Genomic DNA, 42,406 nt, shown 5'->3' with positions numbered 1-42,406 from the left:
CGGTCCCGTTCCGAACCCGGAAGCTAAGCCCCATCGCGCCGAGAGTACTGCGGGGCCAGCCCGTGGGAGGCCAGGGCGCCGCTGACCGGTGGACGGCACCGAGCCGTCATCGAGAATCGAGAAGGGGGAGGCCTCGCGGCCTCCCCCTTTTTTGCGCTATATACAAGCTGTGCCTTGTGAGCGGACTCTTCCTTTGACTCTCTTACTGTTTGGCTGTTTTTTGAACCGTCGCTTTGTATTTGCGCGATAATTACTCGCATTGACGTTAGGGAGGGCTTGATGTTTACCGTTTTCGTTTTGGGCAATATTGCTTCGGGTAAATCGACTGCCTGCCGCTTTCTGGAATCTCGCGGAGCCCTGCTTATCGATTTAGATGTTCTTGCCAAATCGCTGTACGTACCGGGGTCGGATATCGTCAATGCTCTTGCTGAAGAGTTTGGCTGGGATATTTTGGACGAGGATGGCGGTGTTCGACGTAACGTTCTCGCTTCTCGAGCTTTTGTTTCTCCCGATACGGTTGCAAGGCTCAATAGTATTGTTCACCCCGCTCTCATTGAGCAGCTTTCGCTGAGGATTCTCGATCCTGCTTGCTGTACGGTTTCGTCCCCCCGCTATCCCTTTGCGGCGGTCGAAGTATCTGCTCCGACTGGCTTTGAGGATGCCTTTGGCCTTGCGGATGAAATTATGGTTGTTAGCGCTCCTTTAGCGGTCCGTCGCGAACGCGCTATTCACCGTGGTATGGAGCCATCCGATTTTGATGCTCGCTGTGCTTGCCAACCCGATGAGTCTTCGCTTTGCAGTCTCGCCACGACCGTGATTGATAACGCAGCGGGCGACAGCTCGCTCTTTGAACAACTGGACGCGTGGCTTGCTCGCCATGGCCTTATGGATGCTATGGATAAGGAGACGACAGATGCCTAAGACGCGTTTCTTTACGTGGTATCGCCTTGTGCCGCTGGTTGTCGTTTTCGTCTTTGGCCTTATCTCGCTCGTTTACTCGTGTGCTCCCGCCGCTTTCTTTAAACCGTTCTATCCGATTGACTATGAGGCGTATGTAAAGCAGTCCAGTATTTCGCATAATCTCGATCCGTATCTGGTGTGTGCCGTCATCAAGTCGGAATCAAATTGGGATCCCGAGGCGGAATCAAACCAGGGCGCCCAAGGTCTCATGCAACTTATGCCCGAAACCGCTCAGGATATGATCGCTAAGGGCCTTGTCGACGGGGATGAGTATTCTGCCGATAACCTGAATGACCCCGCTTCGAATATCGAATTTGGGTGCGCGTACCTCTCGTACCTGTTGACGTATTTCAATGGTTCGACGGATAGCGCTATTGCTGCTTACAATGCCGGAATGGGCAATGTCGATGGGTGGGCGCAGCAAAACACATCGCTCCATAACGCGATTGCCTTTCCCGAGACGCAAGCCTATTTGATTCGTGTCAATAATGCCTGGATTCGCTATAAGACCCTCTATCCCGACCGGTTCGTATAGGACTATGCCTGCCGCCTGCGTATACTGCAGATGTATGAGTTAGGAGTATCCATGGCGGATTTTGAAGTTGAGCGTGTTGGCGGAGAGCTCAAACGTTTTGGCGTTGAGGGCTCCGAGGTACCGTTTGAGGTCGTGTCTCCCTATGAGCCTGCAGGTTCACAGCCTAAGGCCATTGAGTCGCTTGTGCAGGGTGTGAGGGAAGGAGACCGCTATCAGGTTTTGCTTGGCGTGACCGGCTCGGGCAAGACCTTTACCATGGCCAAGACCATCGAAGCTCTCGGTAAGCCAACGCTGGTCATGGCCCCCAACAAAACCCTCGCCGCCCAGCTTGCGAGCGAGCTCAAAGAATTCTTTCCCAACAACGCCGTGGTCTACTTCGTCTCGTACTACGACTACTATCAGCCCGAGGCATATGTGCCGCAAAGCGATACGTATATCGAGAAGGATGCTTCGATTAACGAAGAAGTCGAGATGCTTCGACATCAGGCGACCGCCTCGTTGCTTTCTCGACGCGATGTGATCGTCGTTGCTTCGGTGTCCTGCATCTATGGCATCGGCTCTCCTGAGGACTATGCGGGGCTGGCGCCGAATGTCGACAAGAAAGTACCGCTCGAGCGCGATGACTTTATCCATGCGCTCATCGACATTCAGTACGACCGGAACGACTATGACTTGGCGCGTGGCACCTTCCGCGTGCGCGGTGATGTTGTCGATGTGTATCCGCCCTATGCCGAGCATCCGTTGCGATTTGAGTTCTTTGGCGATGAGGTCGAGCTTATCGCCGAAATCGATGAGGTTACCGGTGAGATGCTTCGTGAGTATGAGGCTATTCCCGTGTGGCCGGCATCGCACTATGTGACCGAGAAGCCCAAGGTCAAGGCGGCCTTGAAGTCAATCAGTGAAGAGTGCGAGAAGCGCGTGGCGGAGCTCAAGGCGACCGACAAGTTGCTCGAGGCGCAACGTCTACAGCAACGGACCGATTATGACCTCGAGATGCTCGAGACCATGGGCTTTTGCAACGGCATCGAGAACTACTCGCGTCATCTGGACGGGCGTAAGCCGGGTGAACCGCCGTTTACCTTGATTGACTACTTCCCCAAGGACATGCTCTGCATCATAGACGAGAGCCACGTGACGGTGCCACAGATTCGCGGCATGCACGAAGGCGACCGATCGCGCAAAGTTACGCTTGTTGAGCATGGTTTTCGCCTGCCCTCGGCGCTCGACAATCGTCCGCTTCGCTTCGATGAGTTTGAGGCGAGGATTCCGCAGTTCATCTATGTTTCGGCAACGCCGGGCGACTACGAGCTGCGGGTGAGCCAAAACGACGTGGAGCAGATTATTCGTCCGACCGGCCTGCTCGATCCCAAGATCGACGTGCGTCCCGTTCGCGGTCAGATTGACGATCTTGAGGACGAGATTCGCGAGCGCGTTGCCCGCAAGGAGCGCGTGCTGGTGACCACGTTGACCAAGCGCATGGCCGAGGACCTGACCGACCATCTACTTGATGCGGGCATTAAGGTCAATTACATGCACTCTGATACGGCGACAATGGACCGTGTCGAGATCCTGCGAACGCTGCGCGAGGGCAAGATCGATGTTCTCGTTGGCATCAACCTGCTTCGCGAGGGCTTGGATCTTCCCGAGGTCTCACTGGTGGCAATTCTCGATGCCGATAAGGAAGGCTTCTTGCGCAACCGCCGTTCGCTGATTCAGACGATTGGCCGTGCGGCCCGTAACGCCGATGGCGAAGTCATCATGTATGCAGACGTTGTGACCGATTCGATGAAAGCGGCCATCGAGGAGACGCGGCGCCGTCGCGAGATTCAGATGGCATATAACGAAGAACATGGCATTGTGCCCAAGACAGTGCGCAAGGCCATCAACGACATCTCAAGTTTTATTGCCGAGGCCGAAAAAACTGTGGGCTCCAAGGGACGCTCGAAGGGCGACTCTCTTGGCCATGGCGCATTCTATACGCCCGATGAGTCGGGCGAGGGCGGTGTGCCGGAAACGGTGGCGCCCGAGCAGACACTTGCGGAACAGTTGGAAGAACTACCGCATGACGAGCTTGTGCGGATCGTCGAAACCATGGAAGAGGATATGCGTAACGCTTCTGCCGTCATGGACTTTGAGGAGGCGGCGCGCCTGCGTGATGCTGTCGTTCAGATTCGGGCGATGCTCGAGGGTGCGTCTGAGGACGAGACGATCGAGCGCTTGCGTTCGCAGGCCCGCAAGGGTTCCACGTTCGCATCGGGTAGAAAACGCCAGGGTGCACGGTTTAAGAAATAGCGAACAGGCCCCGAGTTCCCTGTGGAGCTCGGGGCCTGTGTCTTTTGCGCGCTGGAATTCGTTCGCTAGAGGTCTGCGATCAGGGCTTCGGCACAACGGATACCGTCGGTGGCCGCGCTCATGATGCCTCCGGCATATCCAGCTCCCTCACCACAAGGGTAGAGGCCCGGGGTCGACACGGCATGGCACGTTCGGTCTCGGGTGACAGTGACCGGTGAGCTCGAACGAGTCTCCACGCCGGTAAGAACGGCATCGGGGCGGTCGTAGCCCCGTAGCTTTTTTCCGAGTAGGGGAAGTCCCAGGCGGAGCGACTCGACGATATGCTGCGGCAGGGCTTCGTCAATTGCCGTCCAGGTCACACCGAGCGGATAGGTGGGCTTTACCTTTCCGGGCGCCTTGCTGGCGCGTCCTGCGAGGAAATCTCCGACGAGTTGTGCCGGTGCGTTCCAGTTGGAACCGCCCAGGCGATAGGCGGCCGCCTCGCAGGCGCGCTGGAGCTCGATGCCGGCGAGCGGGTCATCGTCGGGAAGGTCCTCAGGCGTGACGTTAACGAGCAGGGCGGCATTTGCGTTACGGCCGTCGCGGGCATTGAGGCTGGCGCCGTTGACGCACAGGTGGCCCTGCTCGGAAGAGGCGGCGACAACCTGCCCGCCGGGGCACATGCAAAACGAGAACACGCTGCGGCCGTTGGGAAGATGGGCGACGAGTTTGTAGGGGGCTGCTCCGAGGGCAGGATGTCCCGCCGAGGCTCCATATTGGGCTCGGTCGATGTCGCGCTGCGGATGCTCGATGCGAACGCCCATGGCAAAGGTCTTTTGTGCGAGGGCCACGTTGTGGTCCTTAAGGAGTTCAAAAATATCGCGAGCAGAATGCCCGCAGGCGAGGATGAGGTGCTTTGTCTCAATTGGCTCGTAAGCGGCGTCTTGGGACGATTGGACATCAATACCGGTGATGGCGCCAGACGCGTCGATGCGAATGTCGACGAGTTTTGTTCGATAACGGACGATACCTCCGAGCTGCTCGATGCGCTGGGATATAGCGGTAACAACCGTGGGAAGGATGTCGGAGCCAATGTGCGGCTTGGCATCCCACAGAATATTGCGGGGCGCACCCGCCTCGACGAAGGTATCGAGGATGAGGCGATGGGCGGGATTTTTGGTTCCCGTATTGAGCTTGCCGTCCGAGAAGGTCCCCGCGCCGCCCAGGCCAAACTGGATATTGCTCTCGGGGTCGAGGATACGCTCCTTTAGAAAGAGGTCGATCGCATGCGAGCGGCGAAATGCCGGGTCGCCGCGCTCGATGAGCAAGGGCTTCAGACCCGCTTCGGCAAGGGTGAGTGCGGCGAAAAGGCCGGCACATCCGGCACCGACGACGACGGGGCGCTCTTTGGGTGCGCTAGAAACGGGGGAGGGGAATGAAGGCTCATCGTCTTCTATCGCGCGTACGCGCGAGCGGTCACGCTCGGCAACGCTGTCGACCGCTTCTCGCTCGAGGTGGGGACTAGTCAGCTCAACACGAAAGCTCAGGATAAAATGGACGTCTCGTTTTTTGCGAGCGTCGATTGACTTGCGGTGGAGCTCGATGGACTTGATCTCGGAGTCCTTGCAACGCAGGACGCGCTTGGCGAATCGCTTGCCAACAATGAGGCAGGCATTTTCATCGCCGGCTTCATCGAGTGACGCGTTGACTTGGGTGAGTTCGATCATCGAGGTCTCCTTAGAGGCAAGAAAGAGGCCGTCCGGTATCCCAGACGGCCCGAATGCGTTTTTGATTATAGACTGTGCGGCTACAGGCTGCTTGCAGCGCGAATGCCCGAGATCCAGGCCCACGCAAGGTTAAAGCCTCCGCAATCGGCGTCGATGTCGAGCGCTTCGCCGCAGACGTAAAGCGGGGCGTCGACAACGCTGCACGCGTGTAGACTGGGTGTTGAGATGCTCTCGACAGATACGCCACCACGCGTGACCTGCGCCGAGCGCTCCTCGGCTGTTCCCTCGACGAGCAACTTAAAGTGCTTGAGGAACGAGACCAGGTGGACGACATCGTTGGAGCCTGGATGGCACTGCTCGAACGCTGTGCAGACGACGCGGGAGAGTTGCGGGGCGAGCATGCCGTCGAGCCAACGGGGATCGCGGGGCGAAAAGCCGCCGAGCAGCTCAACGCGCCGGTTAAGCATATCGAGCAACTCGTCTTTAGAGAGGTCGGGGAAAACGTCGAGCAAGATCGTATCGCCGCGCTGGATACGACGGGAGAGGTTGAAGACAGCGACGCCCGAGATACCGAAGGTTCGAAACAGTACTTCACCGTCTTCGTGCCAGAGCTCACTATGGTTACGGGTGAGCGTCAAGCGGGCGCGGACGCGCAGACCATCCAACGTCTTGAGTGCCGCCCGATCGCCGACGACCGTTGCCGATACGGGGCAGAGGATGGGGCGCAGCGAAGTGAGGGGGAGGCTAAACGTATCGGCGATACCGGTGGGGTTGCCACCCGTGGCGATAATTACGGCATGTGCCTCCAGGGCCTCGTTCTTGCGAGGGACATCGGCGAGTGCTTTCCGAAGCGAGCGGAGCTCCGATTTTCGGTCGTCGTGCTTTTTTGCCTTGAGCGCCCGCGCTGGACGGTTTATTTGGAGTGCCCAGCCTTCGGAAGCTTTGTGCGCCGAGGCAACGTTGGCCCCGCAGACTAAGGTGATACCTAGGCGGTCGCAAACGTTGAGAAGCGCGTCGCGTACCGATTCGGCGCGAAGGGAGCGCGGGTACAGCCGGCCTTCCTCGGAGGTTGTCATGATGCCCAGCGAGGAGAAGAAACCCATAAGCTCTTGTTCGGGCTGGGGGCCCATGACGGATTCGACGAATGCGGGGTGGTTATACCGCTGTGGATCAATCGATTCGTTGGAGAGGTTGCAGCGACCGTTGCCGGTCGCAAGGAGCTTAAGGCCGCAGGCGACATCGCGCTCAACGATGCAGACGCTTTTGCCAGCGCGTGCGGCCGTAATGGCGGCGGCGAGGCCTGAAGCCCCGCCGCCGATTACCAGGACGTCATAGAAGGCGCTCGTGTTCACTTAGGCCTCGTCGGTCTCGTGCGGGGCAATGGCCTCGACGGCAGAGACTGCCTGGGGCAACATGCCATCGGGCAGCGCGGTCTCGACCTCGCCCTTATCGCAGGCCTCGGCGAGTGCCGGATTAATGGGAAGCTGGCCCAAGATGTCGAGGTTATAGCGCTCTGCGACCTCGGGGAGCTTGCTCTTGCCAAAGACCTCGATCTTCTTGCCGCAGTCGGGGCACTCAATATAGCTCATGTTCTCGACAATGCCCAGAATGGGGACGTTCATCTTCTCGGCCATGTTAACCGCCTTGGCGACGATCATCGAGACCAGATCCTGCGGGCTCGTGACGATGACGATGCCGTCGACGGGCAGCGACTGGAAGACGGTGAGCGCGACGTCGCCTGTTCCCGGAGGCATGTCGACCAGCAGATAGTCGATGGGGCCCCACGAGGTCTCGCTCCAGAACTGCCTAATGGCGCCTGCGATGACAGGACCGCGCCAAAGGACGGGGTCGGTCTCGTTTTGGAGCAGCAGGTTGGAGCTCATGACCTTGACGCCGTGCTCGGAGATTTCGGGCAGCATAAGGTTGCCAAGGGCATGGACGTGGCGTCCGCTCATACCGAACATCTTGGGGATAGAGGGACCGGTGATGTCGGCATCGAGGACGCCGACCTTGTGGCCGTGACGGGCAAGCTCGGTGGCGATGGCACCGGTGACAAACGACTTGCCGACACCGCCCTTGCCGGAAAGCACGGCGATGACGCGTTTGACCTCGGACAGCGTGTTCTCCTCAAATTGCGACGGCGACGTTTGTCCGCCGGCGGCCTGTGCGTGCTCGCAACCCATGTATGACTCCTTTGTATATGTTGGGGCCGGAGCCCCGTGATGTGACACGAGCGTCATTGTACCCTCGTTTGCGAGCGGGAGTCATTTGTGATGCATTTGGGCCGAGTGTGCTTGCAATACGATGGGCCCAAGCGAATGAGCGGGCTTACTGAACTTTGCTGGCGAACTCGAGGTATTGCATGCGCTGCAGCTTGTCGATCGTCGAGGCGTATGGGCTGTCTTCAGATTCCAAATCGTAGCGCAGCCCGTCGGCACCAAGATAGCCGGCGACATTGATGGTGGGCACATCTGACCTTGTTGCAAGCAGAGCCTTTTGATAGTCGGTGAGCGGGGCGCCGATCTTATTAAGGGTAATGGCTGCAATCTCGTTTGCCCCGACGGTGTCGTAGACGTTGAGCTCGGTATTGCCGGCGATTTCATAGTTAGCCCAGACGAAATAGGTCGACTGATAGATACGGAAAGCGTGGCTTGCCGTATCTTCCTGAGGGTACAGCTCGTCGTTGAGAGTCGTTGCGGCGCTCGGCTGATGGTCGCCAAAAAAGACAAGGACAACCGGTCTTCCGATATTGCGGAGCTCGTTGATAAAGTACTCGAGGTCCCGGTCGGATGCGTTGATGCAGGTAAGATAGGTGTTGAGCGCGCTATTGGCGCCCTCGCTGGCTCCCTCGACCCAATAGTTTGTCAGCTCTTCGGCGGGAACGGTGCCATAGTCGTAGCCGCCGTGATTTTGCATCGTGACGTCAAAGATGAACTGCGGGGCTTCGTCGGTTCTAAGCAGGTCGAGTATCTTGTCGTAGGTGGCGTAGTCGCATACGCCGGCATGGTAACAGGGCGCACCTTCGAAATCGCCGATTGAAAGAAAGTCTCCAAAGCCCAGCTGCTGATAGATTTTATCTCGATGGTAGTTGACGGGGTTTTGCGGGTGCATAGCGGTAGCGGTATACCCAAGCTCCTTAAGGTCCTTTGCCAGGCTGTTGACGCCATTCATCTGATATAGCTGATAGGGGATTTTGCCTAATCCGACAAAGGCCGTTGTCGCTCCGGTCAAAAATTCGAATTCGGAGTTCGCCGTTCCGCCACCGGCGACCGAAGCGAGCATGGTGCCGCGAACAAGTGTGTCGGGAAGCGAGTTGTAGAATGCGGGGCCGGTGTACCCGGCCGCCTGGAGCTGCTCAAAGCACGAAAGGTCGCTAAAACTCTCGTTCATGACGGCAACAATCGTCGGCTTGATTTCATTGAACTGGGCAACGGCCGCCGCGCGCTGCTCGCTCGAGCCATACGTGCTGTCGTAGGTGGCGGCGAGCTCTTGCTCGATGCTCTGCGCCTCATCGGGCGTATAGTCTTCGGGCTTCTCAATGGGCAACTCGTTGACCATTTCGGTGAACGAAGTGATAAAACCCTGAGACGCATACGTGGTGATGGGCTGCCAACGGTCAAATCCAAAATTCAGCGCCTGCTCCAAGTCGATGCTGGAAAAGCCCGAGAGCCCCACAACGGTCACTAGCAGAAAAGCGCAGAGGTTAGCGGCGATTGCGGGGAAGACATGGGTGGGCGTACGGAGCTTTCTCGGTCGAATAAGCGAAAGAAGCCCCAGGGAAATCTCTAGCAGGGCTAGAGAGGTTACGATTCCGGCGGTAAAGGTAAACTCGTATCCCTCGCTCACTTCCATTGCGGTGCCAAGGGCCAAGATATCGCTTGGCAGGATGGCCTCGCCTTTAAACGTTATGACGAAGTGCTCGGCAATGCCAAGGATGCAACAGACGACGGGCACGAGGACCATGACGCCTCCATGACGCTGTCCCAGCAAATAAAGGGAGAGCAGAACCGTCGCGAGCAGCCCGACGGAAAACCCGAATGAGTTGGCGGGAATGCGATAGAACGTTTCGTTGCAGGAAATTTCGAGTGAAACGAACGAGAGCGCTGAAACAGCGGCGATGACAAGGATGTCACGGCAAATACAGGCAACCGTTCCCGTCGCAAGATCGGTTTGGTCGATAAGTCCCGAAACCAAAGGCTCGACAAGAAGTATGACGGCGGCAGCACCGAGCGCCGAATAAGAAAGGACCCATAGGGAACTGCCCTCATTTACGAGCAATTGATTCGTAATCCATGCAGCTACCATGCCGAGCGGGATGAGGAGCGTCGCGCACCAAAAGACGCGGGCAATGGGCGGCTTTTCATTGTGTTTGATTGAAAAATACACGCGCACGACGACGGTGGCCACGATAAGGACGGCGATGAATATGGGCAGATTGGCCATGTCGCTCGAAGTGATTTCAAGGGGGATATCTTCGGTCATGGACGTTCCTCTGTTACAGCAAATTAAGTTCAGTGATTAGATTACTGTAACCTTTCCACGGCATTTCGAGAAACAAAGCGCCCGATACGCAAAGCTAAAGGTCTGCGAATCTTGTATTACGAACATCTGTGCGCGTCGAGTGCGCTAAACTCATCGGCAGTATGATTCGATGCAATAGGAGGCAAGGAGCTTCCATGTCTGATTCTTCTATCGTTATTCGCGGCGCTCGTGAGCACAACCTCCGTGATATCGATGTTTCCATTCCGCGTGACCAACTCGTGGTCATTACCGGTCTTTCTGGCTCGGGCAAGAGCTCGCTGGCATTTGACACTATCTATGCCGAGGGCCAGCGTCGATACGTCGAGAGCCTTTCGAGCTATGCGCGCCAGTTCTTGGGCCAGATGGACAAACCCGACTTGGATTCAATCGACGGCCTTTCGCCGGCGGTGTCGATCGATCAAAAGACGACGTCTAAAAACCCTCGCTCGACGGTTGGCACCGTAACCGAGATTTATGACTATCTGCGCCTGCTGTTCGCCCGTGTGGGCACCCCGCACTGTCCCGAATGCGGCCGCGTCATTGAGCGCCAGACGACCGACCAGGTTGCCGACAAGGTCTTGGCGGCGGGGGAGGGTCGCCGCGCGTTTGTGCTGGCACCGGTGGTGCGCGGGCGAAAAGGCGAGTACACCAAACTGTTTGAGGACCTTCGCGCCGAGGGCTTTAGCCGCGTGCGTGTCGACGGTGAAGTGCGCTCACTCGACGATCCAATCGATCTGGACAAGAAGTTCAAGCACGATATCGAGGTCGTGGTCGATCGCATCGTGATCCGTGAGAACTCTCTGGGCCGTATCGCCGAGTCCGTTGAGCAGGCGACCGCGCTGGCTCACGGCAATGTAAATGTGTACATGCTGCCCGATCGTGATGCTCCCGAGGGGACCGAGGGCGAGCTGCTGGAGTATTCGTTGGCCTTGGCGTGCCCGGAGCATGGACACTCCATCGACGATCTTCAGCCGCGTGATTTTTCGTTTAACGCTCCCTATGGCGCATGTCCTGAGTGCGACGGCCTGGGCTTTAAGAAAACCGTTGATGCCGAGGCGCTGATCGAGGACCCCTCGAAGTCCATTGCCGACGGAGTCTTTGGTAGCCTGTTTGGCAATTCGAACTACTACCCGCAGATTTTTGCTGCGGTCTGTAAACACTTTAAGGTAAGCGCTGATACGCCGTGGGAGGACTTGCCCCCTCGCGTGCGTCGTACATTCTTGGATGGCCTGGGCGATACGAAGATCTCGGTTGACTACCAAAAGCTCGACGGACGTCGTAGCCAGTGGGATACCAAGTTTTCGGGCGTTCGCAACATCCTGTACGAACGCTATACCGAGACGACGAACGAGAACACCAAGGCGCGCTTGGAGAAGTACATTCGCGAGGAACCGTGCTCGAGCTGCCACGGCGCTCGTTTGCGCCCTGAGATGCTCGCCGTCACCGTGGGCGGCAAGTCCATTTACGAGGTTTGCTGCCTGTCGTGCCGTGAGTCGCTCGAGTTTTTTGAGGGCCTGGAGCTCACCGAGCGCCAACAGTTTATCGGCGGGCGCATCGTCAAGGAAATCCTGGAGCGCTTGCGTTTTCTGGTCGATGTTGGACTCGACTATCTGACGCTCGATCGTGCCTCGGCGACGCTTTCTGGTGGCGAGGCGCAGCGTATTCGCCTGGCAACGCAGATCGGCGCGGGTCTCATGGGCGTGCTCTATATTCTAGACGAGCCATCGATCGGCCTTCATCAGCGCGATAACGAGCGCCTGATCAAGACCCTTGAGCGCCTGCGCGATATCGGCAATACCGTCATCGTCGTCGAACACGACGAGGACACGATCCGTGCCGCCGACTACGTGATCGACATGGGGCCCGGCGCCGGCGTCAACGGCGGACACGTAGTCGCGGCGGGAACGCCTGCCGATATCATGGCGTGTCCTGAGTCGATGACGGGCGCTTATCTGACCGGCAAACGAATGATCCGGGTGCCTGATGAACGGCGCAAGCCCGGTCGCGGCTGCCTTAAAATTACGGGCGCTCGAGCTAACAACCTCAAAAACGTTACTGCCAAGATCGAGTTTGGTACGCTTACGGTTGTTACCGGCGTGTCGGGATCGGGCAAGAGCTCCCTGGTTACCGACACCATTGCGCCTGCCCTTACGAATGCTATTCACCGTTCGACGCGCCCTGTGGGTCCGTATAAGAAAATCGAGGGCATCGAGTGTATCGATAAGGTTATCGATATCGACCAGTCGCCGATTGGCCGCACACCGCGTTCCAACCCTGCTACCTATATTGGCCTGTGGGATGATCTTCGCGCGCTGTTTGCGAGTACGCCGGAGTCGAAGGCGCGCGGCTACTCGCCGGGTCGTTTCTCCTTTAATGTGAGTGGCGGGCGCTGTGAGGCGTGCAAGGGCGACGGACAGATCAAGATCGAGATGCACTTCCTTCCCGATATCTACGTTCCCTGCGAAGTTTGCGGCGGTAAACGCTACAACCGCGAGACACTCGAGGTCACCTACCGTGGCAAGACCATCTCGGACGTGCTCGACATGAGCGTCACCGAGGCGCTGGCCTTCTTTGGGAATATCCCGCAGATTAAGCGCAAGCTTCAGACTTTGTATGACGTTGGCTTGGGCTATGTGAGTTTGGGGCAGCCTGCCACGACGCTTTCGGGCGGCGAGGCGCAGCGTGTGAAACTCGCCAAGGAGCTTCATCGACGCCAGACGGGCAAGACGTTCTATATTTTGGACGAGCCGACGACCGGCCTTCATTTTGAGGACGTCCGCCAGCTGCTCGATGTGCTGCAGCGCTTGGTCGATGCGGGCAACACGGTGCTGGTGATTGAACACAACCTTGATGTCATCAAGGTTGCCGACCGCCTGATCGATATGGGTCCCGAGGGCGGCAATGGCGGCGGAACCGTCGTGGTCTCGGGTACGCCGGAGCAGGTCGCGGCATGTTCGCAGAGTTACACGGGCAAGTTCTTGGCACCGCTGCTCAAGCGCGACCGCGAGCGTCAGGCACAACTCGACGCCCAGTAAAGAGACGCCGTCGTACGAGAAGCGCCACCGATTCCTTTCGATTCGGTGGCGCTTCTGTGTGTCGAGATGACGTATGCGGCTAAATTGGACATATACTTAGGCGTTACGTTCGAATGCGAGGGAAGGGACATGCCATGGCAAAGGCTGCAAAGACGCCGAAAACCAATGCGATGCGCGAGCTGGAAAACGCCGGCATCTCCTATATTCTCCATACGTATGAAGACGATGGCGATGAGTCGGTGGGTTTAGGCGTTGCAATTTTGGAACAACTTGGCGAGGAGCCTGGCCAGGGGTTTAAGACCTTGGTTTGCGTGACGCCGTCCAACGAACACGTTGTGTGCTGTCTTCCCGTTGCCGACGAGCTTGACCTAAAGGCCGCCGCGCGCGCCGCTGGTGAAAAGTCGCTGACCATGATGCATGTCAAGGACTTGCTTGCCGCGACGGGGTATGTCCGGGGCGGCTGCAGTCCAGTCGGCATGAAAAAACGCTTTCGGACGCTGATCGATGAGACATGCGTCCTTTGGGATACCATTTTTATCTCAGGCGGTAAGCGTGGCTATCAACTTGAGCTTGCCCCCGACGACTTAGTTGCATTTTGCGGGGCGACGGTTGCCCCGATCACGAGAGAGGACTGAGCGATGCCGCAGGAAGAATCGAAGCGCGGAGCTCACTTTGCAAAGGGTTCGGCTTCTCAGACGCCCGCGCCTGAGGCTTCTTCGGTCGATGACCAGATTCGAAACGCTTGGTCCGTTGCTGCAGATCCAGGGGAGACGGCTGTGTATTTGCGTGCCGCCGGTGCCGGTACGGTGCCTCCCCGCACGATTCTCTCTTCGGCTCGCCCCGATGAGACGGCGGTGTTTTTGGCCGCGGCTCAATCCCGTGCCGGACGGATGCCTGACGCCGGGGCGTCTCGTGCGCCGCGTCCCGATGAGACGGCGGTGTTTTTGATGGCGGCTCAGGGAAAGGGCGCACTGCAGGGTGTCCCAGCCGATCGTCCCGCGAGGCCTGCAACCGACGGTGATGGCGAGCAGTTGCTTTTGGATGACGAGTGGTCACCGCTCGGCTCGACCGATCCGGTCGAGGGCGTTGCTGTTGAGGACGATGATTGGGGTCCTTTGTCGTTTTCTGGTCGAACCGCTGCCGCCAGGGAAGTTGACACGGTGTTTGGTAATAATGCCGTAGCTAACGATGACGCTTCGTTTGACAACGATGTCACGCCTGTTGACGGAGCTTTTTCTGCCGATGATGCCGTTTTGGTCGACGACCCCTTCGCGATAATCGATGAGCCTGATATCGAGGTTGATTCTCGACAACACACTGAAGTCAGCCCCCAATCACAGGACGACGTAGATGATATGGGCTCGTCGGACTACTCTACGGTTGGCCGCTCTGCCGGCCTCATGACTGCACTGACCATTGTGTCGCGCGTCACCGGGTTTATCCGTACTTGGGCTATGGCTGCCGCCATCGGCATGTCGCTGCTTTCGTCTTCCTATCAGGTCGCCAACAACCTGCCCAATATGCTCTATGAGCTCGTGATGGGCGGTATGTTGGTTACCGCCTTTTTGCCGGTGTACATGGGCGTGCGTCGTGAGCAGGGTCGCGACGCCTCAAACGAATACGTAGGTAATCTGCTCGGCATCCTGCTTTTGCTGCTGGGCGGCATTTCGGTGTTGGGCACCGTGTTTGCTCCGGGCTTTATCTGGACGCAGTCGTTCCTTTCGGGCGATGGCGGAAGCATGGATACCGCTGCATTCATGTTCCGTTTCTTTGCCATTCAGATTTTGTTCTACGGCTTGGGCTCGGTGTTCTCGGGCGTTCTTAACGCGCATCGTGACTACTTTTGGTCGACGTTCGCCCCGGTACTCAACAATGTGATTGTCATTGCGAGTTTTATGGGCTTCGCTCCCGTATCTGCCTGCTTTGGTGAGCAAGCGGGCGTCGTTTTGATTTCGCTCGGCACGACGCTTGGCGTTTTTGTCCAGATGGCGTGCCAGATTCCCGCACTCGGTAAGCATGGTGTCCGGCCTCATATTCATATCGACTTTAAGGATCCTGCACTGCGACAGACGCTCGCGCTCGGCGTCCCGACGTTGCTCGCTACGGTATGCATGTTCGTGTCGACTTCCATTACCAACGCAGCCGCGCTGGTGGTGCAGCCCGAGACCGGTCCTTCTGTAATTGCCTATGCGCGCCTTTGGTACACACTGCCTTATGCCTTGATAGCCGCCTCGCTCTCGACGGCGCTTTATACCGAGCTTTCGCACGATGCCCAGGAAAAGGATTATGACAGCGTGCGCGTTGGTATCTCGCGCGGCGTGGCCCAGATGCTCTTCTTCCTGATTCCTTTCGCGCTATATCTCATTGTGTTTGCCCGTCCGCTCAACATGATTTATTGCGCCGGCAAGTTCGACGAGTCGGGTGTGGCGCTTGTGTCCGAGTTTCTGGTTTATCTGGCGCTCTCCCTGCCGCTCTACGGCGTGGTCGTGTTGATGCAGAAGAGCTTCTCGGCGTTGCTCGACATGAAGCCCTATAGCCGCTATTGCCTATACTCTGCTATCGGTCAGGCTGGTTCGGTTCTGCTGTTTGGTGTGGTGCTGGGCTATGGCATGCCTGCGATTGCGATGTCGTATGTTGTCGACTATGTGATTCTGGTCGGCTGTTCGCTGTGGTGGCTGCGTCGTCGTCTGCAGGGTCTTCAGGTTAAATCTATTCTGCACGGCTGCTTCTATGGCCTTTTGCTCGGCGGCCTGGGTGCCGCAGCGGGTGCCGGCGTTTTGTGGGCGCTCGAGAGTTTTGTCGGAGCGCTTGGCGGATCGATTCTTATTACCTTGGGCTATGTTTGCATCGCGGGCATGGTTTCACTTGCCGTGACTTTTGGCCTTGCCGTCCTTCTAAAGATGCCTGAGGTCTCCGCGCTTCTTCGCCGCAGGTAGGCAGTCGTGGCAGGTCATGACAACATTCCAACGCTTGCCGAACAGGTTTCGCGTGTGCCCATGCAGCCTGGCTGCTACCTTTGGAAAGATGCCAAGGGCGATGTCATTTACGTTGGCAAGGCTAAAAATCTGCGCTCGCGCATGCGTCAATATGTGACGTTGCAGGACGAGCGCCAAAAGATTCCACTGATGATGCAGCTGGTTGCGAGCTTTGACTATATCGTTGTCGAGAACGAGCACGAGGCGCTGGTGCTCGAGCGCAACCTGATCGGTCAATACCATCCGTACTTTAATGTCGACCTTAAGGACGATAAGAGCTATCCCTTTATCGCTATCACCAAGAGCGATCTGTTCCCAGCTATTAAATATACTCGTGAGCGTCATAAGCCGGGAACGCGTTATTTTGGTCCCTATACCGACAGCCGCGCGGCGCGCGAGACCATTGATACGCTGCGCAAGGTAATCCCGATCTGCTCGGCTTCTTGTGCGGAATGGCGTCGATGCCGCCGTATCGTCGAGTCCCACAAGGGCGAAGAAGATATCGTCAATATGATTTGCGCTCAAAACGGGCGTCCCTGCTTTGACTTCCATGTTGGCCGCGGCCCGGGGGCATGCGTCGGTGCGATCTCTCCAGCCGACTATGCTAAAAACGTTAAACGCGTCGAGCGATTTTTGTCGGGCCATCGTAAAGATGTCGTTGATGAGCTTACATCCGAGATGACGGACGCCGCCGAAGCGCTCGATTTTGAGCGGGCGGCGCGCGTCAAGCGTCGCTTGGAAGTTATTAGGGGCCTGGACGACCGACAGCAGGTCGTTTTTCCGTCGAGTGTCGATCTCGATGTGATTGGTTTCTATCGAGAAGAGACCATTTCGGCCGCCTGCGTGTTTGTTGTGCGCGAGGGGCGAACGGTTCGAACCTGTGAGTTCATTCTCGATAAGGGCCTGGATGTCGATGAAGAGGAGCTTCAGTCGGGCTTTCTCAAGCGCTATTACGACGAGACGGCTGATATTCCAGCCGAGGTGAACCTTTCCGTCGAGCTTGAGGATGCGGAGGCGCTAGGGGAGTGGCTTTCGGACAAGCGCGAGCGTTCCTGTCATCTCCATAGGCCTCAGCGCGGCGAAAAACACCGGTTGCTCGATATGGCATCTAAAAATGCGCGTCATGCCCTCATGCGTTATATGATGCGCACGGGATACGCCGACGATCGCACCAATCGAGCGCTCCTGGAGCTTGAGAGCGCCTTGGCGCTACCTGCGCCGCCAATGCGAATCGAGTGCTTCGATATCTCTACGCTTCATGGCACCTTTACGGTCGCCTCGATGGTGGTGTTTACCAACGGCCACGCCGACAAGAGCCAGTACCGCCGCTTTAAAATCCAGGCCGAATTGGACGAGGCGAACGACTTCGTTTCGATGTCCGAGGTTTTGGGGCGTCGCTATGCTCCCGAGCGGATGACCGACGAACGTTTTGGCTCGCGCCCCGATTTGCTCGTTGTCGACGGCGGCAAGCCGCAATTGACGGCTGCAATTAAGCAACTTGAGGCCCTTGGGCTCGATATACCAGTTTGTGGTTTGGCAAAGGCCGATGAGGAGGTTTTCGTGCCTTGGGATGAGACTCCTGTCGTACTTCCGACCGGGTCTGCGTCGCTCTATCTCATCAAGCAGGTGCGCGACGAATCGCACCGTTTTGCCATCACGTTCCATCGCGAATTGCGCGATAAAGCCATGACGGTTTCGGTACTCGATGACGTTCCAGGCGTGGGACCCACTAGAAAACGTGCAATTATGCGCCATTTTGGCTCGATGAAGCGGTTGCGCGCGGCGAGTGAGCAAGAGATCGCGGAAGTTCGCGGCATACCTGCCGATGTTGCCAAGGCGGTCCACGAGGCGCTCGTTGCATGGAATGCCGAGCGCGCCGAGGTCGCGGCTGGCCATTCCGATAGCTAAACACGAGCATAAACAACTGATATACATGATTGCGCGATTTTCAACCATTTATTTCGCCATGATTGCCTGCTGGTTTCGGGTTTTATTAACGCTAAAACGTTTGACTAACCCAAGCGAAAACCCTGCTATCCTGCGGGTTGACGAAGACTGATATCTCACCTCGCCGATACATACTGTCTGCTGTATCGTTTGTCAACGAATTCGGTGAACGGTAGTAAATACCGTTCAAGCGTATGTATGTATCGGTCGCCGAGCGCGGCACCTCAGTTGGGTTTGTCGGTAGGTAAGGTATATATCGTCCGCAAGTTGCGCGGGGGCAAGTTTAGGTGCTCCCGGGTAAGATTCTCTATTGATAGGAGAAGACATGGCCATCATCAATAAGGGTATGTCCAGGCGTTCGTTCCTTGGCCTCACCGGCAGCGTCGCAGCTGTCGCCGGCTTTGGTCTCACTGGCTGCGGTGGCAGCTCTAGCGACGAGGGTTCCGCTCCCGCCGATTCCGCCAACCGTGGCGGCGGCGTGATCACCGCCGGTTCCGCTTACGCTCCGTCCAGCTTCGACCCCGCCAGCACCGGCTCCGCCGTGGGCCTGGGCGCTAACTGGCACGTCGTCGAGGGCCTCTACGGCATCGATTACCACGACTACAGCACTTTCAACGAGCTCGCCACCGATGATCCCAAGTCCGTGGACGACACCACCTTCGAGGTCACCATCCGCAAGGGCGCCAAATTCTCCGATGGCACCGAGGTTACCGCTGACGACGTCGTCGCCTCCTACACCGCTTGCGCCGCTTCTGCCACCTACGCTCCGTTCTTCCAGCCTTTCGAGTCCATCGAGGCCAAGGATGCCAGCACCGTGACGGTCAAGACCAAGGTCCCCAACTTCTCCCTGCTCAAGGATCGTCTGGCCATCATTCGCGTTACTCCTGCCGCCCAGAGCGAGGAGGATCGCGCCAAGCAGCCGATCGGCTCCGGCCCCTGGATGTACGATTCTATCTCCGATACCGAGATCACCCTGGTTCCCAACCCCGAGTACAACGGTGAGTATGCTGCCGAGGATAAGAAGATCCAGTACAGCATCCTGACCGACCCCACCGCTCGCGTCACCGCTCAGCAGGAAGGCTCCACGCTCGTCATGGAGCTCGTTACCGCTGATGCCGTCGACCAGCTCGAGGGCGCCGGCTGCAAGATCGACAACGTCCAGGGCTTCGGCACCCGCTTCATCATGTTCAACGTCGCCAAGGAGCCTTGGAACGACGTCAAGGTCCGTCAGGCTGTCATGTATGCGCTCGACACCGAGAAGATGATCAGCAACACCTTCGCCGGCCTTGCTACCGCTGCCAGCTGCTACCTGCCCAAGAGCTTCACCAACTATCATGAGGCCTCCACGGTGTACAAGACCGACGCCAAGAAGGCCAAGAAGCTTATCGAGGAGTCCGGTATCACCCCGGGCGCCATTACCCTGCGCACCACCGATAACGAGCAGATCAAGGGTATGGCTGCCCAGGTCAAGAACGACCTCGACGCTCTCGGCTTCGATGTGACCATCCAGACCGATACCTCGCCGGCCACCTATGCTGCCATCGACGGCGGCGAGGCCTACGATATCCTCCTTGCCCCTGGCGATCCTTCCTGCTTCGGCGCAGACCCCGACCTGCTGCTCAACTGGTGGTACGGCGACAACGTCTGGATGCAGACCCGTTGCCCGTGGAAGGAGTCCGCTGAGTGGCAGAAGCTCCACGGCCTTATGGACGAGGCTCTTGCCGCCGAGGGCGACGAGCAGCAGAAGAAGTGGAACGAGTGCTTCGACATCATCGCCGACAACGCCGTTCTGTACCCCGTTGTCCACGTTAAGACCGTCTCCGCTTCCTGGAACGACCCGTCCACTGCGCCCAACGGCGAGGCCCTCGATGGCTTCAAGGGCATCGGCACGACGAGCATGTCCTTTAAGGGTGTCGCGACCGTCAAGGCGTAAGACTCGCTTGAGTCTATATGCAGGATGTCGGCCGTTGGGACCGTATCCTCATAGTTGAAACAAAGACCCGGGCGGCAACGATGTCGCTCGGGTCTTGTAATGAGTGTCCGTACTCATATACCAGTTGGTCCTACCGACAAAAGAAAGGGGAGAGAACGTGAACAACTTTCTACGTTTGATTGGAAGGCGTCTCGTGGCGCTGCCGATCATGGCATTGGGCGTCACCGTCCTGGTGTTCTTCCTTATGTCGTTCTCCAAGACCGACCCCGCCTACACGGCGTTGGGTGACGGTGCCTCGCCCGAGGCGGTTGCCGAGTACCATGAGAAGTATGGTCTGGACGACCCCTGGCCCGTGCGCTACGTGCGCTATATGGGCAATTTGATCCATGGCGACATGGGCACCTATGGTGCTGCTCGCAACTCCGTTGCCAAGCGCATCTCCACGGCCCTACCCGTCACGATGCAGCTGACCTTCATCGGTCTTGCCATCGGTGCGGTCGTATCGTTTTTGCTCGGCGTCATCGCGGCACTGTATCGCGATAAATGGCCGGACCAAGTGATCCGCGTCTTTTCCATCGCCGGCTTGGCAACCCCGTCGTTCTGGCTTGCCGTTCTGTTGATCCTGCTGTTCTCTTCCTACCTTAAGGTACTCCCGGCATCGGGCGCCCTGCCGCACTTCACCACGAATCCGGCTGGCTATCTGGGACGCATGATCATGCCCGCCATCGCCTTGGCATTTCCGCTGACGGGTCAGATGACTCGTATCGTGCGTACCGCCATGGTCGAGGAGCTCGACAAGGACTATGTCCGTATGGCTCGCGGCGCCGGCGTTCCCGAGAAGGTCGTCGTCGGCATCAACGTTCTTCGCAACGCGCTGATCACCCCGGTCACCACCCTCGGTCTTAAGATTGGCTATCTCATGGGCGGCGCCGTCGTCATCGAGGTCATCTTCAACCTCCCCGGCATGGGTACTGCGATCCTGCAGGGCGTTCAGGGCAACGAGGCGAACCTGGTTCAGGGCGTCGTCATCGTCGTTGCTCTTGCCTTCATCATCATCAACATCGTGGTTGACATGCTCTACCTGCTCATCAACCCGCGCATCAGGACGGTGTAGATTATGGTAAAGATTCGAGAGAAGCAAACCGAGCAGCTCGAGAAGGCTGCCTCCAAGGGGCTCAAGCTCGGTGGCTGGAAGAAGATGACGCTGTCTTCTAAGATTGCCGCCATCGTGCTGGTGCTGGTCGCCCTGACTGCGATTCTTGCCCCCCTGCTTGCCCCCTATAGCCCGGTCGAGATCTTTACGGCTCGCCAGGCTCCCGGCAACGGGTTTATCTTCGGAACCGACGACAAGGGCCGTGACATCCTTTCGCGTATGCTCTACGGTGGCCGTTACTCGCTGATCATCGGCTTTGGTGCTACCGCTATGGCTCTGGTCTGTGGCTCCGTTGTCGGTGCTCTTGCTGCGGTTTCGCGCAAGGCCGTCTCCGAGACGATTATGCGCATCCTGGACATCATCATGTCTGTCCCGGGTATCGCCCTCGCAGCCGTCTTCGTTTCCATCCTGGGCAACTCCGTGCCGTCGATTATCTTTGCGATCGGCTTTATGTACACCCCGCAGATCGCCCGTATCGTGCGTGCCAACATCGTATCCGAGTACGGAGAGGACTATGTCCGCGCGGTCATCGTCTCCGGAGCCAAGGCTCCGTGGATTCTGATCAAGCACGTTCTTCGTAACTGCATTGCCCCGATCATGGTCTTCACCGTCACCCTGGTCGCCGACGCCATCATCTTCGAGGCTTCGCTGACCTTTATCGGCGCTGGCATCCAGGAGCCCACTGCTACGTGGGGCAACATCCTCGCCGACGCCCGCGGTGGCGTGCTCGCCGGTCGTTGGTGGCAGGCGCTGTTCCCGGGTCTGGCCATCATGATCACCTGCCTGGCGCTCAACATCCTCTCCGAGGGCATTACCGACGCTATGGCCGCTGCTCCTTCCGCCGCCCTGGATCCGACCGATTCCTCCAAGCGCCGCGAGGCCGACCTGCTGGTCTCCGACCCCGTTCGCGCCTACAAGGAGCAGGCCCAGTCCCTGTCCGCCCGTCTTGGCGCCCTGCGCGATGTCGAGCTCAAGCGTAACGACCGCCATGTGCCCGATGAGTCCGTTGAGCCGATTCTTTCGGTCCGCGATTTCTGCATCCAGTTTGAGCACCACGGTGATATCAACGTCGTCGACCATGTCAACTTTGACGTCCGTCCCGGCCAGACCATGGGCCTGGTAGGCGAGTCCGGCTGCGGTAAGTCCATCACCACGCTGGCCATCATGGGCCTGACCGATGAGGACGAGCATCTTTCCGGCGAGGTCCTCTGGGAGGGTCGTGACCTGCTCAAGATGAGCAAGAAGGAGTGGTTCGGCCTGCGCGGTACCGATATCGCCATGGTCTATCAGGACGCCCTGTCCTCGCTCAACCCCTCTATGCTCATCTCCGCCCAGATGAAGCAGCTCACCAAGCGCGGCGGCACCCGCAGCGCCGAGGAGCTCCTGGAGCTCGTCGGCCTCGATCCCAAGCGCACGCTCGAGAGCTATCCGCACGAGCTTTCCGGTGGACAGCGTCAGCGCGTTCTGATCGCTATGGCCCTTACCCGCGACCCCAAGCTGGTCATCTGCGACGAGCCCACGACCGCTCTGGACGTTACCGTCCAAAAGCAGGTCATTAAGCTGCTCAACGATCTTCAGGCCAAGCTCGGCTTTGCCATGATCTTCGTTTCGCATGACCTGGCGTTGGTCGCCGAGGTCGCCCATAACATCACGGTTATGTACGCCGGTCAGGTTATCGAGCAGGCGCCCACCAAGGAGCTGCTCACCAACCCGATTCACGAGTACACCCGCGGTCTTCTGGGTTCCGTTCTGTCCATCGAGAGCGGTTCGGGCCGCCTGCACCAGGTGCCCGGCGCCGTCCCCAGCCCGCGCGATTTCCCCAAGGGCGATCGCTTCGCGCCCCGCTCAAGCCATCCGCACATCGGCCTGGACACCCGTCCGGTCTTCAAGCGCGTGCCCGGCACCGAGCACTTCTATTCCGAGCTCCCCGATGAGGTGCTCAAGGCAAATGGTTTGACCCCTCATGCGGAGGTGATGTAGATGAGCGAGACTGCGGTCAACGGCGTCGAGCCGATTATCTTCCTTGACGATGTCCACGTCACCTTTAGGACCCGTACCGGTTCGATCCTGCACCCCAATCTGGTTCATGCCGTCCAAGGCGTGACCATTAAGCTCATGCCCGGTCAGACGATCGGCATCGTCGGCGAGTCCGGTTGTGGCAAGTCCACCACTGCTAATGTCATGTGCGGCCTGCAGGCCCCCACGAGTGGCAAGGTCTACTTTAAGGGCAAGGACGTCACCAAGCGTACTGCCGAGGATCGTCGTCACATGGGCCGCGTCATCTCGGTCGTGTTCCAGAACCCCGCGACGGCACTCAACCCTCGCATGGTCGTTCGTGAGCAGCTGCTCGATCCCATGCGCGTCCACAACCTGGGTACCGAGGCCGAGCAGGAGAAGCGCGTTAAGGAACTCCTGGAGCTTACCGGTCTGCCCAGCTCTGCCGCCGAGGTTCTTCCCGGCCAGCTTTCGGGCGGTCAGCGCCAGCGCGTGGCAATTGCCCGTGCCCTGTCGTTGAACCCTGACGCCATCATCGCCGACGAGCCCACCTCGGCTCTGGACGTTTCGGTCCGCGCGCAGATCCTCAACCTGTTGACCGATCTTAAGAAGGAACTCGGCCTGGCCATGGTGTTCATTAGCCATGACATCCAGACGGTTCGCTACATCTCTGACGACATCATCGTCATGAACGGCGGCAAGATCGTCGAGCAGGGCGAGGCCAAGCAGGTCTTCCAGAACCCGCAGGACCCCTACACCAAGATGCTGCTCGGTGCTGCGCCGTCGCTGCTGCACCCCAAGCTTGGCGAGTAGGTTCGCTTTCCCTCCTGTGCGCCCGGCTCCCTTGCCGGGCGCACCCTCGTTGCGATTTCGAAAGGTTGGGTTCACGAGCCATGCCAAGCGCTCAGGAGCTACAACAGCAATTTGGTGGTTATCGGGGCGCCATGCCTCGTCCATCAGATTTCGATCTCTTTTGGAACGACCGCATGGCCGAGGCTGACGCCGTCGAGATCGACTATTCGGTCGAGGCGGCATCGATTGCCGATGCCGCGACCTGCCAGTTTTTTGACCTCTGGTATACCGGCATGTGTGGCGCCCGCCTGCATGCCAAGTATCTCAAGCCGGTTTCGGACGAGTCCGTGCCGCTGGTGCTACAGTTCCACGGCTATCCGGGCGCAAGCCGCAGCTGGTTCGAGCAGGCGTCGTTTGCGGGTATGGGCATGGCACTTGTCGCCCTCGACTGCCCCGGTCAGGGTGGCCCCTCCGAGGATATTGGTGGATTTGAAGGCACAACGGTTGCCGGGCATATCGTTGCCGGTATCGACGGCGACCCGGCCAATCTCTACTACGTACGCTTGCATCAGGATATCCGCATTCTGTGCCGCATTGTTCGCGAGCTCGAGGGCATCGATCTTGCCCGTGTTTTTGTGAACGGTGCGTCGCAGGGCGGTGGCTTGGGCATTGCGACCTGCGCGCTTAACAGCGAGCTTATCAATCGTGCCGCCATCCTCTATCCTTTCCTGTCGGATTTCCGCCTGGTCTGGGATTTGGATGCCGACGACATTGCCTACGAGGGCCTGCGCTATTGGTCTCGCTGGTTTGACGAGGACTCGACTCGTATTGACGAAGCCTATGCCAAGCTGGCGTATTTCGATTCCAAGAACTTTGCCCCCATGGTCAAATGCCCCGTGCTGTTTGGCACGGGAACGGCTGATATCGTCTGTCCACCGGCGACGCAGTTTGCGGTCTACAACAACCTGACCTGTGAGAAGCGCCATGAGTTCTTTGAGGGCTTTGGCCACGAGGAGATTCAGGATTTTGACGATCTGATCATTCCGTTTTTCTGCAAGGAAGGGGAGGCTCATGTCTAAGTGCGAGAGCAATGTCAATGAGCTGATTGACCCCGAGCTTGTGGGGATCTCTGGGACGGTTTCGTCAAGGCTCTCCGATTTCCGTGATTGGCGCGGCGATGCCTTGGCGGATGTTTCCGAATTGGTGGCAGCCGCTTCGGATCTTGAGGTTTGCGGACTGACTGTCACGGCGATTGATTTCGCCAATCCGTGCGCGCGCTACTCCGAGGTTTCCTTTGAACTTGCCGGGGAAGTCGTACACGGCCGTTTGATTGAGCCCTCAGGTTGTGCCCGGGCATCCGAGCTTGTGCCGCTATGCCTGATGTTTCACGACATCGACCGACCCGTACGTGGATGGCATCACATGACGAGGTTTGCCGCCATGGGATATGCCGTGCTTGCGCTGGACGACGATGTGATTGGGCTCAGCGAGCTGAAGCAGGGGGTTACCTCGCCCGTTTTTGTTGAACGCGTCCGCTGGGGCTGTGCAATGGCAAAGGTCGCGCGCAATCTTGACGGCATGGACCCCGACCGCATCTTTGCATGGGGCGAGGGCCTTGGCGGTGGAGTCGCGCTGGCGGTTTCTGCTCTGGACGAGCGGGGCCTTGCCTGCACGGCGGTTGCCAATCCGCTTCCCGGCGGCCTCGAAGCGCTGTCGTCTCGGGTGCGCGGATCGGTACTCATGGGTACATCGCTCATGGATGCCGTGGGCGATCCCAAGGGCCAGTTTGCCGTATTCAACGGTCTTGAGTGTGACCGGAGGCATATTATCTATGCCAAATATGCTCACGAACGCATCAATGCGTTCGAAAACGAAGTCGTCGACTTCTTTAACCAAGCGTTCTACCTGTGTTCTTTGGCCTAGACGGCCTGGACACTGCCAACAAGAGTGGGCGGCATAGGGCCACCCGCCAGACAACTAAGGAGATTCTTGTGGCAACTCAGAAATTCACCGGTGTTATTCCTCCCGTCGTTGTTCCCGATACCGAAGATCACCAGCTCGACGTTGCCTCCTTTGAGCGCAGCATCAACCGCATGATCGACGCCGGCGTCGATGGCCTGTTCTTCCTGGGCTCTTCGGGTGAGGTCGTTTTCTCCACCGACGAGCGTCGTCGACAGATCATCGCCGAGGCCGTTCGAATCGTCGACCACCGCGTTCCTGTTCTGGTCGGCATCATCGATACCGAGACCGAGCGCATGATTGAGCACGGTAAGGTTGCTCAGGAGCTGGGCGCCGATGCGCTCGTTGCCACCTGCCCGTTCTATGCCCTGCAGGGCATGACCGAGGTCGAGGAGCATTTCCGCATCCTGCACGAGGAGCTCGACCTGCCCATCTTTGCCTATGACATTCCCGTGTGCGTTCACACCAAGCTCCCCTGGAAGCTCCTTGCAAAGCTCGGCGCCGAGGGCGTCCTTGCTGGCGTCAAGGATTCCTCGGGTGACGACGTCTCGTTCCGCTACCTCGTTCAGGAGAACGAGAAGAACGGCCATCCGATGAGCATCCTCACCGGCCATGAGGTCGTCGTCGACGGTGCCTACCTTGGTGGCGCCGACGGCTCTGTCCCGGGTCTCGCCAACGTTGAGCCCGAGGGCTACGTGCGTCAGTGGAAGGCCGCCCAGGCTGGTGACTGGGCTACCGTCAAAGCCGAGCAGGATCGCCTCAATGAGATTTCGCACATCTGGGACGTCACCTCGGGCGTCCAGGGCTATGCCGGTGGCGTTGGCGCCTTCAAGACCGCTATGAACCTCATGGGCATTTTCGACAGCCCGACCATGCCGCGCCCGGTGAAGGCCATGACCGGCGAGAACGTCGAGGCGATTAGGAAGGTCCTCCAGGACAACGGTCTCCTGTAAAGCTTTCCCGGGCACCCGATCTTGGGGCTCAAGCGATCGAGCGTGACCCATTAGGTCAATGCCCGACCGCTTTCACCCCAACCCCGGGCACTCGGGAAGCCTTTAGCAAGCTACGGCGATAACACCGCCTTTATTTCCTGTAGTTGTTTTTATCTCCTAAGGAGAGCGACATGGAGAACAAGTACATCTGCTCCGTTGATATCGGTGGCACCAAGATTGCGACCGCCATTATGGAATATCCGGCTGATGGCGGCGTGCCCCATCCCGTATTTGAGGCTGAGGTTCCCACCGAGGCCCAAGAGGGCGGTGAGGCCGTCTTCCAGCGTATCGAGGCGTCCATCAAGGCCGCTCTCGAGGCGAATCCCGATGTCGAGGTCCTTGGCGTCGGTATCGGTGCCGCTGGCGTCGTCGATCCCAAGACGGGCGCCATCGCGTATGCCAACGAGATCATGCCCGGCTGGTCCGGCGTTCAGTTGGGGCCGCGTCTGCGCGAGGACCTCGGTCTTCCCGTTGCCGTTGTAGGCGACGTGCAGGCTCATGCTCTGGGTGAGGCCCATTGGGGCGTCGGCAAGGGCAAGTTCTCCGTCTTGTGTCTGGGCATCGGCACGGGTATCGGAGGCGCATATGTCGAGAACGGCCGCGTGATGCAGGGCTTCCATGGTGCTGCCGGCCATATGGGCCACATCGAGTGCTCGGCTGCCGCCGGCATTCCCTGCGCCTGCGGGCGTTCCGGCCATCTGGAGTCGGTGGCTTCGGGTACGTCGATTGGGCGCATGTACGACGAGCGCTTCGGTCGTGTTGACCCCAGCCGTCCCTCGGTTGGCCGCGACGTGAACGACCTGTGCCGCGCGGGTGACGCAAAGGCGACCGAGGTCATCCACGATGCCGGCTTTGCATTGGGCGCTAGCTTGGGCTCGCTCGCCAACATTCTGGATCCAGAGGTCATCGTGCTTTCGGGTGGCGTAATTCACCAGGGACCCGATTGGCGTTCGCAGACGTGGAAGGATTCGGTACACGAGGGCTATGCCAGCCAAGCGCTCGATCCGCTTCAGGACACGCCGATCCTCATCGGTTCTCTGGAGGGCGACGCACCGCTTATCGGTGCCGCCGAGCATCTTCTTGCCTCGTTAAAGTAAACGTATCTGCTGTAGGAGCCTCCCGAGACGACACGCCTCGGGAGGCTGTTCTGAGAAAGGTTATAGCCTTATGACCGTCGATCCTTTAATTCAATCCCTGAAGGGTAAGCTCATCGTGAGCGTTCAGGCGTATATGGGCGAGCCGCTTCGTACGCCCGAGACCATGGCTCAAATGTCTCGCGCTTGCGAACTCGGTGGCGCCGCCGCCATTCGTTGCCAGGGCCTTTCCGACATTGCTGCCATTAAGGGTCGTTGTGAGGTTCCTGTTATCGGCCTGTGGAAGGATGGACACGAGGGCGTTTACATCACGCCGACGCTGCGTCACGCCCGCGCCTGCGTTGCTGCCGGTGCTGACATCGTGGCGATTGACGCCACCGGTCGTCCGCGACCCGATGGCAAGTCGCTCGAGGACACTTTTCGTCCGCTGCACGAGGAGGGCGTGCTTCTGATGGCGGACTGCGCCACGATCGAGGATATCCGCCGCGCGGTCGACATGGGCTTCGATTTGGTTTCCACTACGCTTTCGCATGGCGTCGCCGCCATCGATTGCACCATGGCAGACGGCCCCGACCTGCCGCTTTTGCGCCAGGCAACCGAGGAGTTCCCCGGTCTTCCCATTATTTGCGAGGGTCGTGTGCATACGCCCGAGGAGGCTCGCGCCGCGATTGACGCCGGCGCCTGGGCCGTTGTCGTTGGCACTGCCATTACGCACCCCACAAGTATTACGAGTTGGTTCAAGGCTGCGCTTGAGGCGTAAGACGGGCCTCGTATCCGCTTGGGGCGGTATACTCAACTAAGGCAATTGATCGCGCGGGATCCGCTGGCCGGGTCCTGCGCTTATTTTAGGAGGCAGCACATGCAAAAGGGAGATGCCATGGATGCGGCGGAGCGCACGGAGCGCATTCCCGATATCGTCATCATCACCGGAATGTCCGGATCGGGCCGAACGCAAGCCATGCATGTGTTTGAGGACATGGGCTATTTTTGTATCGACAACCTGCCTCCGCGCCTGATTGCGCAGCTCGCAGAGCTTGTTGGCATCAATACGGGTGTGGGTAGACATCTTGCTGTTACCTGTGACCTTCGCAGCCAAGGCCTGTTTGATGAGCTGCTTGATGCCGTTGCCGCCTTGGAAGAGCGCGAGATGAGCTGTGACATTGTGTTTCTCGATGCATCTGATGAGGTGCTGATTCGCCGCTACAGCGAAAACCGCCGCCGCCATCCCATTGCGAAGCCGGGGGAGACCACGGCCGACGCCATCCAGCGCGAGCGTTTACAACTCCAGGGCGTGCGCGACCGAGCCGATATGATCATCGATACGAGCCGCCTTCGTACCTCTGCTTTACGCAATAAGCTGCGTGCGGCTTTTTCAGAGCTGTCCGACCAGCAGCTCATGGACGTCCACGTCTTCTCATTTGGCTTTAAGCATGGTATGCCCGTCGAGGCAGACATCATGATCGATGTTCGCTTCCTGCCTAATCCATTCTACGACCCCGAGATGCGCACGTTGACCGGCCTCGATAAGAAGGTCTCCGACTTTGTCCTGGACCATCCCAAGACGCAGGAGTTCTGGAAGGTTTGGACGCAGTTGCTCGATACGGTCATGCCGGGTTATATCGCGGAGGGCAAGCCGCAGCTTTCCATTGCCATCGGCTGTACGGGCGGCCAGCACCGCAGCGTTGCCATTGCAGAGGCTACGGCCCGATACCTGGAAGGTGCTCAGTATCACGTGAGCATTTCTCACCGCGACTTGTCGCGTGCCAATACGAAAGCATAGGTTTGAATGTCGTTTACCGCCGAGGTGCGTGACGAGCTTGCGCGCTGCGAACCCGAATGTGAATATTGCGATCTGTCGACACTTGCCGCTCTTACACGTGTGAGTGGCACGCTTTCGCTGGCGGGCTCTGGTCGGTACCGTTTGACGGTTGCGACCGAGACGGGTGCCGTTGCACGCACGATGATTACGCTGACGCACCGCATCCTCAAGCTCAAAACGGAGTTTACCGTTCGCAAGTCGGTCTTGCATAAGGTGCGAAACTATCTCATCACCTTGCCCGACCAGCCCGACCTCGATAAGGCTTTGGTTCTGCTGGGCATTCTCGACCGCAGGGGAGGGCTCGTCGCCGGTGTGCCGCGCCATATCGTCGCCCGGCCCTGCTGCAGGCTCGCCTACATTCGCGGCGCTTTGATTGCCGGCGGCTTTGTGGCAGACCCGCGTGGCGATTTTCACCTGGAGATTGCGGTGCAGGGCGAACAATACGCCAAGGGGCTTTGCGACCTGTTGGAGCAGGTCGGGGTTCATGCACGCGTCAACGCCCGGCGAGGTTCATATGCCGTGTACATCAAGAGCGCCGAGGAGATTGAGCATTTGCTCAAATTGATTGGTGCCAAGCGCAGCGTTGCCGAAATCGAGGAAGCCCGTGCGGTCAAGTTGGTGAAAAACGACGTAAATCGTCGCGTCAATGCTGAGCTGGCCAACCAGACGAGAAGCGCCGGCGCTGCCCAACATCAGCTCGCGCTTATCGAGGAGCTTGAGCGACGCGGCATGCGCGACGTGCTCCCGGATGCCTTGGCGGCCTTTTGTGACTTACGTGAGCGCTACCCCGATCTCTCACTGCGAGATTTGGGGGAGATGGCCGACCCTCCTTTGTCAAAGTCGGCCCTATATCACCGTGTTTTGCGTCTTGAAAAGCTCATTGAAGCGAACAGGTAGTTTAAAGCGGCAGTTTATATAGTACTTGAACTGCTGTTTTATGCTTTAAAACGTTTTAAAGCAAATTTGATTTTCAATTTCGAGCATTCTCGTGAAATTCAAGTCAAAAAAAAGGTATATTAGGCGAGTGGTTAGTTTGTGGGCCTCAACGGCGGGCGCTGTAGCTTGCGGGGGCCTTACGAAAGGAGACACAATGGCAGTAAAGGTTGCTATTAACGGCTTCGGTCGCATCGGTCGTCTGGCCTTCCGTCAGATGTTCGGTCATGAGGGCTCCGAGATCGTCGCTATCAACGACCTCACCTCTCCCGATATGCTCGCTTACCTGCTGAAGTACGACTCCACGCAGGGCAACTATGCTCGCGATCACGAGGTCGTCGCTGGCGAGGATTCCATCACCGTTGACGGCAAGGAGATCAAGATCTACAAGGAGGCCGACGCCAACAACCTGCCTTGGGGCGACCTCGACGTCGACGTCGTTCTCGAGTGCACTGGCTTCTACACCAGCAAGGCTAAGGCTCAGGCCCACATCAACGCTGGTGCCAAGAAGGTCGTCATCTCCGCTCCGGCCGGCAGCGATCTGCCCACCATCGTGTACAACGTCAACCATGAGACGCTGACCGCTGAGGACAACATCATCTCCGCTGCTTCCTGCACCACCAACTGCCTCGCCCCGATGGCCAAGGGTCTGAACGACTTCGCTCCCATCGTGTCCGGCATCATGACCACCATTCACGCCTGGACTGGCGACCAGATGCCGCTCGACGGCCCGCAGCGCAAGGGCAACAAGCGTCGTAGCCGCGCCTGCGCCGTCAACATCGTCCCCAACACCACCGGTGCTGCCAAGGCTATCGGCCTGGTTCTCCCCGAGCTCAACGGTAAGCTCATCGGTGCCGCCCAGCGCGTCCCGACGCCGACCGGCTCCCTCACCAACCTCTACGCTGTCGTTGACAAGAAGGTTACCGCCGACGAGGTCAACGCCGCTATGAAGGCCTACGCTGCCACCATCTCCGAGACCTTCGCTTACAACGAGGACGACATCGTCTCCACCGATATCATCGGCGAGACCCATGGCTCCATCTTCGACGCCACTCAGACCATGTGCTCTGACCTCGGCAACGGCCAGACCCTCGTTCAGGTTACCTCTTGGTACGACAACGAGAACTCCTACACCTCTCAGATGGTCCGCACCATCAAGTACTTCGAGAAGTTCGTTGCTTAATTTAGCTTTTAGCGAATAGCTCGTTGAGCGTCTAAAAAAGGGCGCGGCCTTATAGGGCTTACACCCTAAGGTCGCGCCCTTTTTATAAGAAATCGTCTGCCGTAATGGGAGGCAGACACGTACGAAAGGTAGAAGCAAACATGGCCTTTACCAAGAAGACCGTCCGCGACATCGATGTCGACGGCAAGCGCGTTCTCGTCCGCGTTGACTTCAACGTGCCTATCAAGGATGGCGTCGTTGGCGACACCACCCGTATCAAGGCTGCCCTGCCCACCATCAACTATCTCGTTGAGCACAATGCTCGCGTTATCCTCATGAGCCATCTTGGCCGTCCCGAGGGCACCGGCTTCCAGCCCGAGCTTTCCCTCGAGCCCGTCGCCAAGAAGCTCGCCGAGCTCTCTGGTCTCGATGTTGCTTTTGTCGCCGACACTTATGGCGAGAAGGCCGCCGAGGCCGTCGCCGCCGTCGAGCCGGGCAAGGTCCTCGTTCTCGAGAACGTCCGTTTTGACAAGCGTGAGAAGAAGAACGATCCCGAGATCGCCAAGACCCTCGCTTCCTATGGCGACGTCTTCGTTCTCGACGCCTTCGGTACCGCTCACCGCGCCCAGGGTTCCGTCGTGGGTCCCGCCGCTTACCTGCCCGCAGTCGCTGGCTTCCTTCTGGAGAAGGAGGTCGACACGCTGACCGGTATCTTCGCCGAGCCCGAGCGTCCCTTCGTCGCCATCGTCGGCGGTTCCAAGGTTTCCTCCAAGATCGGCGTTCTCGATCACCTTATCGACTCCGCCGACACCCTGATTATCGGTGGCGGCATGGCCTATACCTTCTTCCTGGCTCAGGGCATGACCGTCGGTCAGTCCCTCAAGGAAGAGGACTGGGTCGAGCGCGCTGGCGAGATGCTCAAGAAGGCCGAGGAGAAGGGCGTCAAGATCCTGCTCCCCATCGACAACCGTGTTGCCGACCACTTTGGCGAGGACGCTGTCCCCGAGGTTGTCGCTTCCGACGCTATCCCCGACGACCGTGAGGGCATGGACATCGGCCCCAAGACCGAGGAGCTCTACGCCGAGGCCGTCAAGGGCGCCAAGACCGTATTCTGGAATGGCCCCATGGGCGTCTTTGAGTTCGACAACTTCGCTCACGGCACCCAGGCTATCGCCGAGGCTGTCGCCGAGGCTGATTGCACCTCGATCATCGGTGGTGGCGATTCCGTCGCAGCCGTCAACAAGTTTAACCTGGCCGACAAGATGAGCTGGATCTCCACCGGCGGTGGCGCTTCCATGGAGCTCGTCGAGGGTAAGGCCCTGCCCGGAGTGGAGGCGCTTCTCGATGCCTAATCGTACCCTTCTTATCGCTGGTAACTGGAAGATGAACAACGACGTCGCCGAGGCTGCCAAGCTCGCCGACGAGCTGGCCCAGGCTCTGCCCGAGGTGCCGGCTGGCGTCGAGGTGCTCGTCTGCCCTCCGACCATCGACATTACTACGGTTCATGACCGCATTCAGGCTGCCCCCATCGCCCTCGGTGCACAGAACGTGTACTGGGAGGCCAAGGGTGCCTTCACCGGTGAGTCCTCTTGCGACATGCTCAAGTCCGCTGGCTGCACCTACTGCATCATCGGCCACTCCGAGCGTCGTGACTACTTCCACGAGACCGATGAGGACCAGAACAAGAAGGCTAAGGCTCTCGTTGCCGCCGGTCTTGTGCCCGTCTTCTGCTGCGGTGAGTCCCTTGAGGTTCGCGAGGCCGGCACCTATGTCGAGCATGTCGTGAACCAGGTCAAGGCTGGTCTCGAGGGTCTTGAGATCACCTGCCCCAAGCAGGTCGTCGTCGCCTACGAGCCCATCTGGGCCATCGGCACCGGCAAGACCGCTACCGCCGAGGACGCTCAGGAGGTCTGCGGCGCTATCCGTGAGACCCTCAAGGAGATGTTCGGCGAGGAGCTCGCCAACGGCATCCGCGTTCTTTATGGTGGCTCCGCCAAGCCCGCCAACATCGCTGAGCTTGTTGCCAAGCCCGACGTTGACGGCGCCCTCGTGGGCGGCGCTTCGCTCAAGGCTGCCGACTTCGCCTCTATGGTCGTCAAGGCAGGCGAGTAGGTCATATGGCACAGCGTCATCTTCCTGCACTCCTAATCATCATGGATGGCTGCGGCTTGGCTCCGGCCGACGGCGAGAACGCCGTCGCTGCCGCCAAGACGCCCTTCCTCGATAGCCTGTATGCGAAGTATCCTCACACCACGCTCGGTGCTTCGGGCGAGGACGTGGGCCTTCCCGACGGCCAGATGGGCAACTCCGAGGTGGGTCACCTCAACATCGGTGCCGGCCGCATCGTGTTTCAGGAGCTTTCGCGCATCAATAACGCCATCAAGGACGGCTCCATCGCCAAGAACGAGGTTTTCGTCAAGGCTATGGATGACGTCAAGGCCGAGGGCAAGACCCTGCACCTCATGGGCCTTATGAGCCCCGGCGGTGTTCATTCTCACATGAACCATGTCGAGGCCCTGGTCAAGATGGCTGCCCAGTATGGCATTAAGACCGTTCGCGTTCACGCCTTTATGGATGGCCGCGACGTCGATCCGCAGTCCGGTGCCGGCTACATGAGCGAGTTCTGCGCCTTCCTGGCCAAGATCTCCGAGGAGACTGGTTGCGACGCTCGCGTTGCTACCGTCTCGGGCCGTTATTGGGCTATGGACCGCGACAACCGTTGGGAGCGCATCGAGCGCGCCTACGACGTCATGGTCAATGCGTCCGATGCCGATACCGACCCCGTTGCCGGTATCAAGGCCTACTACGAGAAGGATCCGCGCGGCGATGAGTTCGTTGAGCCGTTCGCTGCCCACAACGAGGGCATCCACGAGGGCGACGCGGCCATCTTCTTCAACTTCCGTCCCGACCGCGCTCGTCAGATGACCCGCGTGTTCACGGACAAGGAGTTCGACGGCTTTGAGCGCGAGCAGATCAAGCTCTCGCACTTTGTGACGATGACCGAATACGATCCGACGTTTGACGTCGAGGTCGCCTTCCCCAAGACGTTCCCCGAGAACGTTCTGGCTGACGTTATCGCAGCCAATGGCCTGAAGCAGCTGCACACCGCCGAGACCGAGAAGTACGCCCACGTGACGTTCTTCCTTAACGGCGGCATCGAGGAGCCCAAGGAGGGCGAGGAGCGCGTGCTCGTCGCTTCCCCCAAGGTTGCTACCTATGATTTGCAGCCCGAGATGAGCGCTCCCGAGGTTACCGAGAAGCTCGTCGCTGCCATCAACGAGGACCGCGCTGATTTCTACATCGTGAACTTCGCGAACTGCGACATGGTTGGTCACACCGGTGTCTTCGACGCGGCCGTTAAGGCTGTCGAGGCTGTTGACGATGCCCTGTCCAAGGTTGTCCCGGCGATTCTCGCTAAGGGCGGCTTTGCGCTGATTACCGCCGACCACGGCAACGCCGATCACATGTTTGACGTTGCTTCCGACGGTTCCAAGCATCCGTTTACGGCTCACACCACCAACCGCGTGCCGTTCATCATCGTTGATGAGAAGGCACAGCTCACCGGTATCGAGGACGGTCGACTTTCCGATATCGCCCCGACTATGCTCACCATGGCTGGTCTGGAGCCTTCCGCCGAGATGACGGGCCGCGTGCTCGCGACCGAGGCCTAAGAGAAAACGCCAAGCGTTTCTTTGCAAGGGGGTTGACCATATTCGGGCAACCCCCTTTTTTGGTATTTCTGCCATTTCTACCTCGTCCCCAAATGGCAGGTGGGGAGTGTCGGGGGTTGTGGTACAGTACTGGAGTTTGAATTGTTCTATTAAGGAGCTTCTCTATGGGTCCGTTTCAGATTCTGCTGTTTGTAGTTTGGGCTGTCTCTGCCGTGGCGCTGACGATTCTCGTCCTGATGCATTCCGGTAAGGGCACCGGCGTTTCGGATATGATCGCCAGCTCGCTGTATAACTCCAGCTCTGCCACGGGCGTTATGGAGCAGAACCTTGACCGCCTGACCGTCATCATGGCTGTCGTGTTTGCCGTGTGCGTCGTGCTCTGCATGTTTTTCTTCCCGCAGGGCATCGTGGGCTACTAAGCACGAGTCGCATAAAAAAATTAAAAAGGGTCCCGCATGTACGGGGCCCTTTTTGTTTACAGACTTGTAACAGAGCCAGAATATCACCACATACTGCGCCCAACTAAAGAAATTCTCGACCGTTAACCGGAATTAGCCCCAAACCGTGCATAAAATGCGCTACTGTATTGAAAACGTTGGCCTGTTGTGCATAACCAGCCATAGCAACGGGCGGCGTTTCGATAGTTCGGATCGGATTGTCTCGACATATGTCCGACTGAACATTTCTTTGTCCTATCTCATAAGGAGGATGGCATGGCTGATTCTATGTTCCACCAGCCCGTTATGGGTCGTCGCGCCTTTGTCGGCGGTACCCTTGCTGCGAGCTCCATGGCTTTTCTTGCCGCATGCGGCAAGAAGGGCGGCGACGCTTCCGGTTCTGAGTCCGGTTCGACGCTGAACTTCTACATCAATAACCCGGTCTGCATCGACCCCTACAATGTCCAGGAGGACCAGGGCACTCAGGTCGAGTACCAGCTCTTTGACGCTCTGACCTCTTATGACGCCGAGAAGGGCGAGATCGTTCCGCTGGCTTGCGAGTCCTTCGAGGCCAACGACGACGCCACCGAGTTTACCTTCAAGATCAAGAAGGCCAAGTTCCACAACGGTGATGACGTTACCTCCAAGTCCTTCAAGCTCGGTTGGGAGCGTCTGGTCAGCACCAAGTCCGCTGTCGCTCAAGAGTATGGTCCTTCCGAGGTCTCCTATCACCTTTCCATGGTCGAGGGCTATGACGATCTGCTTGCCGGTAACACTACTGAGCTCAGCGGTGTTACCTGCCCTGACGATGAGACCCTCGTCGTCAAGCTGACTTCCGCTTACGCCGACTTCCCCTTCGTCGCCTCTCATCCGGCTCTGTCCCCGGTTCCCGAGTGCGCCGAGTCCGATGTCAAGAGCTTCTACCTTGCCCCGATCGGTAACGGCCCGTTCATGATGGACGGCAAGTGGGAGGATGGTCAGGAGATCAACCTCAGGAAGTTCGACGATTACTATGGCGACAAGGCCAAGATCGATAGCATCCACTTCCAGGTCATCAAGGACGTGGAGACCGCTTACAAGGAGTTCCAGGCCGGTAACCTTGACATCTGCGACGTTCCCGTTGCTCAGATCGACGCCGCCAAGAAGGATCGCGGCGAGTCCAAGGACGGCTACACCATGGGCGACGGCGAGCGCATGCTGCTCGGCGCCGAGCCTTCCACCTACTACCTGACCTGCAACACCACGGCCGAGCCGTTCAACAACGCCGATCTGCGCAGGGGCATCTCCCTGGCCATCAACCGTGAGGCCATCTGCAAGACCATCTTCAAGGGTACCCGCACCCCCGCTGACGGCATTGTTCCTCCGGGCATCGATGGCTACAAGGAGGGCGCATGGGAGTTCTGCGCCTACGACGTCGACAAGGCTAACGAGTACCTCGACAAGGTTGCTCCCGCTGACGCCAACGGCGATCGTGGCATTAACGTGACTCTGTCCTACAACCAGGACGGTGGCCACAAGGAGATCATGGAGTCCATCATCGGTGACCTTGCCAAGGTTGGCATTACCGCCGTCTCCGATACCCCCGAGTGGTCTGCCCTGCTCGAGCAGTACCAGAACCTCAACTATCAGTTCGGTCGTCTGGGCTGGATTGCCGACTACCCGATCATGGACAACTTCCTGTATCCGCTGTTCCACTCCGACTCCCTCGGTGGCGACAACCGTTCTGGTTACAACAACCCCGAGTTCGACGCCAAGGTCGACGAGGCCCGTACCACGATTGACGACGAAGAGCGCGTCGCTAAGATGCAGGAGGCCGACGCAATGGTCGCTGCTGACTGCCCGGTCATCCCGCTGATGTTCTACACGCACACCATCGCCGGCTCCGATCGCATCAAGTACCTCTATGTCGATCCGCAGAAGCACGCCGATCTGGGTACCGCTGAGCTCGCCTAAGAGTTTTGCAGCTTCCGTGAGGGTCAAGTATTTACGTAGACCTCATGGGAAACATACAGTTCTCCCTGACCTGGGGTAAACTGGCTGATGGTAATTTTGGGATGCCGGTCTGGCGATCGGCATCCCATTTAGGTTAATCCCTAGATAGGGGAGTGGTATGGGTAAGTACATCGTTAAACGTGTGCTTCAGTTCATCCCGGTATTTTTGGGCGTTACGCTGATTCTGTTCGCCCTCCAGAATATCGTGCCGGGAGATCCGATCAAGCTGATCGGTGGAGACAAGGCTCTGTCCCCCGAGGTGGAGCTTCAGCTTCGCGTCCGCTATCACCTGGTCCAATCGGACGAGGACGGCAACGCGATCCTTGACGAGAACGGCGACCCCGTTCAAACGTCGCTCGTGGACCGTTACTTGTATTACATGAACGGCCTGCTTCATGGCGATCTGGGTAATTCCTATCAGCGCAAGCTGCCGGTTACGGAAATCTTTGCCCAGAAGTATCCGTATACGGTCAAACTTGCCGCGTGCGCCATCGTACTCGAGGCAATCATGGGTATCGGTGCGGGTATCATTTCGGCGGTAAAGCGTTATTCCTTCTGGGATATTTTGGTAACGCTCACCACGTCGATCCTCGTTGCCGTCCCGGCCTTCTGGCTCGGTATGTTGCTGCAGCTGTTCTTTGGCGTCATTCTCAAGGACGCCACGGGCGGTGCATTCTCCATGCCGATCTCGGGTGCCGGTGGTTCCAGTTCTCAGTATCAGGATTGGATGCACTATGTGCTTCCGACCATTACGCTGGCTTCGGTTTCGACCGCTTATGCCGCCCGCATTATGCGCTCGCAGCTGCTTGACGTCATGAGCCAGGATTACATCCGTACGGCAAAGGCCAAGGGTCTCTCCAATCGCGCGATCATCATCAAGCATGCGCTTAAGAATGCACTCATCCCCGTCGTTACCTATATTGGTGTCGACTTTGGTGCCATGCTTTCGGGCGCCATCCTGACCGAGACGGTTTTTAACTGGCCCGGTATCGGCTATGAGGTCTATCGTGCCATTAGCATGCGTGACTGGCCCATCGTTATGGGCGGCGTTACGCTCATCGTCGTCGTCGTCATGGTGATCAACCTGCTCGTCGACATTAGCTATGCATTCCTCGACCCGCGCATCCGCCTTGGCGGTCCGTCGGATAAGGCCTAAGGGAGGTACGTCTCATGCAGGAAACTGATTCTCAGTCTCAGGAGCAGGCTACCGCCACCATGGCCGCATCTGCTCCCGCCAAGTCTCGCACGCTGTGGGGCGACGCTTTTAAGCGTCTTCGTAAGAACAAGCTCGCCGTTATCGGTGTCTGCTGGATCATTATCGTCGTTGTGGTTGCCTTGACCGCAGATCTGTGGGCTAAGCCCTGGCTCGGTTCGCCGACGGCTTCCGATTCGACCACCATGGCCGAGACGTCGCTGCTGGCTCCGTGTGCAGAGCACCCGTTTGGCACCGACTCCCTTGGCCGTGACATTCTCGTCCGCGTTATCTACGGTGCACGCGTTTCGCTGTCCGTCGGCATTATGGCCACTGCGATTTCCACGGTGATTGGTCTGGTCATGGGCGCTCTGGCCGGTTTCTACGGCGGCATCTGGGATACGATCATCATGCGCTGTGCGGACATCTTCCTTGCGTTCCCGTACGTGCTGTTCGTTGTCGCCATGATCGCCGTTATCGGCCGTGGTCTTCAGAACGTCTTTATCGCCATCGGTATTCTTGGCTGGCCTTCGATTGCGCGCGTCTTCCGATCCGCGATCTTGACGGTCAAGGAAAACGACTATGTTGACGCTGCGCGCGCGATGGGTGCATCTGATGCTCGTATCGTCGTGCGTCACATCTTCCCGAACTCCGTTGCCTCCATCGTGGTCTACGCGACTATGAACATTGGTGGCGCCATTCTGACCGAGTCCGCTCTGTCCTTCCTCGGCATGGGCGTTATTCCGCCTACGCCTTCGTGGGGCTCCATGATTCAGGACGGTCAGCAGTATCTTCTGACTGCTCCCTGGATGATGATCATGCCCGGTCTGGCAATTCTCTCGACGGTGCTCGCCTTCACCTTGCTGGGTGACGGTCTGCGCGACGCCCTCGACGTCAAGATGAAGGACGCATAAGGATGAAGAAGAACAAGAACTATGTGGACCTGAAGGACCAGCCGGTTCCCGAGGGCCAGCATCTGCTCGAGGTTGATGACCTTAAGATGTATTTCCACACCGAGGATGGCGTCGTTCGCGCTGTCGATGGTGTGTCCTACACGCTCGATCGTGGCGAGACCCTGGGTGTCGTCGGTGAGTCCGGCTCTGGTAAGTCCGTGACCGCCATGACCATCATGGGTCTTATCTCGATGCCTCCGGGAAAGATTGAGGGCGGTGACGTTCGCTATCGCGGTCGTTCTATCCTCGAGATGACCGAGGAAGAGATGCAGCACATTCGTGGCAACGATATCGCGATGATCTTCCAGGACCCTATGACCTCCTTGAACCCGGTCTATAAGATTGGCAAGCAGGTGGGTGAGGGCCTTCGTCTGCACCGTGGCTACTCCAAGCAGGAGGCGCTCAAGCGCGCCACCGAGCTTTTGGACCTCGTTGGCATTCCCGAGCCCGAGAAACGCGTCAATGAGTATCCGCACCAGTTTTCTGGTGGTATGCGTCAGCGCGTCATGATTGCCATGGCCCTTGCCTGCGATCCCGATATTCTGATTGCCGACGAGCCCACGACTGCCCTGGACGTTACCATTCAGGCTCAGATTATTGAGCTTATGCAGGAAATGCAGGAGAAGAACGGCAACGCCATCATCATGATTACCCATGACCTGGGTGTTGTCGCCGATATGGCCGACAAGATCATGGTTATGTACGCCGGCCGTCCCGTCGAGTTCGGTACTGCTGAGGAAATCTTCTACGAGAGCCGTCACCCCTATACCTGGGGCCTGATTCGCTCCATCCCGGAGCAGGCCATCGATGAGAAGAAGCCGCTTACGCCGATTCACGGCAACCCGCCTTCGCTCATGAACCTGCCCGAGGGTTGTGTGTTCTCGCCTCGTTGCCCCTATGCGACCGATAAGTGCCGCAAGCAGCGCCCCGAGCGTTTTGTCACCGAGTCCGGCCACTATTCTGCGTGTCATTATTCCGGTGACCCCGAGTTCCTCAAGAACGCCCCTGAGACGTCCCGCACGCGTAAGGATTCCAAGAAGGGAGGCGAGGCGTAAATGGCAGACAATAACGAGCGCACTCCGCTGCTGAAGGTCGAGCACCTCTCTAAGGAGTTCCCCGCAGAGTCCGGCATGTTCGCCAAGCGTTTTTCCAAGCGCGTCGTCTCTGCTGTAAACGACATCTCTTTTGAGATTTATCCTGGTGAGACCTTTGGTCTGGTTGGTGAGTCTGGTTGCGGTAAGTCCACTACGGGTCGCACCATCATGCGCCTGACCAAGCCGACCGCCGGTAAGGTGTTCTTCCAGGGTAAAGATGTTGCCGAAATGAGCAAGCATGAGATCAAGGATATGCGTCGCGAGATGCAGTTTATCTTCCAGGATCCTTATGCCTCGCTGAATCCTCGCATGACCATCGGCGAGATCGTCTCCGAACCCATGACCATTCACGGCGTGGGAACCAAGGAGGAGCGCATTGAGCGCGTCCGCGAGCTTCTCGACGTTGTCGGACTGAACCCCGAGCACATCAACCGCTATCCTCATGAGTTCTCGGGTGGCCAGCGTCAGCGTGTCGGCATTGCCCGCGCTTTTGCGCTGAAGCCCAAGCTGATTATCTGTGACGAACCGGTATCCGCTCTGGATGTGTCCATTCAGGCCCAGGTTCTGAACCTGCTTAAGGAGCTGCAGGACAAGTTTGGTACGGCGTATCTGTTTATCGCCCACGACCTGTCCGTCGTTCAGCACATCTCCGATCGCGTTGCCGTTATGTATCTGGGTAAGGTGGTCGAGGTCTCTGACTGGAAGACGCTCTATAGCGAGCCTCACCACCCGTATACGCAGTCGCTGCTGTCTGCCGTGCCGGTTCCCGATCCGGATATCCAAAAGTCTCGTAAGCGCATCATCCTTGCCGGCGATCCGCCGTCACCGCTGGATCCGCCGACTGGCTGCCGTTTCCACACGCGCTGCCCGATCGCGCAGGGCATCTGCTCCGAGAAGTTTCCCGAGTTTAGGGAAGTCGCACCGGGCCACTGCTGCGCCTGCCACTTCGCCGAGCCGTTCCCGATCAAGGAATCGCACATCGACCTGTAGTCGGTTGTTATCGTTCGGGCCCGTGCTGGACTTAGTTTTCAGAACGTCCTCGACCATGGAAACCCCCTTATCCTGCTCCTTCGGAGCTGCGGATAAGGGGGTTTCCTGGTCTGCGGAATGTTCTGAAAACTAAGTCCAGCACGGGCCCTGTGTTACCACTGCAGGGGGGTGTTCCTATAGTTTTGTCAACTGGGAAATGCTCTCCGTGCGACCGAATCGCGGCATGCTGACGCCAGGCCATTCGGCCGGTGGGCTTCAGTCTGTTCGGTGCGTT

At 58.4% G+C, this 42,406-nt stretch carries 32 protein-coding genes and 1 rRNA gene; 29 read left to right on the top strand and 4 right to left on the bottom strand.

Translation table 11 applies throughout. The features are described from left to right. From rrf to uvrB, 4 genes are all read left to right on the top strand, one after another. Positions 1 to 87: ribosomal RNA gene (rrf, locus tag ACTNBY_RS07840) — 5S ribosomal RNA — on the top strand; the annotation flags it as partial. Between the two features lie 192 nt (positions 88 to 279). After that, on the top strand, positions 280 to 921 hold the full coding sequence (gene coaE, locus ACTNBY_RS07835; protein WP_154517538.1) for a dephospho-CoA kinase: 642 nt from the start codon (positions 280 to 282) through the stop codon (positions 919 to 921). After that, positions 914 to 1,495, top strand: coding sequence for a lytic transglycosylase domain-containing protein (locus ACTNBY_RS07830; RefSeq protein ID WP_441032774.1), 582 nt, complete (start codon positions 914 to 916; stop codon positions 1,493 to 1,495). Before coaE ends, ACTNBY_RS07830 begins: the two co-directional genes overlap by 8 nt. A gap of 51 nt (positions 1,496 to 1,546) precedes the next feature. Next, on the top strand, positions 1,547 to 3,787 hold the full coding sequence (gene uvrB / locus ACTNBY_RS07825; RefSeq protein ID WP_441064051.1) for an excinuclease ABC subunit UvrB: 2,241 nt from the start codon (positions 1,547 to 1,549) through the stop codon (positions 3,785 to 3,787). 65 nt (positions 3,788 to 3,852) lie between these two features. Here uvrB and ACTNBY_RS07820 read toward each other — a convergent pair whose 3' ends face one another. From ACTNBY_RS07820 to ACTNBY_RS07805, 4 genes are all read right to left on the bottom strand, one after another. Further along, complete coding sequence (locus ACTNBY_RS07820; RefSeq protein ID WP_441064049.1) at positions 3,853 to 5,493, bottom strand: NAD(P)/FAD-dependent oxidoreductase; 1,641 nt, start codon at positions 5,491 to 5,493, stop codon at positions 3,853 to 3,855. A gap of 80 nt (positions 5,494 to 5,573) precedes the next feature. After that, positions 5,574 to 6,845 (bottom strand): NAD(P)/FAD-dependent oxidoreductase, encoded by a 1,272-nt coding sequence (locus tag ACTNBY_RS07815; RefSeq protein ID WP_441064048.1) that lies wholly within the window; start codon positions 6,843 to 6,845, stop codon positions 5,574 to 5,576. Continuing rightward, positions 6,846 to 7,676 carry an Mrp/NBP35 family ATP-binding protein gene (locus ACTNBY_RS07810; protein ID WP_427718672.1) on the bottom strand — a complete coding sequence of 277 codons (831 nt, stop codon included), beginning with the start codon at positions 7,674 to 7,676 and terminating at the stop codon, positions 6,846 to 6,848. Positions 7,677 to 7,821: 145 nt separating this feature from the next. Continuing rightward, complete coding sequence (locus ACTNBY_RS07805) at positions 7,822 to 9,975, bottom strand: LTA synthase family protein (RefSeq protein ID WP_441064046.1); 2,154 nt, start codon at positions 9,973 to 9,975, stop codon at positions 7,822 to 7,824. A gap of 194 nt (positions 9,976 to 10,169) precedes the next feature. On the opposite strand from ACTNBY_RS07805, the gene uvrA reads away from it, so the two are divergent. The 25 genes from uvrA (at position 10,170) to ACTNBY_RS07680 (ending at position 42,132) form a co-directional block, all read left to right on the top strand. Further along, positions 10,170 to 13,049 (top strand): excinuclease ABC subunit UvrA, encoded by a 2,880-nt coding sequence (uvrA, locus tag ACTNBY_RS07800; protein ID WP_441064045.1) that lies wholly within the window; start codon positions 10,170 to 10,172, stop codon positions 13,047 to 13,049. Positions 13,050 to 13,183: 134 nt separating this feature from the next. After that, positions 13,184 to 13,684, top strand: a complete 501-nt coding sequence (ybaK, locus tag ACTNBY_RS07795; RefSeq protein WP_154517518.1) for a Cys-tRNA(Pro) deacylase — start codon at positions 13,184 to 13,186, stop codon at positions 13,682 to 13,684. A 3-nt stretch (positions 13,685 to 13,687) separates the two neighbouring features. Then, positions 13,688 to 15,985 (top strand): murein biosynthesis integral membrane protein MurJ, encoded by a 2,298-nt coding sequence (gene murJ / locus ACTNBY_RS07790; RefSeq protein ID WP_441064043.1) that lies wholly within the window; start codon positions 13,688 to 13,690, stop codon positions 15,983 to 15,985. A 60-nt stretch (positions 15,986 to 16,045) separates the two neighbouring features. Then, complete coding sequence (gene uvrC, locus ACTNBY_RS07785; RefSeq protein WP_441064053.1) at positions 16,046 to 17,932, top strand: excinuclease ABC subunit UvrC; 1,887 nt, start codon at positions 16,046 to 16,048, stop codon at positions 17,930 to 17,932. Between the two features lie 364 nt (positions 17,933 to 18,296). Beyond that, the gene (locus ACTNBY_RS07780) at positions 18,297 to 19,904 is read left to right on the top strand and encodes an ABC transporter substrate-binding protein (RefSeq protein ID WP_427718660.1); all 1,608 of its coding nucleotides are present in this window, start codon (positions 18,297 to 18,299) and stop codon (positions 19,902 to 19,904) included. A gap of 157 nt (positions 19,905 to 20,061) precedes the next feature. Further along, positions 20,062 to 21,018, top strand: a complete 957-nt coding sequence (locus ACTNBY_RS07775; protein WP_370450641.1) for an ABC transporter permease — start codon at positions 20,062 to 20,064, stop codon at positions 21,016 to 21,018. A 3-nt stretch (positions 21,019 to 21,021) separates the two neighbouring features. Next, the gene (locus tag ACTNBY_RS07770; RefSeq protein WP_154517511.1) at positions 21,022 to 23,037 is read left to right on the top strand and encodes a dipeptide/oligopeptide/nickel ABC transporter permease/ATP-binding protein; all 2,016 of its coding nucleotides are present in this window, start codon (positions 21,022 to 21,024) and stop codon (positions 23,035 to 23,037) included. Beyond that, entirely contained in the window at positions 23,038 to 23,865 is an 828-nt protein-coding gene (locus ACTNBY_RS07765; RefSeq protein WP_154517508.1) for an ABC transporter ATP-binding protein, read from the top strand. An 80-nt stretch (positions 23,866 to 23,945) separates the two neighbouring features. Beyond that, positions 23,946 to 24,923, top strand: a complete 978-nt coding sequence (locus ACTNBY_RS07760; protein ID WP_427728772.1) for an acetylxylan esterase — start codon at positions 23,946 to 23,948, stop codon at positions 24,921 to 24,923. Then, positions 24,916 to 25,767 carry an acetylxylan esterase gene (locus ACTNBY_RS07755; protein ID WP_441064042.1) on the top strand — a complete coding sequence of 284 codons (852 nt, stop codon included), beginning with the start codon at positions 24,916 to 24,918 and terminating at the stop codon, positions 25,765 to 25,767. Before ACTNBY_RS07760 ends, ACTNBY_RS07755 begins: the two co-directional genes overlap by 8 nt. A gap of 68 nt (positions 25,768 to 25,835) precedes the next feature. Continuing rightward, positions 25,836 to 26,756, top strand: a complete 921-nt coding sequence (locus tag ACTNBY_RS07750; RefSeq protein WP_427718650.1) for a dihydrodipicolinate synthase family protein — start codon at positions 25,836 to 25,838, stop codon at positions 26,754 to 26,756. 170 nt (positions 26,757 to 26,926) lie between these two features. Next, positions 26,927 to 27,892, top strand: a complete 966-nt coding sequence (locus tag ACTNBY_RS07745) for an ROK family protein (protein ID WP_427728775.1) — start codon at positions 26,927 to 26,929, stop codon at positions 27,890 to 27,892. A gap of 70 nt (positions 27,893 to 27,962) precedes the next feature. Continuing rightward, the gene (locus tag ACTNBY_RS07740; protein ID WP_441064040.1) at positions 27,963 to 28,649 is read left to right on the top strand and encodes an N-acetylmannosamine-6-phosphate 2-epimerase; all 687 of its coding nucleotides are present in this window, start codon (positions 27,963 to 27,965) and stop codon (positions 28,647 to 28,649) included. A gap of 99 nt (positions 28,650 to 28,748) precedes the next feature. Further along, positions 28,749 to 29,669, top strand: a complete 921-nt coding sequence (rapZ, locus tag ACTNBY_RS07735; RefSeq protein ID WP_427718645.1) for an RNase adapter RapZ — start codon at positions 28,749 to 28,751, stop codon at positions 29,667 to 29,669. Positions 29,670 to 29,675: 6 nt separating this feature from the next. Next, positions 29,676 to 30,605 (top strand): DNA-binding protein WhiA, encoded by a 930-nt coding sequence (whiA, locus tag ACTNBY_RS07730; RefSeq protein ID WP_154517461.1) that lies wholly within the window; start codon positions 29,676 to 29,678, stop codon positions 30,603 to 30,605. 193 nt (positions 30,606 to 30,798) lie between these two features. Next, entirely contained in the window at positions 30,799 to 31,824 is a 1,026-nt protein-coding gene (gene gap, locus ACTNBY_RS07725; protein ID WP_154517458.1) for a type I glyceraldehyde-3-phosphate dehydrogenase, read from the top strand. A gap of 140 nt (positions 31,825 to 31,964) precedes the next feature. After that, complete coding sequence (locus ACTNBY_RS07720; protein WP_304212190.1) at positions 31,965 to 33,155, top strand: phosphoglycerate kinase; 1,191 nt, start codon at positions 31,965 to 31,967, stop codon at positions 33,153 to 33,155. Continuing rightward, positions 33,148 to 33,915, top strand: a complete 768-nt coding sequence (tpiA, locus tag ACTNBY_RS07715) for a triose-phosphate isomerase (RefSeq protein ID WP_154517452.1) — start codon at positions 33,148 to 33,150, stop codon at positions 33,913 to 33,915. Before ACTNBY_RS07720 ends, tpiA begins: the two co-directional genes overlap by 8 nt. Before the next feature lie 5 nt (positions 33,916 to 33,920). Beyond that, on the top strand, positions 33,921 to 35,474 hold the full coding sequence (gene gpmI / locus ACTNBY_RS07710) for a 2,3-bisphosphoglycerate-independent phosphoglycerate mutase (RefSeq protein WP_441064038.1): 1,554 nt from the start codon (positions 33,921 to 33,923) through the stop codon (positions 35,472 to 35,474). Between the two features lie 164 nt (positions 35,475 to 35,638). Continuing rightward, complete coding sequence (secG, locus tag ACTNBY_RS07705; protein WP_006236144.1) at positions 35,639 to 35,893, top strand: preprotein translocase subunit SecG; 255 nt, start codon at positions 35,639 to 35,641, stop codon at positions 35,891 to 35,893. A gap of 294 nt (positions 35,894 to 36,187) precedes the next feature. Next, the gene (locus ACTNBY_RS07700; RefSeq protein WP_441064036.1) at positions 36,188 to 37,864 is read left to right on the top strand and encodes a peptide ABC transporter substrate-binding protein; all 1,677 of its coding nucleotides are present in this window, start codon (positions 36,188 to 36,190) and stop codon (positions 37,862 to 37,864) included. Positions 37,865 to 38,021: 157 nt separating this feature from the next. After that, a complete protein-coding gene (locus ACTNBY_RS07695; RefSeq protein ID WP_304212150.1) occupies positions 38,022 to 39,059 on the top strand; it encodes an ABC transporter permease in 1,038 nt (345 codons plus the stop codon). Between the two features lie 59 nt (positions 39,060 to 39,118). Continuing rightward, a complete protein-coding gene (locus ACTNBY_RS07690; RefSeq protein WP_370450642.1) occupies positions 39,119 to 40,009 on the top strand; it encodes an ABC transporter permease in 891 nt (296 codons plus the stop codon). A gap of 2 nt (positions 40,010 to 40,011) precedes the next feature. Next, on the top strand, positions 40,012 to 41,103 hold the full coding sequence (locus ACTNBY_RS07685) for an ABC transporter ATP-binding protein (protein WP_154517437.1): 1,092 nt from the start codon (positions 40,012 to 40,014) through the stop codon (positions 41,101 to 41,103). Next, on the top strand, positions 41,104 to 42,132 hold the full coding sequence (locus ACTNBY_RS07680) for an ABC transporter ATP-binding protein (protein ID WP_441064035.1): 1,029 nt from the start codon (positions 41,104 to 41,106) through the stop codon (positions 42,130 to 42,132). The last annotated feature ends 274 nt before the right edge of the window (positions 42,133 to 42,406 follow it).

The sequence above is a fragment of the Collinsella sp. HCP28S3_E12 genome, from assembly GCF_052065595.1.
Lineage (GTDB): Bacteria > Actinomycetota > Coriobacteriia > Coriobacteriales > Coriobacteriaceae > Collinsella.
The sequence above is the reverse complement of the archived record's forward strand: the minus strand, read 5'-3'. Positions and strand labels throughout refer to the sequence as shown.

Coding starts and splice junctions, on each gene's coding strand:
- ACTNBY_RS07700 (WP_441064036.1), top strand. CDS start 36,188: ATGGCTGATTCTATGTTCCACCAGCCCGTTATGGGTCGTCGCGCCTTT.
- ACTNBY_RS07760 (WP_427728772.1), top strand. CDS start 23,946: ATGCCAAGCGCTCAGGAGCTACAACAGCAATTTGGTGGTTATCGGGGC.
- ACTNBY_RS07745 (WP_427728775.1), top strand. CDS start 26,927: ATGGAGAACAAGTACATCTGCTCCGTTGATATCGGTGGCACCAAGATT.
- gap (WP_154517458.1), top strand. CDS start 30,799: ATGGCAGTAAAGGTTGCTATTAACGGCTTCGGTCGCATCGGTCGTCTG.
- ybaK (WP_154517518.1), top strand. CDS start 13,184: ATGGCAAAGGCTGCAAAGACGCCGAAAACCAATGCGATGCGCGAGCTG.
- uvrC (WP_441064053.1), top strand. CDS start 16,046: ATGCAGCCTGGCTGCTACCTTTGGAAAGATGCCAAGGGCGATGTCATT.
- ACTNBY_RS07780 (WP_427718660.1), top strand. CDS start 18,297: ATGGCCATCATCAATAAGGGTATGTCCAGGCGTTCGTTCCTTGGCCTC.
- ACTNBY_RS07765 (WP_154517508.1), top strand. CDS start 23,038: ATGAGCGAGACTGCGGTCAACGGCGTCGAGCCGATTATCTTCCTTGAC.
- gpmI (WP_441064038.1), top strand. CDS start 33,921: ATGGCACAGCGTCATCTTCCTGCACTCCTAATCATCATGGATGGCTGC.
- uvrA (WP_441064045.1), top strand. CDS start 10,170: ATGTCTGATTCTTCTATCGTTATTCGCGGCGCTCGTGAGCACAACCTC.
- ACTNBY_RS07680 (WP_441064035.1), top strand. CDS start 41,104: ATGGCAGACAATAACGAGCGCACTCCGCTGCTGAAGGTCGAGCACCTC.
- ACTNBY_RS07770 (WP_154517511.1), top strand. CDS start 21,022: ATGGTAAAGATTCGAGAGAAGCAAACCGAGCAGCTCGAGAAGGCTGCC.
- rapZ (WP_427718645.1), top strand. CDS start 28,749: ATGCAAAAGGGAGATGCCATGGATGCGGCGGAGCGCACGGAGCGCATT.
- whiA (WP_154517461.1), top strand. CDS start 29,676: ATGTCGTTTACCGCCGAGGTGCGTGACGAGCTTGCGCGCTGCGAACCC.
- ACTNBY_RS07740 (WP_441064040.1), top strand. CDS start 27,963: ATGACCGTCGATCCTTTAATTCAATCCCTGAAGGGTAAGCTCATCGTG.
- ACTNBY_RS07695 (WP_304212150.1), top strand. CDS start 38,022: ATGGGTAAGTACATCGTTAAACGTGTGCTTCAGTTCATCCCGGTATTT.
- coaE (WP_154517538.1), top strand. CDS start 280: ATGTTTACCGTTTTCGTTTTGGGCAATATTGCTTCGGGTAAATCGACT.
- ACTNBY_RS07805 (WP_441064046.1), bottom strand. CDS start 9,975: ATGACCGAAGATATCCCCCTTGAAATCACTTCGAGCGACATGGCCAAT.
- uvrB (WP_441064051.1), top strand. CDS start 1,547: ATGGCGGATTTTGAAGTTGAGCGTGTTGGCGGAGAGCTCAAACGTTTT.
- murJ (WP_441064043.1), top strand. CDS start 13,688: ATGCCGCAGGAAGAATCGAAGCGCGGAGCTCACTTTGCAAAGGGTTCG.
- ACTNBY_RS07755 (WP_441064042.1), top strand. CDS start 24,916: ATGTCTAAGTGCGAGAGCAATGTCAATGAGCTGATTGACCCCGAGCTT.
- tpiA (WP_154517452.1), top strand. CDS start 33,148: ATGCCTAATCGTACCCTTCTTATCGCTGGTAACTGGAAGATGAACAAC.
- ACTNBY_RS07720 (WP_304212190.1), top strand. CDS start 31,965: ATGGCCTTTACCAAGAAGACCGTCCGCGACATCGATGTCGACGGCAAG.
- ACTNBY_RS07685 (WP_154517437.1), top strand. CDS start 40,012: ATGAAGAAGAACAAGAACTATGTGGACCTGAAGGACCAGCCGGTTCCC.
- ACTNBY_RS07830 (WP_441032774.1), top strand. CDS start 914: ATGCCTAAGACGCGTTTCTTTACGTGGTATCGCCTTGTGCCGCTGGTT.
- secG (WP_006236144.1), top strand. CDS start 35,639: ATGGGTCCGTTTCAGATTCTGCTGTTTGTAGTTTGGGCTGTCTCTGCC.
- ACTNBY_RS07810 (WP_427718672.1), bottom strand. CDS start 7,676: ATGGGTTGCGAGCACGCACAGGCCGCCGGCGGACAAACGTCGCCGTCG.
- ACTNBY_RS07690 (WP_370450642.1), top strand. CDS start 39,119: ATGGCCGCATCTGCTCCCGCCAAGTCTCGCACGCTGTGGGGCGACGCT.
- ACTNBY_RS07820 (WP_441064049.1), bottom strand. CDS start 5,493: ATGATCGAACTCACCCAAGTCAACGCGTCACTCGATGAAGCCGGCGAT.